This window comes from Klebsiella sp. K4, assembly GCF_014596785.2.
Lineage (GTDB): Bacteria > Pseudomonadota > Gammaproteobacteria > Enterobacterales > Enterobacteriaceae > Klebsiella > Klebsiella pneumoniae.
Window position 1 is genome coordinate 2,562,623 of the sequence record NZ_CP115021.1, and the last position, 55,652, is coordinate 2,618,274.

Below are 55,652 nucleotides of genomic sequence, written 5' to 3' on the forward strand. Positions count from 1 at the left end.
ATTAATGTCATCCTCAGCGGCCACGGCGGTTCGCTGGAGGATTATAACCAGGCCATGGATGCGGCGCTGAAACAAGTGCTGACCCGGCTGCTGGTGGCGACGCGCGGAGAGACGGAAGCGATGTTTCAGCAGATCGACGGCGACTGGTGGAACAGTCACCGGCGGGTGCCGGATAAGTTTCTGGTACTGAAGCGTAACTACGATCTACAGGAAAACCGGCTGCCGACGCCGGTCCCATTCGAAACCATGCCGCCGTATCGCCTGACCATGCCGGAGCAGGTCGGGGGATTCCGCTTACGCGACCTCGGGGAACTGCAGATCTATCCAGGGCACGATATGCAGGCATTGCCGGTTCCCGCGCAATACTATGGCGCCGGAGCGTTCCAGGGGCTGGCGGACCGCGCCCATGAGGCGGATAAAACCCAGCTGGCGCGGACAGAAAAATAGCCGTAAAGGCTCAGGACGAACGCCCTGAGCCGGCGAGTTAGCGGAAGTCGACCCAGCAGGCGCCGTTGTCGGCAGAACGCACGCAGTTTTCCACCCAGCGGATGCCGAACGCCCCGGCGCGGGCGTCCGGGTACCAGAAGTCGGCCAGCAGCGCCTCGTCGCGACGGTCGGCGGCATCCATGGCGATGGCGAAGCGGCGATAGAGATTTGACCATGCCTCAAACAGTCCCTCGGGATGGCCGCCGCCGATGCGATCATCCTGACGCGCCAGCGGATCGAGATAGTCCATACCGCGCTCGAGGATGCGCACGGGTTCGCCCTGGATTTCGTAGCGTAGCTGGTTGGGCTGTTCATCCCACCATTCGAGACTGGCTTTTTCACCGATGATTCGCACCTTTTGCCCGTGCATCGAACCGCAGTTGACGGCGGAGCTCCAAAGTGAGCCGATGGCCCCGTTGTCATACTCCATCAGTACATGGGCGTTATCTTCCAGCGGCGCGCGGCTTTTGACGAAGCTTTGCCTGGCGCACATCAGCCGGGTGATCTTCAGCTGCGGGGCCATGGTTTCGACCAGAAACAGCGGATGGGTGGCCAGGTCGCCCAGCACATAGCTGGGGCCGACGAAGCGGGGATCGACCCGCCAGCGGGTACTGGCATTTTCCTGTTCCACCGGCTGGGCGTGAAAACCGTGGGCAAACTGCATATTAACGATACGGATATCGCCCAGCAGCCCGTCGGCGATCATCTGCCGGGCCTGCAGGATCAGCTGGTGGCCGGCATAGCCGTAGGTCACCCCGATAATCTTGCGCCGCCGCTGGCTGAGCGCCACCAGCTCGTCAGCTTCCTCGCTGCTGAAGCACAGCGGCTTTTCGCACACCACGTGCAGCCCGGCCTCCAGCGCGGCCCGGCAGATGGCATAGTGGGTGTTATTTGGCGTGGCAACTGACACCGCCTGAATGCCGTCAGGCCGGGCAGCCTCGCTGCGGAACAGGCTTTGATAGTCGGCGTAACAGCGGTCGGGATCCACCCCCAGCCGTTGGCCGAACTGGCGTCCGCGCTCGGCATCAATATCAAAGGCGCCGGCCAGCAGCGTGAAGGTGTTATCGCGCAGCGCTGCAGAGCGGTGAATATAGCCGATCTGGCTGCTGCCGCCGCCGCCGACCATGCCCCAGCGCAGGGTGCGGTCGAGAGGTTTTAAACCGTTAATCATGTCGTGCCTCCTGTCAGAATCCGACGTCGCGCAGATAGCGCAGACTTTCCGTGACCGCCTGCAGGCTGCCTGCGGCATGGCGCGGGTCGCGCTCTTGTTCAATGGTTATCCAGCCCTGATACCCCCGGCGGGCAAGAAAGTCTTTGATAGCCGGATAGTCAATGGCGCCGCTGCCGAGCGGGCACATCACCCCTTCGGCGCAGGCAGTGAAGAAGTCAATACCCTCATGGATAGCGCGCTGATAAACCTGCGGGTCGACATCCTTGAAGTGCAGATAGTCCAGGCGGTGGTAATAGCGATCCAGCCAGTCGAGCGGATCCATCCCGGCGTAATAGAGATGTCCGGTGTCCAGACACAACCCGGCGACGTCGTGCGGGATATCGTTGGCCAGCCGCTCGATCTCATCCGCGAATTCAATGCTGCCCCCGGCGTGCGGATGGATAACCGCCCGCACACCGTACTCCTGCCAGGCGAGGGTGCTAAGGGCGATAATGTGCTCCATCATGCGCTGCCAGTCTTTGTCATTGAGGCGCGGAGCCAGCGCGCCGCGCCCGGCAAAGCGCGCCCGTTCGGGGTTGCCGAAGTCGATAATCACCAGATAGGGCGGCTGGAAAGGGCGGCCCGGGATCGGTTCGGCAGCGGCTACCTGCGACAGATTGCGGCAGATTTGATGGGTCAGCGCCACCAGGGTGGGGAAATGGGCCTCGCTCACCAGATCGTCAAAGATCGTGCCGGCGACCAGCGACAGCTGATGCTGCTCCAGCGCCGCGCGCAGGCTGGCCGGATCGCTGGGGAGATAACCCCAGGGGCCGAGCTCAATGCTGCGATAGCCAGCCTGCGCCGCCTCCTTCAGCACGGTAGCCCAGGCAGGGAGGTTAGGGTTTTTCGGGTCATCGACGCCCCAGCTGCAGGGGGCGTTAGCGATAGGATGTATCATGTCGGCTTCCTTTTTCATACAAGGGATGCCGCTGAGTATTGAATAAAGATTTCATTATCAACAATGATGGAATTTTGATTTTATGATAATCATCATGATTTTAATTGATGGATTTTTTGATAATTTTTTATCAAATCGAGATGTGGCGCGGTCCGCCCGATACCCGTCTCCGCTGGAGACGGAGCCGGAAATTTACATATTTTCTTTGGTGATGATATCGAAAGGCTGAGGGAGTGAAATAACCTCGCTATGGGGGCGTGAAGCGGCGTCCGCCATGGCGCGCAGCGTAACGGCGGCAAACTCATCCAGCCGGTGGTTAAGCATGATGTCGATGGTGCCATCGATCAGGGCCAGTTCACTGTCGCTGAGCGGACCGTGGCAGACCAGAGCGATCTCCTGCTGACGGCCGCTGTCGCGCAGCGCGTCGACGATCCCTTCGACGCCGCCGCAGGGGGCGTAGATCGCCTGCAGGGCCGGGTACTGAGTCAGCATCTGTTCCGTCACGGTCCTGGCGATATCCGCCCGTTCATGACTGCGAACCGGCTCAAGGATCTGTTGCCCCTTGCCCTGTTCTCGCAGGCAGGAGCGAAAGCTGATCTCACAGCTTTCCTGGCAGGTAAAACGATTATCGCCAATGATAATGCCAATTTCGCCATTCCCCCGGCATAAGCGCTCGATAAACCAGGCGGCGGTGCGCCCGGCTTTATGATTATCGAGGCCGATATACCCGCTGCGCTGGGGGACCGATAGATCGGAAAGCAGGGTGAACACGCGCACGCCGCGGGCGGCGGCCCGGGCCACCGCGTGGCGAATCAGCGGGTGATCCAGCGCCACCAGGCCGAGCACCTCCACTTCATCGCTGAGTCGGTGAATGGCCTGAGCCATCGCTTCCACCGCATCGATGGCAAAATGCAGTATCACCGGCGCCTGGCCCGCCGGTAGCCATGGGGCAGCCTCGCGCGTCAGCGCCCGGGCCAACGGCAGGTAGAAGGAGTGGCTCTCCTGCAGCAGGATAAAGCCCATTCTGATCGTGACCGGCGCTTTGCCGGCAGCCAGGCGATAGTGGGGCTGCTCGAGGGTAAAACCCAGCCGGCGGGCGGCCTCCAGCACGCGCCGCGCCGTGGACTCTTTCACCGCCGCGCGCTTATTGAGCACCCGGTCGACGGTGGCTACGCCGACGCGCGCTTCACGCGCAATGTCGGCAAGGGTGATTTTAGTGGCGATTTTTTTCAAGGTAATTGTCGCTATGAATGAGCGTAATGATAGAAACTATCACGGTTAGCCTGGGCAGAAAAGCGACTCTCTGCCCGCCCTGGCCTATGCCGCTGCGCCTGCCGGGTAACCCCTGTTGGCGATGCACACTCTGTGATCAAAAGCGACTACCCGTTCTGGCATTGCTGCTATGCTGTTGAAATAAAATTATTATTAAAGGCAGCATCGCTTCTGTTGGTTAAACTGCGCGCAAAGTCACCCTCAGAGGGCTTTACTGGGCGCATAACCGACTATACTTGGCGCGCTCGCGCGTAATTGCGGTTTCTCGGTGTCTATTTTGCTTTCACTTTAAACCAGCGTTGGGGCTGCACAGCGTTAAGTGCCGTTCCGCGCCGGCAGTGGGTCGGTTTGGGGCCTGTATGTTATTAAAAGAGCTGGCTGTTTTTGAGGTCTTAAGCACCCCGATATGGGTAGTTCATCCTTTTAACGAAAGGGTGGTCTATGCCAATCAGGCTTCCCGGACATTGAGCGGCGAGATGTCGCTCTATGAGATGCGTAACGGTATTTATTCCACCTGTCCGGAAACGCAACTGCAGCACTACCTTCGCTATCTCGACACCATGAGCGAGATATTCGAAGTCTGGACGTTACCCACCGCCAATGGGTTGCAGTCGGTGTATTGTAAAACCACCCTGATTGATACCGAAGACTGTGGTTGCTTGCTGCTGTTTGAAGCCGTGAAGCTGCTGGCGCAAAATCAGTCGATTCATACCGGCTCCCGCCGCTACCAGCGGCGTAACAATGGCTTTTTCGCTCGCTTTTTTATGACCAATACCGCGCCGATGCTGTTGATCGACCCTCATAAAGATGGCCGGATTGTCGATGCCAATATTGCCGCGCTACGTTTTTATCATTATTCCGATGAGGAAATGCGCACCAAACATACCTGGCAAATAAATACCCTGGGCCGGGACGTCATCCCCATTATGAATAATATTGCCAATCTGCCTGGCGGTCATAAACCGCTTAATTTTACGCATATTCTGGCTGACGGCTCGCTACGTCATGTCCAAACTTATGCCGGGCCGGTGGTGCTGTATAATATTCGACTGATGCTATGCATCATTCACGATATCACCGAAGAAGTGCATCTGAAAAAAGAGCTGGAATTTTCCGCCGCCCACGATCCGTTAACCGGCTTGCTTAATCGCCGGGAGTTTCACCGTCTGGTTGAGGCGCCAACTTTTATCCCCCGGGGTTATTGTCTGCTGTTAATCGATATCGATCATTTCAAGAGCATTAATGATATTCACGGCCATCAAAAAGGCGATGAGGTCCTGCTGGTGCTCTCTCGTATTCTGGAAACGTCGGTCGACCGCGAAGATAAAATTTATCGCTGGGGTGGAGAAGAGTTTCTGCTTTTTTTGCCCCATTCGCCGATCGGCCGCGCGCTGATACTGGCGGAGGGGATCCGCCAGGCGGTTAGCGAATACCAGACGCTGTCGGTGACCGTCAGCATCGGCGTGGCTGAACATCATGACGGCGAAACGGTTGATCAACTGTTTTCCCGCGTCGATAAAGCGCTGTATGCGGCAAAAAATGACGGGCGTAATCGGGTCTCGCGCCTGCCGTTTGAAAATGTGGAACTGCTGCATAGCCGCGGAGGCGCGGCCTGACCAGCCCGATGCTTTTTCTCCCCGCCGGACGCGCAGGCTGACTCACCGACTATACTGAGTGAACGCCAGCCTGCTGATTTAGGTGGCAATATTGTTAGCCTGTCGCTGAGGTGGCAAACGACATATGGTGCGTCTTTTCGTTCTCCTGTCGGTACTTTCGCTTTCCGCGCCAGCGACGCTGGCGGCGAACGGCCACGCCATCAAACAGCGTGCCGATGCCGTATTGACTCTGATGAGCTATACCGTCGTCCCTGACGTGACCGCCAGCGATCTCAACATTGGTTCCGGCAGCAACGACAAACATAATCTGGCCATCACCCAGTTTGGCGGCGGGGCAACCCTCAGCGAGTCGTTTCCTCTGTACCTTGAAGGTACGATGGGTTACAGCCGTTACGACCCGCGCTTTGTGGTCAGCAATGGCGAACAGACGCGGAATGTGCCGACCAAATGGAACAGTCTGACCACCACCGGCGGCGTCGGTTGGGATTTTTCGCTGCACCGGGACAGCCTCGGAGGCAACCTGGTGCTGCGGCCGATCGTCAATGTGATGCTCGGTACCCTGGCCAGCGATGCGCGTATTGGTAGCTGAGCAATTGAGCGAAAAACCAACGCCGATCTGCAATTTCTCGACGGCGGTCGGTTCAACGCCTGGGGGCTGGGCGGGGCACTGATGCTGGATTACGAACGCTTCTCTGCCACCCAGGATATTGATGCCGAACTGCGTTACTCCTATATGCATCTGCAAAGTTTCGGCAGTAGCGCCGAGGTGGTGCAGGGCGAGGCCAGCGCGGAGAATCTCGGCCTGTATCTGCGCCGCCGCGCGCCGATAGCCGACTGGTCGCTGCTGGGCAACCCACTGCGTTATGTGCTGGAGGGGGCGCATACTGAATTTCTCGGCGAGCAGCGAGGGGCGCTGGGCTTTACCGGTTTGACCTCCTTGGGGGTTGGCCTCGAGCTGGACAGCAGTAAATACCCGGTCTTTATCACCCGCACCCGGCTGGTGGCGCGCTATATGTTCGGCAATAACACCACAGGCTATGGTGTAGGCCTGGCAAAGAGTTTTTGATAGTCCTGCAAATGGGCCAATTCAGGCGCGGTAACAATAATCAGAAACAGGTAATTTCGACTTAGCCATGCTTCAGGGTATGATGCGTTGATTTTATAACCATTATATTCGTGAGGGATTATGGCGAAGGGATTCTTTCTGTATCACCTGGATAAAACCACCTGTGGGGGACGCATACTTTCGGGTGCGCCTGATGACACTTACCACATTGGCGGCATTGAGCGGCAACAGGTCAGGGTGGGCGATCCGGTGACCTGCGGTAAGCACGAGGGGCGATTTCGCGTCTGTGGGGGAATGGGTGACACCTACGATGTCGGTGGATCCCTGAAAGAATGGGCTGGCTCACTGGACAGCTACAGCTCTTGCCCGTGTCGTGCTCGGTTCGTCCCGACCGTCTTTTCTCACTCCTACGATAGGGACTGCAATGCCGGGCGGGTAGCTGAACGGGCGGAAACGGCGAAGAAAAAAAACCAACAGCCTGAGCCTGAACAGCGTGCGCAGGACGCAAAGAAAAAACGGGAAATCACACTAACCATCGGTGTGTTTTTTGATGGAACCGGAAACAATGCGAATAATAGCGGTGACCGTCAGGCCGCCTGTTCCGGCGAACATTTCGGGATGAATGACGCCGATGCGGTAACGGCGTACTCTCAGTGCGTGCGACTAAAGCATGGCTATAGTGGTACTGCCGCAGGGAGCTATATTGGCTATTATAGCAATGTGCACTGGTTGTATATATTGTACAGGCAGGATATCCGACCCGATAGCGGAGCAGGCCAGCACGCCATTTATGTTGAAGGTATTGGCACGGAAGACGGAGCTGGCGACAATACTTACGGAATGGGTACTGGTCGAGGCGATACCGGTGTGGTGAGAAAAACCGATAAGGCAGTTGCAGCTCTGACTGTCGGTATTCAGGAATATTTACTTCAGCATGCAAGCGATGGTTCCTGCACCATCAAAGAGATACAATTTGATATATTCGGTTTCAGTCGCGGGGCTGGTGCGGCACGGCACTTTGCCAATCGGGTATTCAGTCAGGACCGTGCCATTATCACGGCGATTAGAGCCGGTTTGAATGGTATTGAATTCTCCGGTGCACCAGGTGGTAAAACCCGCTTTCTGGGCATATTTGATACCGTGGCGGCGATCGGCACCCCGGTTAACGGCTTTAACCCGCACAGCGCAGACACAGGAGATGTCAATCTGGCGCTACGTCCAGGTGTAGCGGAGAAGGTTTTTCACATCACCGCGCAGCATGAATGTCGTTTTAACTTTGCATTGAACAGCGTAAAGCCAGCGTGGCCGGAGCTGGCGCTACCCGGTGCGCACTCCGACATTGGTGGCGGCTATAATCCCAACGAGAATGAAGCTTATTTCCTTACCCGACCAGAGTTTGAAACCGTCCCCTTTTCCATCCCGGATACGGAAACGCGTATTTACCGGCAGACCTGTGCAAAACTTAAAACCATGGACGGCTATCCGGCAATAGCTCTACTGCTAAATGCGGTAGAGGTGAGCGTCGATACCTGGCATGACGACAGAATGCCAGCTGACCGTTACGGCACGCTACAGAAACGCAGTGGAGCAGCTCTGGTTATCAACCGTCCGACTTTCAACGACTGGTCAAAAGTGGTATTGCGGGTGATGCTCGATGCGGCCCAGGATGCCGGGGCGGTGTTTGAACCTATTCGAGATACAAATGCACACTTAAAGCTTAGGCAAGAACTGAACGGTTTGTGTGAAAAAGCGATTGCGATGGGCCGAGCCATAAGGAGTGGTAAGTCTGCCCCAGGCTTTACCACACCGGAATTGCGGATGTTGGCCGAAAAATATATCCACTGCTCGGCCAACTGGAACAGCGTTATACGAGACAGTCGGGGTATTATCAGCGGTGCGGTCAAACCGGCGAAGCTGGTGACATTCACCAACCGGCCTGATGACCGCTGGCAGCGTACCGTTTACGATATGGACGGAAATAAAATATGGAAATAATACGTGCGGCCTGTCTGCTTCCATTATTGGCGCTGGCTGCCTGTCAGGGAAAACCTTTGCCCAACACCGCCATGCATAGTGATGCGCCAACAGAGTGGAGTTTTAACTTTTTCACACCCAAAGCGTTACCCGCCGTGGTGACGTTTGCCGCTATTCTTGACGTTGATGGAAATGACTATCGCTTTAACACGCTGAATAGCACACCCGATCTGCCTGGCGTGATCGGCGAGTGGAACGACAAAGACCGTGCGCCGGTAGGGTACTGGAATCACGTAAAGCGCCCTCCACGACATATTATTTTTTGCTGGGACTCGATTATTGATAAAAAAGTGTATGAAACCCATTTGACGATCCCTAAATCGATACTGGAACAGATGCTTATGCCGAGTAAATATAAGGATTATCGGGGACGTATTGCCTGGTACGACAGAATGCAAATTGGTCTGGCTCCAGAAGGAAAAGTGGCCGTCTGGTTACAGGGAAGTGGATCTGAATCTAATTACCGCGTCACTCCGTCAGTCCTGAAAACCGTATCAGGTAATAAATTAGATATTTGTAAAGATATAACAAGGAGCGATTTTTCTTATGGATATGACAAAGATATTATAGATTTTATCAAAGGGAAGCACTACCCTTACGGTAACTGGTAACCAGCCTAATCCCCCTGAAGGATCTTTTAAGATCCTTTAGGGCTTGGTGCTGATTTATTGTCTTACCGAAGGTTGTTTCCGCTTCTCAAACGGGTCAATCCTGACACCACACCCGCTCGCCATTCACCCACGTCTCGCTGATATTGCGTTCATCACCCAGGGTCATCAGCACGAACAGCTGCTCATAAATGTCATGGCAGCGGCCTATGCGCAGGCGCTGCAGCGGGGTGACCGCCGGGTCAATCACCACAAAATCCGCCTCTTTGCCCGGCTGGAAATTGCCAATTTTCTCCTCCAGCCGCAGGGCGCGCGCCCCGCCGAGGGTGGCGTGATAGAAGGCCTCGCTGGCGCGCAGGCGATAGCTCTGCAGTTGTCCTACCTTGTAGGCCTCGCCCAGCGTCCGCAGCATGCTGAAGGTGGTCCCGGCTCCGACGTCGCTGCCGATGCCCATCCGCACCTGGTGCTGCCAGCAGGCGGGCAGGCGGAACAGCCCGCTGCCGAGAAACAGATTCGACGTCGGGCAGAAGGCGACTGCGGACCCGGTGTCATGCAGGCACTGCCACTCGGCATCATCGAGATGGATCCCGTGAGCGAAGACGCTGCGTTCGCCAGTGAGCTGATAGTGATGATAGACATCCAGATAGCGCGCATGCTCAGGCCACAGCTGTTTAACCCAGGCGATCTCCTCCCGGTTTTCACTGAGATGCGTCTGCAGCCAGGTGTCGGGAAACTCGGCCCGCAGGCGCTGCACCGCCTCCAGCAACCCCGGGGTCGAGGTGGGGGCAAAGCGCGGGGTGATGGCATAGCCCAGCCTGCCGCGCTGATGCCAGCGGCGGATCAACGCCCGGGTCTGCTCGTAGCTCTCCCCGGCGGTTTCGCACAGGTAGTCGGGCACATGGCGATCCATCATCACTTTCCCGGCGATCAGGCGCATATTGAGGCGCAGCGCTTCGCTGAATAACGCCTCCACCGATGCCGGATGCAGGGTACAAAACACCAGCGCGGTGGTGGTGCCATGGCTTATCAGCTGATTTACAAAAAACTGCGCTATCTCCTGGGCATACTCCGCATCGGCAAACTGGCTCTCCACCGGGAAGGTGTAGGTGGTGAGCCACTCCAGCAGCTGTTCGCCAAAGGCGCCGATCATCTCGGTCTGCGGATAGTGAACGTGGGCATCAACGAACCCCGGCAGCAGCAGCTTACCCCTCAGATCGACATAGCCCTTCATGGGATGCAGAAAGGCTTCCCCCTCCTGCCATGGCAGCAGGGCGATAATTTTCCCCTCCTGCAGGAACAACAGGCCATCATCGAGATAGCGGGCCTGGGCGGCCACCTCATCCGGGGTCTCCGCCACGCCGGCGATATCAAAAAATGCACCGCGCACCGCGGTCTGGTAATCCATCATCGAACCTGCCTTCTCTTAACGCGCTGGGAATAGTGATAAACAGCAAGATTGGTGCCAGTTTGCAGCCTGCCGCGGCCAGACGCCGCGGCAGAAGGGGAAGGTTACTCTTTTTGCGCCACCGCGCCGGAGCGGAAGGCGGCTTTCGCCTGCACTTCGCGCTCGTCGCGAGCCAGCCAGCGGTAGGTGGTGGCGCCGAGGAAGACGCCGATAAACCAGCTGAAGTTCGCCACTTCATGCAGGGCCGGAATAAAGCTGATAATCAGCCCCAGGCCCACCGACGGCAGCAGGGCGGCAATCGCTTTCGGGTTAAAGCCGTTGCGGTACCAGTATTTACCCTGCGGCGTATCGTCAAACAGATCGTCCACTGACACCCGGCCGCGTTTGATCAGGTAGAAGTCGGCGATCAGGATGCCAAACAACGGGCCAATAAAGGCGCCCAGTACGTCGAGGGTATAGTGGATCAGCTCCGGCGAGTTAAACAGGTTCCACGGCGTCAGGAGTATCGAGCCCACTGCGGCGATCATCCCGCCGGTACGGAAGCTGATTTTCTGCGGGGCGCAGTTGGAAAAATCGAAGGCCGGCGAGACGAAGTTAGCCACGATATTGATGCCGATGGTGGCGGTGATCATGGTCAGCAGGCCTATGGCCACCGCCAGATCGTTACCCACGCGGCTGACGGTTTCGATCGGGTCGGTGATCATTTTGCCAAACAGCGACTGGGTGCCGGAGACAATCACCACGGTAACCACCGAGAATAGCAGAAAGTTAAACGGCAGTCCCCAGCGGTTACCGCGGCGGATCTCGCCCATGCTTTTGCCGTAGCGGGAAAAGTCACCGAAGTTAAGCAGCGGCCCGGAGAAGTAGGAGACCACCAGCGCCGTGGCGGTGATCATCTGCCAGGTCTGCTCGCCGGCGCTCAGGGATTTGCTGGCGAGGGTAAAGGAGATCCCATCCAGACCGGTCTTGTATACAATCCAGCCGGCCAGCGCCAGCATCACCACATAAACCGCCGGACCAGCGATATCGATAAAGCGTTTGATGGCGTTCATGCCATGCCAGAACACCATCGCCTGCAGCAGCCACATAGTGGCGAAGCTCAGCCAGCCTAGGGGCGACAGCCCGAGAAAGCTGCTGCTGGTCAGCGAGGCAAGGGAGGGCCAGAACTTGAGCAGGACCAGCATCAGGGCATTCGCCGCCAGATAGGTCTGAATACCGTACCAGGCAAAGGCGATCAGCCCGCGGATCACCGCCGGGATATTGGCGCCGAAAACGCCAAACGCCTGACGACAAATCACCGCGTAAGGCACCCCGGCCATCTGGCTCGGCTTCGCCACCAGGTTGGCGCACAGCTGCACAATACAGATGCCCACCAGCAGGCAGAGCAGAACCTGCCAGCTGGCCAGCCCAAGCGTAAAGAAGCTCGCCGCCACTACGTAGCCGCCCATGCTGTGCACGTCCGACATCCAGAATGAAAAGATATTGTACCAGCTCCAGTTCTGGTCGCGGGTCGGCGCCAGATCGTCATTACATAGCCGCGGACTGTAGCCGGCGGCCGCCTCGTGAGTCTTCGTCTGCTGCGTGTGGGATGAATGTGGCATGAAACCTGCTCCTCTGAATGAAAACCTTTGATATGGATTGCTGAGGCTATTGCAGGATCCAGGCCAGAATGATGAATCTTGTATACAAAAAATAAATTTTATGTATACGATCTGCTATCGATAAGTGAAACCGGAGTGGGTTAATGAATAATGAACATCGTCTCCAGGCCGCGCCAGCGCTGCAGGACAAGGACGAAAGCATTTACCAGGCGCTGATGACGGCTATCGTCGAACATCAGCTGCCGCCGGGCAGCAAACTGCCGGAAGAGGCGCTGGCGGAGGTGTTCGCCGTGAGCCGCACCGGCATCAGAAAGGTGCTGCAACGACTCGCCGCTGTGCAACTGGTCACGTTGACGCCCAAACGTGGTGCACACGTCACCAGCCCGAGCGTGGAAGAGTCCCAGGCGATCTTTCGCACCCGGGCGCTGCTCGAGGTCGCCAATCTCCCCGATGTGATCGCGCGCTGTCAGCCGCCGCATCTGGCGGCGCTGGAGAACATTATTCAGCGTGAACAGCAGGCCCATGCGGCGCACGACGGCCCGGCGGCGATCCGCCACTCCGCTGACTTTCATATTCAGCTGCAGGCTATCTCCGGCAACCCGGTGCTCACCGAGATGGTGACCCGCCTCAGCCAGCGCTCCTCTTTAGTGATTGCCGCCTGGGGCGCCCCTTGGCGACAGGGCTGCCGTTGCGACGATCACCAGCAGTTGGTCGGTTTGCTGCGGGATAAAGCCCTGCAGCCGCTCAGCGAGGCGCTGATGCACCATTTTGATCATATTGTCGCCAGCCTGTGCTTCGAGCGCGATGGCGTCAGCCTGCCCGATTTTTCCCGGCTGTTCGCCGGCCACAAGGAGTCGTGATGTCTTCCGTTCGTATACAAGTGATTAACCCCAACACCAGCCTGGCGATGACCGAAACGATAGGCGCTGCCGCGCGTGCGGTCGCTGCGCCGGGCACCGAGATCCTTGCGGTCTGTCCCCGCGCCGGGGTGCCGTCAATTGAGGGCCACTTTGACGAAGCCATCGCGGCGGTCGGCGTGCTGGAGCAGATCAGGGCCGGACGCGAGCAGGGGGTGGATGGGCATGTGATCGCCTGCTTCGGCGACCCGGGGCTGCTGGCGGCGCGGGAGCTGGCCCAGGGGCCGGTGATCGGTATCGCGGAGGCGGCAATGCATATGGCGACGATGGTCGCCACCCGTTTCTCCATTGTGACCACGCTGCCGCGCACGCTGATCATCGCCCGTCATTTGCTGCACCAGTACGGATTTCATCAACACTGCGCGGCGCTGCACGCCATTGACTTGCCGGTGCTGGCGCTGGAAGACGGCAGCGGCCTGGCGCAGGAGAAAGTGCGTGAGCGCTGCATTCGTGCGCTGAAAGAGGATGGTAGCGGGGCGATTGTCCTTGGCTGCGGCGGGATGGCGACCCTGGCGCAGGAGCTGACCCGCGAGCTGCGGGTGCCGGTGATCGATGGCGTCAGCGCGGCGGTGAAGATGGTGGAGTCTCTGGTCGCGCTGGGCCTGGCGACCAGCAAGCATGGGGACTTAGCGTTCCCGGAGAAAAAAGCGTTAAGCGGACAGTTTCAGTCGTTAAATCCATTTTAAAAGGGGCAGGAGATGGGAGAGAACCAGGAACACTATCCTCGCGATCTGCGAGGTTACGCAGGGGAGCCGCCGCACGCGCGCTGGCCGGGTGGGGCGCGGATCGCGGTGCAGTTCGTCCTCAACTATGAGGAAGGCGCGGAGAATCACGTCCTGCATGGCGATGCGGGTTCGGAACAGTTCCTGTCCGATATTATCGGCGCCGCCAGCTACCCGGCGCGCCATATGTCGATGGATTCACTCTATGAGTACGGCAGCCGGGCAGGGTTCTGGCGCATCCATCGCGAGTTCAGCCAGCGCGGGCTGCCGTTGACGGTCTTCGGCGTGGCGATGGCGCTGGCGCGGCATCCGGAGATTGTGGCGGCGATCAAGGCCGCGGATTACGATGTGGTCAGCCACGGCTGGCGCTGGATCCACTATCAGCACATGGATATCGCCGAGGAGCGCGCGCATCTGCAAAAAGCGGTGCAGGTGCTGACCGACCTGTTCGGCAAACCGCCCACCGGCTGGTATACCGGCCGCGACAGCCCTAACACCCGCCAGCTGGTGGTGGAGCACGGCGGCTTTGACTACGACAGCGATTATTACGGCGATGATTTACCTTTCTGGAGCGAAGTGGCCTGCAGCGACGGCAGCCAGCGGCCGCACCTGATCGTGCCTTATACCCTCGACGCCAACGACATGCGCTTCGCCACCGCCCAGGGATTCAACACCGCGGAGCAGTTTTATACCTATCTGAAAGACAGCTTTGACGTGCTATACGCCGAGGGTGAAACCGCACCGAAGATGATGTCCGTGGGGATGCACTGCCGACTGCTTGGGCGTCCAGGCCGTTTCCGCGCGCTGCAGCGTTTCCTTGATTATATCCAGCAGCACGACAAGGTGTGGGTCTGCACCCGGCAGCAGATTGCCGACCACTGGCGCGAAACCCATCCTTATCGCGGGTAGCTTGTTGCCCCTGATCCTGGCCCTCTCTTCAGGGAGAGGGCTCCGCCCGGTCGCGTCTGTTACACCGGTTTACCAGAATGTAATTTGATTATTGAATAAGCATGGCGAGGAGTACCAGGCACAGCAGCAGCACATAGATGCGCGCATACCATACATCAGGTACCGCAGGGATTGCCCGGCGGCTAAACACTATCCCGGCCCAGCCGGTCAGGACGAGCAGGCCTAAAATTTTCAGGCTGATAAACCCCAGAAATCCGCTCAGCGGAATGCTGTGCCAGCCAATGACGGCATAGGTCACAGCCCCGCATAGCGCCACGGGCAAAGAAAGCGGGTTGGATGCGCTAACGCACTCCTGCATTGCATACCCGTGTCGCCGTAGCAGGGGCACAGTCATGACGCTGCCGCCCACGCCCAGCAATGCGGCGATCGTACCGATAATCACACCGCCGCCGGTGACCACTGGCAGGGACAGGCGACGCCGAGCGCTGCCCGTGAAAAAACCCTTGCGCAACAAACAATCGCTGATGGTTGCCAGCATATAGAGAATAAACAGCACGCGAACGATCTTCTCGCTCAATATCCCCGCCAGACAGGAGCCTACCACCGCCCCAATGGCAATAAACCATAACAACGGAAACAGCGTCTGCGCGGCAAGCCTGCCCGCCCGCCAGTTTCGATAGCTGACCCAGCCGGCGTTAAATATCATCACCGCCGTTGAGGTAGCCACCGCGACATGCATGGCGTTGCCTGCGATCGCCGGCTGCCGGAGCATCAGTTGATAGACAAAGGGCACCACCACAAAGCCGCCGCCGAAGCCGAAAAGCACCGTGGTAATGCCGGTAGTAAAGCCTGCCAGCGCAATAATAACGATCTCATTCAAGAGAGTATCCCCGACCTGAAAATGAGCGAGCAGCTTATACCGGTCGCGTACTGCTTCCCATTTGCGTAGCGCTCAATTACCTTTGTAAATCGGTCAGAGGGAGGCAGGTGTGCGCAACGTAAAAATTGACGAGGTCGATCGACTCGATCGTGATGTGGTGGCGTTAGGTAATGACTATGCGCAGGGATTTATCCTGCCCCCGCACCAACATCGTCGCGCACAGCTGCTGTATGGCGCGACCGGACTGATGTATGTCACTACGCAGGACGGAGAATGGGTGGTTCCTCCGCAACACGCTGTCTGGATCCCCCCTGAAACCGTGCATGCCGTCAGATTTGCAGGGGTGACCACGCGTAGCTTGTATATTGAGCCAGATTGTGTGGCCGCTTTCATTAAACACCGTCGTTGCGAAGTGATCAGCGTCTCGCCGCTGTTGCGCCAGCTACTGCTTGAGGCTGTGGATTTACCACCGTTGTACGACAGCCCACGCGATCGCACGCTGATACAGTTGATGTTACTGGAACTGGCCGCCATGCCGGTCCGCGAATTTGACATTCCGTTGCCGCAGCATCCGGCGCTGCTGGCGCTTTGTCAGGCTTTTTTGCTTAACCCCTCTATCCATGATCCTGCGGCGCGCTGGGCCAGGGCGCTGTTTATGAGTCCTAGTACCTTTCGCCGCCATTTCCTGAAGCAGCTGGGCCTGTCGTTTTCCGCCTGGCGACAGCGAGCCTGCGTGGTGAGCGCCCTGGCATGGTTGATAGCAGGCAAACCGGTGAACGAAGTGGCATTATCCCTTGGATACGACAATGCGTCCTCTTTCGCCACCATGTTCCGCCGTGTGACCGGGCAGCCGCCGTCGTTTTATCACCCAGCCTGAGGCGTCGGAGAAGGGGGCTCCGGCAGCATGTGTCGGAAATGAATGTCGCTTTTATGGCGTTGCTATGCGTTTACGCGGTCATAAGACAGATAATCCAGGAAGGCCTGGCTTCGTCTTCAGGTACCCCTACATTTAGTGGTGGCTACATCCAGGCGGTTTATCTATTCTGCCTGTAACCGTGAGAAGACCGGAGTCTCTCTTTGTGAACCATCTTATCATTGAAAAAATCATCATCATCATTCTTCTCGTCCTGTGGGGATTCGATACCTTCAGAACCAGGAAAAGAAAACGTTATGATCCCGCCATTGAAGCCGCTGATGCCAGCGAACGCCATCAATGGCGCTATCTGAGATGGGGGTTTCGGATCATACAGGTGGTAGCGGGAGTGTATATCGTCGTGCAGCTGATACAGGTATTACTGAGATAGAGGCCGCCGGCAGGGCGGCGGGACAGAACATCTGGCTGACCAGAATGAGGTCAGACAATAGCACTTTTCACGTCGGCAAAGGGGAATGTCAGCTCTGAGCCAGGAACGGAACTTACCCCGATGAAGTAAATCCGGATTTTTGCCGGATAAACCCCCAATAATTTACGTAGCAGGGATCCATTCAACAATAATTCTTGCCAACTCCCTGGGCCGTTCGAGCGGAATCATATGGCCGCAATCCAGAATGATTCTTAACGACGCATAAGGTATGGCTTCGACCAATTCTTCTGCCTCCTTCATCGAACGGATGGCATCATCTTCACTGGCGATAACCAGCGTTGGACAACGTATCGTTGCAGAAGGTATACCTTGCCTGGATAAGGATGATTGCGTGATGAAGGCTTCAAATCCCAGAGAGCATCCCATTTTCTGGATAGCTGAAATCATATCCTGATTTGATGTGTTTAGAGGGTGGAGTGACCGGGCAATAGCATGTCTGCTCAGCCCCTTAAAGGTTGTGGGGGACAATGACTGCACGCTTTTCCGCTTTGCTTCAGCTTCTAACGGCGTATCTTCCCGTAAGGAACTGGCAATAAGCACTAAGGACTCTACACGTTCAGGGAATTCTGCTGCCAGTTGTCGGGCAATATATCCTCCCATCGAAAAACCTATCAAAGAAAACTTCTCAGGCAGAAGAGTAATCAAATGCTGCACTACATCATGAATGGTTCGTCCTTCAGTTACAGCTGCATGATGAACAATACAGTTTGACGGGAGATATGTTTCAAATTCATGCCAAAGCATTTCATTCAGCATAAACCCAGGAATTAAAACGATTCTACGCGGCTTTAAACTCATAATTCTCGCTTAAATGCATCAGTGTATTTATTGGATAAGACAGGTTAAAAATATCTTACTAACAGCGACAATATCAAATTGCAGCCCTGGATAGGCGTTTGTCTATTTCCACAGAGTTTCTGAACGTTTCTAACGTTCTCCCAGGCTTCCTCCACCATCAACAGGCTGATCCCGAATTGAGCAAGCTCTAATGCCCAAGTCCGTGTACAACCTACCAGAGCACTTTTCCGCTTCTCGCTCATAGCGGACCTTCAAATCAGGTAGCTTGTCCGCTCTGTGCCAGGAGCGGACATTAAAATCAAAACCGATGGCAAGCTTACCGAGCATAACATTATGCTTGCGCTGCTGTGTAACGTGCTTCCAGCTTATCCAAAAAGCCAAAAAGTACTTGATTCATTTCACTGTAATCGTGCGCCCGGAGCGCTTCAGGCGTGTCAACGAAACGATATTCTGCTGCACGGCTCAGGTCTTTCTCAGAATGAGCGATCAGCCGTTCTACAACATCCAATGTGAGCTCCATGTGGCACTGGAAACCAAAGACGCGGTCTGAATAGGCAACGATCTGCCGCGGACAGCCTTCGCTGTAAGCAATAATTTTGGCCTCTGGCGTCAAACCTGGCATATCGTTATGCCAGTGACCCACTTCAAGTGTTTTCCCAAAGTGAGAGAACATCTCATCCTTCCTGCCGTCTTCTCTCAATGTGATCGGGAATTTACCAATCTCTTTTTCCGGGCTATGAGAGAACGGCGCGCCCAGCGCTTCACCAATGAGCTGTGAACCCAGGCAGATACCGATCACCGCCTTACCGGTTTTAACCGCGGAAGCAATCAGCGCCTGTTCCGCTTTAGCATTAAAGTGTGGGCACTCTTCAAGCGTGGTGTCAGGATCTTGCGGACCGCCCATAACGATAAGAAAATCGATGCCTACGGCGTCATCAGGTAGCCGATCGCCTGCATAGACGCGTGAGTAAGTTACATCATGACCCTGGTTTATTGCCCAGGTTTCATATGCGCCCGGGGCTTCAAAACTTTCATGTACGATAAAGTGTACACGCATGAGGTTAAGCTCCTGTAATATCTTTGATGATCAGGATGATAAGTCACGCACCCATTGCCTAAGGCTCTACTCCGGGTGGTTCCAGTTTCGATATGATAATGGCAGGGGCTAAATCTGAAATGCCAGGTAGTATAGATAAAACGCCAAGACATGATGAGGCCACAGGCTGGTCCAGTACTGCGATAAGCTATCAACGTGGTGAGGTAGATCCTCCCCATCATCATGTTGAGGGGCAGCTACTCTTCGCCACCAGAGGGGTTATGCTGGTGCAAACAGAGAGCGACCGTTGGGTGATCCCTCCTCAGCGGGCATTATGGCTACCGCCTCTACATATCCATAGTTATCATCTGCTTTCACAAACCGATCTCAGGGCGATCTATTTCAGCAGTAGCCTTATCGCAGAATGTACGAGCTTTACCAAGAGTCAGCAGGTACACGTGATCACGGCTACGCCGTTAGTCAAAGAGCTTATCGCTGGGCTGTTCAGTGAGGACTACGCCAGACCGAGTCAACGGAAGATAGCGTTGTTGCTTCTGGAAATTCTCAGCGAGGCTCCACCTTTAACGATGGCGCTTCCCATGCCGAATGATGAGCGATTATTCAGCGCTGCCAGATCGCTACTGGTCAATCAGCGCTGGGAAGCATCGCTGAGCGAGCTGGCTTTTATGTCGGCCATGTCGGAACGGACCTTTTCCCGATTGTTTATGAAGGATACAGGCTTTAGTTTTAGAACATGGAAGCAGAGAGCCAGAATTTGCGCTTCGTTGGATCTTCTCGCGAACGGTGTTCCAATCAAACAGGTCGCTTACCAGCTTGGTTTCTCATGCCCGGCGGCCTTTACCGCTGCTTTTCGCTGCATTTTGGGGGCAACGCCACGCGATTTTGTGCCTTAAACCGGGAAACCCTCAAAGCGGTCTTTGAGACTGTCATGGGCATATTACCAGACGCAGAAACCCTGCGAGGGTAGGTGTATCCCGCCTTTGCTGTTGAGAAAGGTAGTTTAATTTGCACCCGACACACTCTCATTGATTAAAGCACGGAGTGGAGATTACTGCGGTCCACAGTTCTGACAAACCGTGAAAGAGAAGGCCTGCATGAAGAAAAAAGGTGTCGCGATGCGTGATGAAATTACCTTATGACAGACCTTACGGTGATTTACGGCACCGGGTGGATTCCGAACGCTGTGAGCCCCTCATTGCTACGAAGCCTGATTCTGCTGTACCTCACGCCATATGATAGCCTGCGCAACAATCACATCCTGCCCATTAATGCGTCCAGGGGAGTACTCCCGGGCCCTGGACGTCCCCTGTGTAGGCTGAAGATAAATTAGCATTGCTGTTAATCGTGGGTTCTGCAGATGGGTAGAAATTGATAACTTAGGATGCAAGTTCGTCCCGCTCTTTCTGCAGTTTTCATCGAGGGGATATTCTGCGGAATAATTGTGCCCATATACAAAGATAGTTCCGAATCGTAATGAGTTAATAATCGGTACAGCAGGCGTTGCGCTCGGGCCGACAATGATCGACCACGAAAAGCAGGAAGTATTACTTTGTCAGTAATACGATATCCTCTCAGAAAAGCGATGTTTCCTTTCTGGCATATTAGCAACCCGGCGCGAACATCGTTTTCATAGATAATATATACTTCTCTCTCTGAAATATGGTCACACAACTCTTCGTCATCAACTGCTACCAAATTGCTTGCAGACAGTTCGCGAACTGTCTGCCATGTATGCTTATAGGCATCACCCAGGGCCTGACAACACCAGTCAAAATCTTCGTATGTCGCCACTTGCAAAGTAAGAGATTTATCATTGAATTCAGGGGGTTCAGAAAAATACGCGGCATATATATACTGGTCGGGAATACCCTGCAGGAAGGACTGGCCGGGTACAAGAATGCGGACATACTGAGCTCTGAGTTGTGACCATTCCTTACTAATGAGTTCTAATGCAGTATGATTTAGGTCAGAATCCATACCTACAATATCAATAAAAGGTTTGTTAATATTTCCGCCCTGATAACGGGGGCCAGTAAGAAATTGCTTTCCATCAATTTTGAGTTTTCGTTGTAAAAAATATTCCTGACATAATCCAGTTTCTCTCCAGGGAAATCGCGCCGAGAAACTTCTGTCTGTACACCTCGATTCCTGCTCTGACAACCATTGTTTTAACCATGAACGTAGAGTAACTTCAGGCACAGGTAGCCTGGCATATTGAGATAGCATGTAAGATAGCATAAAAAATATTTTGCCCTTGGATGTAAAAATGTTTTTTTAAACAAATCAGAATAGTTCTACTCTCATTTTATTACCAATTATAGCTGGCACGTCAGCTCCTTGCTCAATGCGGACCTTTAGCTCGACAGCTTGTCCGCTCCGCGCCAGAAGCGAACAGTGTTATGAGTGGCCAGTGATAAAACGTCAGCCCGTTGACCTTGCCTTACAGCACCTCAACCACTTCAAATTCTTCTGCGATCAACTCCATATCTTCAGAAAAATGACCTTCAGAGCTGAAAAATCTCTGATGCTCTTTCTTCCAGTATTCAAGGCTTAAATCGCCTTCACCTTCTTTGCGGGCGAACGCTTCAGTGACATCACAAAAACGAACCAGCTGCATCGAAATCAGTCTGATCACGCAAACTGGAACATTCTGACCATCAAGAATAATGTTATAACTCCCGATTCTCGGGGCGGATTCTTCCTGCTGGTAAGAGGCAAAAGATCCGCAAGAGGCCGTTTTGATCCCTTTTTTGATCAGGTCAGCCAGCTCGTTAGCCAGTTGCGGACTGTCACCCATTTGCCAGGCATCTGCGCCGGGATATTTCTTTTTTATTTCCTCAACCTCAACCATGAAAATTCCTTCGTTATCGTCAATGAAAAGAAAAGCTATCCCTTTTTTAACATGAGCGGTCCCAACATAATAGGCGATATCATTCTTTAGATAGTGTGGTCCGTTCTTCGCTCAAAACTGACCTTGATCGATAACTTCGGCTGGCTGGACAATGCGTCGATTCCATTCTCGATGAGCCGAATAGGCGCCATTGTCTCCCTGGGTATCGCGCTGTACTTGATTTACTCCAGCAGCAGGGCAAAAGCCGCAACGGTGGAAATCCCCCGTCGGCCAGTACCGCAGGGGAGCTGACGATTATTGCCAGCGTTTCAGCAGCAGGCTGGCGTTAACGCCGCCAAAGCCAAAACCGTTCGACAGCGCATAACGCATCTTCTGCGGGCGGGCCTGCAGCGCCACCAGGTTCATGCCTGCCGCGTCTTCATCGGGGTGATGCAGGTTCAGCGTCGGCGGCACCACCTGGTCACGCAGGGCCTGAATGGTGAAGATGGCCTCGATCCCGCCGGCCGCGCCTAACAGATGGCCGGTGGCGGATTTCGTCGAGGTAATGGCGACCGGATGCGCGCCAAACAGCGTTTTAATCGCCGCCAGCTCACCTTTATCACCGACCTGCGTCGAGGTGGCGTGGGCATTGATATGGTCAATCTCGTCGACGGTCACCCCGGCCTGGCGAATAGCGATCTCCATGGCCCGACGTGCGCCGTTCCCGTCTTCCGGGCCTGCGGTCAGGTGATAAGCATCTGCGCTGGTGCCGTAGCCCACCAGCTCGGCCAGCGGCGTGGCCCCGCGCGCCAGCGCGTGCTCCAGAGATTCGATCACAATAAGCCCGGCGCCTTCTCCCATCACAAAACCATCGCGGTCACGGTCAAAGGGGCGGGAAGCGCTTTCCGGCTGGTCGCTGTAGGCGCTGGACAGCGCCCTTGCCGCGGCAAACCCGGCCAGGCTAACGCGATGAATTGCCGCTTCCGCGCCGCCGCAGAGGGCAATATCCGCCTCGCCGCTGCGGATCATCCGCGCTGCATCGCCGATGGCCTGGGCACCCGCTGCGCAGGCGGTGACCGGCGCGCCGATGGGGCCCCGGAAGCCGTGGGCGATAGACACATGCCCGGCGGCCAGGTTGGCCAGAAAAGAGGGGATAGTGAACGGCGAGAGGCGACGCGGCCCGCGTTCATCGGTGGTATGTACCGCATTGGCGATCTCGCTGAACCCGCCGATCCCGGTGGCGATCACCGTGGCGGTGCGTTCCTGTTCGGCCTCGGATACTGGCGACCAACCGGCCTGGGCCAGCGCTTCGCGCGCGGCGACCAGCGCAAACTCGATAAAGCGATCCATCTTTTTGCGCTCTTTCGCCGGGATGGTCGCCAGCGGGTCGAAGCCGTGCAGCGGATCGCTGTCAATGGACGGCACCTGGCCGGCCACTTTGCAGGGAATATCCGCGACCAGCTGCTCGCTGAGTCGGGTGATCCCGGATTTACCTGCCAGCAGCGACTGCCAGACGTGCTGTACGCCGCAGCCCAGCGGGCTGACAATCCCCATCCCGGTGACGACAATGCGTTTAACGGAAACGCCCATAGTTAACTCTCCTGTAGTATCAGTGTGCCGGCGGCTTTATCATCAAGGGAACCAGCAGCGCGGCAAGTAAAAAACCCATCATGATGAGGTAGAACGCATCGGAAAAGGCCTGGGTTCGCGCCTCCCGCAGCGCCAGCGCGGCATCCGGTGAGATCCCCGCGTGGCGAAGTTTGCCGCGCTGCGCTGAACAAAATCCTGGCGTTATTCAGATGGCCGCCAGAACGAGGACGCTTTTCTTACTGGCCGGATTCATTGCTGGCATCTCTGTAAGGTTCCGGTTGGAATTTTTGTCCGCTATCGCCTTCGCGTTTGCGCAGCAGATATTCATGACGATATTTCATCAGCGGCGAGGCGGCGGGGCCCGGCACCATGGCGTATTTACCCGGAATAATCTCTTCCCCGGTCGCTTTATCCACCATGACTGGCTCCACGTGGCGCTGGGTTGTCATTTCCACCAGCTGCATCTGACGCCCTTCGGGGGCGAAGTGGCGATTACCCCATTCCGCCAGCGCCAGCAGCACCATGCGGAAATCGCGGCCGCGCGGCGTGAGGTGGTATTCGTAGCGCGGCGGGGTGCTGCTGTAGCACACCTTCTCCAGCAGTCCGTCATCGACCAGTTTCTTCAGGCGGCGCGACAGAATATTGGGCGCGACGTTGCTGCTTTTCTGGAACTCGTCAAAGCGGGTAAAGCCCGCGAAGGCATCGCGCAGGATCATGATGCTCCAGCTGTCGCCGATGCGGCCAAGGCTGCGGGCGATGGGGCAGGGAGCGTGGCAAAGCGGTTCATTTTTCATGGGCTGTCCAGTAACCAGGTGGCTTTTGCCAGCAAATTGACATAGTCACTATCAAAATGCAAGTTACTCTTCATGGTACCCAGAGAAGAAGCTGCTGCCGTTTCGCTACGCCGTTTCACCTTTGAATGCCGAATATTGGACAGTCGCCGCCGCCTTATATCTGCTTGACCGTAATAAGAGATAAATATCGCTGATGGCAGATGAAACATTTTAATAATGATAAAAATCGAGGTGCTGGGTAATGACCTTTATTGGGGGATACGATATAAGGTATGGCGACACTCAAATTAACATTCTCATAACTTATAAAGGTTAAATAAATGAAGCAGGTGGGTATTGTTGGTTGGCGAGGGATGGTGGGCTCAGTATTGTTGCAACGCATGATCGAAGAAAATGATTTCGACGATATTACAGCGCATTTTTTTAGCACCTCCAGTGCGGGTGCCCCGGGCCCGGTTATTAATGGTAAAAGCGACAGGCTGAAAGATGCGAATTCCCTTAGCGCACTCGCCGAAATGGATATCATCATCACCTGTCAGGGCGGGGATTATACCAAAGCCATCTATCCGGCGTTAATTAACCATGGCTGGCAAGGTTACTGGATTGATGCGGCTTCGGCGCTGCGGATGGATGAAAAAGCCTGCATTATTCTCGACCCGGTCAACCGCGAAAATATCGATCGTGCGGTAAAAGCGGGAATTAAACTGTTTGTCGGCGGCAACTGCTCCATTACGCTGAGCCTGATGGGGTTGGCCGGGCTGATAAAAGCGGATCTTATCGAATGGATGAGCGTGATGACCTATCAGTCTGCCTCCGGGGCGGGCGCCAAACAGGTGCGGGAATTAATCGCACAAAGCGCTTATATCAGTCAGCATTTATCTGCGGATGAACTGACATCATCAGGTTCCGTGCTGCCATTGGTAAATAAAGTGAGTGAGCTGATTAACAGCGCGGGCATGCCGGTGGAGAATTTTGGCGTCCCCCTCATGGGCAGCATCATTCCGTGGATCGACAGCGATCTGGGCGATGGAAACAGCCGCGAAGAATGGAAGGGCGAGGCGGAAACTAATAAAATTCTTGGCCTTGCGCCGGGTACCATCCCGGTCAATGGTTTATGCATTCGGGTCGGGGTGATCCGCTGTCACAGCGCGGCGATTACGCTGAAACTTAAACGTGAGGTCAGCGAAGCAGAATTTGCTGAGTTAGTCACCCATTCCCATCCGTGGGTAAACTATGTCCGTAATAATAAGCAAGAGAGTGTCAGTAAATTGACCCCGGCTGCTATTAGTGGTTCGCTGCAGGTAGGTATTGGCCGCTACAAGAAAATGTCGCTAAATAATGACCCAGTCTACTCGGTGTTAACGGTTGGCGATCAGCTATTGTGGGGGGCGGCGGAACCCCTGCGCCGCATGTTAAATATCCTGCTGGGCAAAATATAGTTACGGTCATCCGGGGAAAGCCCTCGCGCGCAGGCGGTTAAGACAAATGTTTAACGAAGCGTTTGCGAACGTCCTTGTAGCCGTTATTTTCATAAAATTGATGCGCTCTGATTCTTTTTTCACTACTTGAAAGCTCGATCTGAGCGCATTGTTTATCGCGGGCGAGGCGCTCTGCGGCCTGGAGAAGCTGCTGGCCTATCCCTGATCCACGTGACGATTCCTCGATGACCAGCGCGGAAATTAATGCCCATAAACGGTTCTCATGTACCGGTAAAATAAAATTGATAACGATTACGCCACACACGGCGTTTTCTGTTTCCGCCACCAGCGCACTCATCATGCTCTGCGGGGCAGTGATGCGTTGCGCTAAGATCGCCGTCTCCGTCTGATAGCCCAGCTGCAGAAATAGCGTTTGCAGCGAGGGGATATCTTCTGCTTCAGCCGCTCTGATGAACACCATGATCTTCGACTCCAAATAACATGTTACCGGACCGGAAGCGGGCCGGCGGATACCTTATTCCCCGGTCCGCTCCAGTCTATGCCACTCAGTCCATCAGACTGACCTGGGCGGCGACAATCCGCCAGCCGTAGGGGAAGCGTACCCAGGTCTGCTGCTGGCGGCCCAGGCGCGCGCTGCCTTCGCGGGTAAACTCGGTGCTGCACACCGCCATGTCCGCACCAAAGGTGGTGATGGTGGTATGGCGCAGGTCGCGGGCGAGACCGGCGGCGGGGCGGGCGGCGCGAAAGGCGCGGATCGCCTCGATGCCATACAGATTTTCGCCGGCTCCCAGCCGTACGGTGCGCGGGTCGTGCCAGAACAGCGCATCAAGCGCCTCGATGTTATTGCTGACCAGCGCCTCTTCATACTGATAAAACGCTGCCGTCACCTCGGCGAGGATCGCCGGGCGGTCTACATTATCCAGATTGATCATGCTGCACTCTCCGCCACTCGGGCATCGGTAATGCCCATCGTTTCCAGCGCCCGCGCGGCGCGAAGACAGGCTTGTTCGTTAAACGGCGCTGCTATCAGCTGCAGGCCAATCGGCTTGCCGCTGGCGGTACGCAGGGGCACGGTCACCACCGGCAGCCCGAGGAAGGAGATCGGCTGGGTCAGCATTCCCATGCTGGCGCGCACCGGCAGCGGCTGGCCGTTAATCACCATCTCCTCCGCGCCTATTGGCGTGGCGCTGCATGGGGTGGCCGGGGCGAGCAGCACGTCGGCCTGGCTGAACAGGGATTTCATTGCCTGGCGAGCATGACGGCGAAAACGCTGAGCCTGCAGATACCACGCGGAGGGGATCATCGCGCCGGCCAGCAGCCGCTCGCGGGAGTGAGGTTCAAAGCGCTCGGGCGAGTGGTGAAGATCCGCCAGGTACTGATTGCCGCCTTCGCTGGCGCTGATGATAAAGGCCGCCGAGCGGGCCAGCGCGGCATCCGCGAACTGCAGCTCGCTGTCGGCGCCCAGCGCGTGGGCGACCCGATCCACGGCCGCCCGGGCGTCGTCATCGCACCAGGTGGTGAAATAGCCGCCCAGCCGCGCGCAGCGCAGCCCCTCCAGTCCGCGTTCCAGCAGATTGCCGGTGCGCTCGCTGGCTTTATCAGCCTGAAAGTCATCGGCCGGGTCGCGCCCCTGCAGGGCGTCATACACCGCGGCGAGGTCGGTTACCCGGCGGGCAAAAGGACCAATATGATCCAGACTGGCGACAAACGGATGGCTGCCAGAGCGCGACAGGCGCCCGAAAGTGGGTTTCAGGCCAAAGATCCCGCACAGCGACGCGGGGACACGGATCGAGCCGTTGGTGTCGCTGCCGAGGCTGAAATGAACCAGCCCGGCCGCCACCGCCGCGGCCGAACCGCCGGAAGAACCGCCGGCGATCCGCGACAGATCGTGCGGGTTGCGCGTCGCGCCATAGTAGCTGTTTTCGGTGGTAAAGCCGTAGGCGTAGGCGTCCATATTGAGCATCCCGCTGAGCAGGGCGCCAGCGCTGTGCAGCTGGCGCACCGCCCAGCTGTCGCTGGCTGCCGGCGGCCGATCGCTCAGCAGTTCGGCGCCGGCGAGGGTGGTGTGCCCGGCGACATCAAACAGATTTTTCACTGCGTAAGGAATCCCTGCCAGCGGCGGCAGGGGGCGCTTTTCCCGGCGCAGGGCGTCGATGCTGTCGGCCTCCGCCAGCATGCGCTGGGCGGTGACCTCGGTCCAGGCGTTGATCTGCGGATTCACGCGGGCGATATCGTCCAGCGTCTGGCGGGCGATCTCCCGGGCGCTCAGTTCGCCTTCGTGCAGCGCACGCTGGAGATCGGCAATGGTGAAGTGTTGAAGAGTCATGCTTTATACACCCCCGCAATCTCCTCGCGCGGCCCGAGGGGATAGTCCATCAGCGGCTGCGCCATGGCGGCGATGCGGGCAAACTGGCGCTCCAGCTCCTCACGGCGCGGCGCATCCAGCTCCAGGTGCATCAGGTGAGTCATCTGTGTCAGATACTCGCTCCAGTCTGGCTGTGTGGTCATAGTCTGCTCCTTAGTATCCGGCGGCGGCGCCGTTGCTGCGTGGATCGGTCGCCCCTTCAAGCAGACCGTTGGGATGGCGGACAATGGCCCCGGCGTGGCCCATCGCTTCGCTGAAATCGGCCAGCACTTCTACGTCGTGCCCCAGCTCGCGCAGGCGCGCGATACAGGCGGGGGCAAAGCGTCCCTCCAGCTTCAGTGAATCGGAGGACTGGCCCCAGGTGCGGCCCAGCAGCCAGCGCGGACGGGAGATGCTCTCCTGCAGCGGCACCCCCTGCAGGATATAGCGGGTAAACAGCGCCGCCTGCGTTTGCGGCTGACCGTCGCCGCCCATCGAGCCATAGACCATCACCCGGCCATCGTTCAGGCGCGCGGCGGCAGGGTTGAGGGTGTGGAATGGCTGTTTGCCAGGGGCCAGCGCCAGGAGATGCTGCGGGTCGAGGCTGAAGGCCGCCCCGCGGTTTTGCCAGACGATCCCGGTGTCCGGGAGTACCACGCCGCTGCCGAACTCGTGATAGATACTCTGAATAAACGACACTGCCAGTCCGCTGTTATCCACGACGCCCATCCAGACGGTATCGCCCGGGCCTTTGCCGCCGCCCCAGGGGGAAGCGCTGGCGTCGTCGATGCTGTCGGCCAGCGGCTGCAGGGCTTCCGGGGTGAGCAACTGCTGTGCATCCACATCCAGATGGCGCGGATCGGTGATATGCGCATCGCGCAGGGCAAACGCCCGCTTGGTGGCTTCGACGATACGGTGCACCGTTTGCGCGTCGTCGGCATCGGCCATGTTCAGGCGGTCGGTGATGCCAAGGATCGCCAGCGACACCAGTCCCTGCGTGGGAGGGGCAAGATTCCACAGCGTTCCCTGCTGGTGCTGGAGCGTCAGCGGCCCCGGACGCCTGGCGCGGTGGGCCTGCAGGTCGCCGAGGGTGACAGGCATCCCCAGCGTGGCCATACCCTGCGCCAGACGCTCGGCCAGCGGCCCGCGATAAAAGCTGTCGAGACCGTCGCTGGCCAGCATGCGCAGGGTACCGGCGAGGGCGGGCTGGCGGAAGCGGCTGCCGGGCCGCGGGGCCTCGCCCGCGACCAGCCAGGTTTCGCTGAAGCCCGGCTGATGGCGCAGCTCTTCCAGTTTGCTGGCGGTGGCGTGGGCCTGCGAGGCAGTGACCGGAATGCCGTCTTCGGCATAGCCGATCGCATCGGCCAACAGGCGGGCCACCGGCAGCGCGCGGCCGGTTAAGTCCCGTGAAATACGCAGCGCCTCGTCCCAGCCGCTGACGGTGCCGGCGACGGTCAGCGCGGCCTGCGGTCCCCGGTGGGGAATATGCTGCTGTCCGGCGTAGGCCTCGAGGGTCGCAAGCGATCCGGCGGCCCCGCTGGCGTCAATGGCGATGGGGTCTCCCTCAGGCGGCACGATCAGCCAGAAGCCATCGCCGCCGAGGCCATTCATATGGGGATAGACGACGGCGATGGCCGCCGCGGCAGCCACCATCGCTTCAATGGCGCTGCCGCCCTCGCGCAGGATCGCCAGCGCGCTCTGACTGGCGAGGTGGTGGGGGGCCACCGCCATGCCGTGGGTCGAAACGTTGCTACTGTGCATAAATTATCCTTTCTGAACGAATCACCCGCAGAACACTGCAAAAGCTGTTCCATCTCTGAACGTTTCGTTTCATTGATAAAAACGATGACCAGAATTTTCCCACTGGCACGCTATGTGTAAGGCATAGCAGATACAGTATGATGAGGAATGGATGATGAAACGAAAGTTACAGGGGCGCTATGCAACAACTCGATGAACGACTGAAAGGGCAATACGCCTCGCTGTCGCCGCAGGAGCAGCGGGTGGCGGATTTCATCTTTGACCACTTTGACGACCTGATAAGCTACAACAGCGCCGAGCTGGCGCAGCTGAGCGGCGTGTCGAAAGCCACCGTCAGCCGGCTGTTTAAGCGCCTCGGTTACGACAAATATAAAGATATGCGCGATGAACTGCGCACTCTGCGTCAGAGCGGGATGCCGCTCACCGACCAGCGCGACGCGGTGCAGGGTAACACGCTGCTGGCGCGCCATTATAAGCAGGAGATGGCAAACCTCACCCAGTGGGTCAACGCCCTCGACGCCCGCCAGTTCGCTGAGGCGCTGACGGCGATGGTGGCCGCCCGCCGCATTGTGGTGATTGGCATGCGCAACGCCTATCCGGCGGCGCTGCATCTGCGCCAGCAGCTGCTGCAGGCCCGCGGCCAGGTGCTGGTGCTGCCCCAGCCGGGTCAGAGTCTCAGCGAAGAGCTGGTCGATCTGACCGCCGATGATCTGGTGGTAATGATGGCGTTTCGCCGCCGGCCGCGAATAGTACGCCCGCTGCTGCAGCAGCTCCAGCGCGACGGGGTGCCGGTCCTGTTAATGTGCGAGCCGCAGGCCCACAGCCTGTTTCCGCTCTCCCGCTGGCAGCTCTGCGCGCCGCTGGACAGCGTCTCCGCCTACGATAGCTATGCCTCGGTCAACAGCCTGATCAATCTGCTGGCCAATGCCTTTCTCCATGAAACGCTCGACAGCGGTCGTCCGCGCATCCACGATATCGCCACGCTTTACCAGCAGCTGGACGAGCTGGAACAACGCTGATGGGGCGCCAGCGTGGTGCTGTGCATTATTATGGTGCAATAAAAACCACGTCATGGCGCCGCCGCTCTCTGAGGACTTTTCCGTTAGCGCTTGTCCTTTCTCACTTTTTGTTTTAATTCCTCGCCAACCCTCGCCTCGTCCGTATCTGGCACATTAGTTGCAAAAACAGATTCAAAGAATCTTTTGTTTCATGCTAACGTAACGGGTAAACATCATGAAGAAACTGTTGATCGCGCTGGCCGGGGCCGCTTGTCTCCTATCGTCTGTTTCTGCCGCGCAGGCTGACCAGCTCCAGGATATTGAAAAACGCGGCGTCATCCGCATTGCCGTACCCCAGGACTTTCCACCGTTCGGCTCGGTGGGTACCGACCTGCAGCCGCAGGGGTATGACATCGATATGGCGCGCTATCTGGCGAAATCGATGAAGCTCAAGCTGCAGCTGGTCCCGGTGACCAGCGCCAACCGCGTGCCGTATCTGCAGACCGATAAGGTGGACCTGGTGATCTCCAGCCTCGGCAAGAACGCCGAGCGCGAGAAGGTGATCGACTTCAGCCGCGCCTACGCCCCGTTCTTCCTCGGGGTGTTTGGCCCGAAAGGGGCGGAGCTGAAGGACGCGGCCGCGCTGAGCGGCAAAAGCATCGGCGTGACCCGTGGGGCGGTGGAAGATATGGTGCTGACCAGCGTGGCGCCGCAGGCGGCGCAGATTAAGCGCTACGAGGACAATAACACTACGCTGTCGGCTTACCTGTCCGGTCAGGTGCAGTATGTCGCCACCGGAAACCTTGTGGTGGCGGCTATCTCCCGGCAGAACGCCGACAAAGCGCCGGTCCCGAGCTTTATGCTGAAGGACTCGCCGTGCTTTATCGGTCTGAAAAAGAACGAACCGGCGCTGAAGGCGAAAGTGGATACCCTCATCGAGCAGGGCATTAAGGACGGCACCCTCAACGGTCTGTCTGAGAAGTGGCTGAAAGCGCCACTGCCTGCCAGCCTCGGCGCGTAAGGTCTGGGGATGACGGAGCAACTTCATTTCTCTGAGCTCTGGCCGCACTGGCCGGAGCTGCTGGCCGGCCTGTGGGTGACGGTGCAGTTGACGGTGCTGGCGACGATCGGCGGACTGGCGATCGGCATCCTTGGGGCGGCGATCCGCAGCGGTCGCCCGGGAATGCTCAGCCGGGTATGGGGCGGATATGTGGAAATCATCCGTAATACGCCGTTTGTGGTGCAGCTCTTTTTTATCGTCTTTGGTTTACCGAACCTCGGACTGAAGATGACCGCCGGTGAAGCGGCGCTGCTGGCGATGGTGGTCAACCTCGGCGCATATAGCACCGAGATCGTCCGCGCCGGCATCCAGGTGACGCCGAAGGGCCAGTGGGAAGCCGGTCGCGTGCTCGGGCTTAGCCGGACGCAAACCTTCGTTCGCGTCGTACTGCCCCCGGCGCTGCAGCGGATTTATCCGGCGCTGGTCAGCCAGTGCATCATTGTGATGCTCGGCTCGTCAGTGGTGTCGCAGGTCTCCTATGAGGAGCTGACCTTCGCCGCCAACCTGATCCAGTCGCGGACATTTTTGAGCTTTGAGGTCTATCTGGTAACCACCGGGATCTACTTAGCGTTATCGATAGCGATGCGCCAGCTGCTGATGGCGGCGGGGCGTAAATGGCTGGGGGTACAGGCCTGATGACCATTTTTACTGACTGGGACATTATCCGCAACCTGCTGCTGGCCGGTCGCTGGACGGTGCTGCTGTCGCTGGTCGCGTTCACCGGCGGGGCGCTGGTGACCTTACCGTTACTGCTGCTGCGCCTCACCGGCGGACGCCAGGTGAAACGGCTGATCCGCGGGTATATTGAGCTGTTCCAGGGCACGCCGCTGCTGATGCAGCTGTTTCTGGCATTCTTTGGCGTGGCGCTGTTCGGCGTTGACGTCTCGGCGTGGACCGCCGCCTCGGTCGCCCTGACGCTCTACACCAGCGCCTTTCTGCTGGATATCTGGTTCGGCAGCATTCGCGCGCTGCCGAAAGGCCAGTGGGAGGCCTCGCGGTGTCTCGGGCTGAGCTTCGGCCAGACCCTGTACCGGGTGGTGGCGCCGCAAGCGCTGCGCATTGCCATCGCGCCGACCGTCGGGTTCGCCGTACAGGTGATCAAAGGCACGGCGCTGGCATCGATTATCGGCTTTGTGGAGCTGACCAAGGCAGGGACGATGCTGACCAACGTCACTTATCAGCCGTTTAAAGTGTTTGCCCTTGTGGCGCTGGGCTATTTCATTCTGTGCTATCCGCTGTCCCGCTACAGCCGCTATCTGGAGAACAAATTCAATGCCTCTCATCACCATTAATCAGATGCAGAAGTACTACGGCGACAACCATGTGCTGAAGGGCGTCGATCTGGATATCGACATGGGGGAAGTGATCTCGATCATCGGCCGCAGCGGCTCGGGTAAAAGCACCCTGCTGCGCTGTATCAATGGTCTGGAGGGCTACCAGGAGGGAAGCATCAAGCTCGGGGGCATGACCATCACCAACCGCGATTCCCAGGCCCGGGAGATCAGCCGCTCCATCGGCATGGTGTTCCAGAACTTTAATCTCTTTCCGCACATGACGGCGCTGGAGAACGTCATGCTGGCCCCGCGGCGGGTGCTGAAGAAGTCCCAGGCAGAATGCCGGGAGCTGGCGCAGCGGATGCTGGAGAAGGTCGGGCTCGGCGACCGTCTGGATTACTACCCGGCCAACCTCTCCGGCGGCCAACAGCAGCGCGTGGCCATTGCCCGGGCGCTGGCCATGTCGCCGAAAGTTTTACTCTGTGACGAAATCACCTCGGCGCTCGACCCGGAACTGGTGGGTGAAGTGCTGAAGGTGCTGGAGCAACTGGCGGCGGAAGGTATGACGCTGATCCTCGTCACCCATGAAATGAATTTTGCCCGCGAAGTGGGCGACCGCGTGGTGTTTATGCATCAGGGACGCGTCTGGGAGCAGGGCGACAGCAAAACGCTGTTCGCCAGCCCGCAGACCAGCGAACTGAAACAGTTTATCTCCTCGGTGCGCGGTCTTAACTAACGTAAGGAATGGCAGATGGATATCACTCAGTTTTCGCAAATTAACCCGCCGCAGCGCCTGCTGATGGGGCCGGGGCCGATCAATGCCGACCCGCGCGTGCTGCGCGCCATGTCGAGCCAGCTGGTTGGCCAGTACGATCCGGCGATGACCCACTACATGAATGAAGTCATGGCGCTCTACCGCGGCGTGTTTCGCACCGAAAATCGCTGGACGATGTTGGTCGACGGCACCTCGCGCGCCGGGATCGAAGCGATTCTGGTGTCGGCGATCCGTCCCGGTGACAAGGTGCTGGTGCCGGTGTTCGGCCGGTTTGGTCATCTGCTGTGCGAGATCGCGCGTCGCTGTCGGGCAGAAGTGCACACCATCGAGGTGCCGTGGGGCGAGGTCTTTAAACCGGATCAGGTTGAGGATGCGATCAAGCGCGTGCGGCCGCGCCTGCTGCTCACCGTGCAGGGCGATACCTCCACCACCATGCTGCAGCCGCTGGCGGAGCTGGGAGAGATTTGCCGTCGTCACGATGTGCTGTTCTATACCGACGCCACCGCGTCGCTCGGCGGTAACCCGCTGGAAACCGACGCCTGGCAGCTGGACGCCGTGTCCGCCGGGATGCAGAAGTGCCTGGGCGGTCCTTCCGGCACCTCGCCCATCACCCTCAGCCCGCGGATGGAAGAGGTCATCCGCCGCCGCCGCTGCATTGAGCAGGGGATCCGCACCGATGCCCATCACGACGGTGTCGACGAGATGATCTACTCCAACTATTTCGATCTCGGCATGGTGATGGATTACTGGGGGCCGGAGCGCCTTAACCACCATACCGAAGCGACCTCGGCGCTGTTCGCCGCCCGGGAGTGCGCGCGCCTGATCCTCCAGGAGGGACTCGACAACGGCATCGCCCGCCATAAACTGCACGGCGATGCGCTGCTGAAGGGCATCCAGGCGATGGGGCTCGAGACCTTTGGCGACCTGCGGCACAAAATGAATAACGTGCTGGGGGTGGTGATCCCCAACGGGGTCAACGGCGATCAGGTACGCAAACTGATGCTGGAAGATTTCGGCATTGAAATTGGCACCTCGTTTGGTCCGCTGCACGGTAAAGTCTGGCGCATTGGCACCATGGGCTATAACGCGCGTAAAGACTGCGTGATGCAGACGCTCAGCGCGCTGGAAGCGGTCCTGAACTACCTCAGGTTCACCACCACTCAGGGCGCGGCGATGCAGGCGGCCTGGGATCACTACCGCACCGAGGCCACCCTATGAGTGACACCGTCCGCCAGCTGGCGGAGAGAGAGGCGGCGGCCAGCCGGGTGATGGCGCGCGCCGATCGGCTGGCCGCCCTCAGCGAAACCGCCGACGCCCTGACCCGGGTCTATCTGTCGCCGGAACATCTGCAGGCCAACCAGCTGGTGGGCCAGTGGATGCAGGCCGCCGGCATGATGGTATGGCAGGACAGCGTCGGTAATATCTGCGGTCGCTATGAAGGCGTGCAGGAGGGCGCGCCGGCGGTGCTGCTGGGCTCTCATCTCGACACCGTGCGCAACGCCGGGCGCTACGACGGCATGCTCGGCGTGCTGGCGGCGATTGAGGTGGTCCAGCGTCTGCACCAGCAGGGGCGACGGCTGGCGAAGGCAATCGAGATCGTCGGCTTTGGCGATGAAGAGGGCACCCGCTTTGGCATCACCCTGCTCGGCAGTCGCGGCGTCACCGGCACCTGGCCTGAAAGCTGGCTGTCACAGTGCGATACCGACGGGGTGAGCGTCGCCCAGGCGCTGGTGAATGCCGGACTCGATCCGGCGCGGATCGCCCACGCGGCCCGTCACCCGCGGGATATCGCCGCCTATCTGGAACTGCATATCGAGCAGGGGCCGTGCCTGGAGCAGGCGGGGCTGGCGCTCGGCGTGGTGGAGGCGATTAACGGCGCCAGACGGCTGAACTGCCGTTTTACCGGCGAAGCTGGCCATGCCGGCACGGTGCCGATGCTCCATCGCAAGGACGCCCTCGCCGCGGCGGCGGAATGGATGATGCAGGTGGAAAACCTGACCCGGCAGCACGGCGGTAACCTGGTGGCGACGGTCGGCACCCTGCGCTGTGCGCCGGGCGCGGTAAACGTGATACCGGGCGAGGTGCAGCTGACGCTGGATATTCGCGGCCCGCAGGATGCGCCGCTGACGGCGCTGCTGGAGGAACTGCTGGGGCAGGCGCAGGCCATTGCCGGGCGCCGCCAGCTGAGTTTCGCCGCCGAGGAGTATTATCGCATCGCCGCCACCGCCTGCGACAGTCACCTGCAGGCGGTGCTGAGCGAGGCGGTGGTGGCGGTGCAGGGGCGTTCCCTGACGCTGCCGAGCGGCGCAGGGCATGATGCTATCGCCATCGCCGAGCGCTGGCCATCGGCGATGCTGTTTGTGCGTTGCCTGGGGGGCGTCAGCCATCACCCGGCGGAGTCGGTCACCGCCGCCGACGTCGGGCTGGCTATCGACGCTTTCTCCCGGGCGGTAGAGAAGGTGGCCGACGCCTGATCGCGCCGGTCACCGTGCCCCGGCTGGCGGCTTTACACCGCCAGCTGGTTGACCACCTCGGCGACGGAGGTGATGGCATGGATGTTGCCGATCCCCGCGCCCACCGAGATATATCCCTCATCGGTATTCCCCTCCAGCATGCCCAGCCGCATCCCGCGCAGACCACCCATCGCCTGGGCCAGCTCGGTCCTGGAGGCGCCGGCCCGGTCCATGGCCACCAGTGTGTCGCTCAGTTTGCCGGGCAGCGCGCGGTAGTAGTCCGGCAGAGTACGGAACAGGCGCAGATCCAGACCGTTGGCGGCCACAATTTTCGCTTTCACCGAGTCGGGAACCCGGCTTTCGATGGTGCTGATAAATACCGAACCGGCGAAGACGCCCTCCGCCCCCAGGGCATGAACGGCGCGCGCGCCCCGGGCGTCGGTGATCCCTCCGGCGGCCATCACCGGAACCCGCTGTACCGCGTCAACGATCAGCGGGACGATGGTGAAGGTCCCGAGGGCGGTACCCGGCAGCGTGCCGCCTTCGTCAAAGCCGGTGGCGACAATAATATCCGCTCCGGCCTGCTCCGCGCGGCGGCTGTTCTCCGGCGTCGGGTTGATGTCACGATAGATAATGGTGATCCCGGCGGCTTTCAGTTCGTCGAACAGCGCCGGTTTTAACGAACCGTCGCCGTAGCCGGTGTAGACCACCACCTTAACCCCTTCCTCTTTGATCACCGGGAGGATCGCCGGCGTCCAGATGTCATTTTCCGCCGTCGGGATCAGGTTGACGCCAAAGGGTTTCTCCGTCAGCTGTTTGGTTTTGCGGATCTCTTCGCGCATTTTCTCGGCGGTGGCCTCCGGGGTGGAGACGGCGGTTGCCGCCGTCAGTCCGGCGTTCGGGCCCAGCACGCCAAGCCCACCGGCGTTGCCGACGGCCGCCACCAGACGAGCATCGGTTAGCCAGGAGAGGGGCCCCTGGACCACCGGTTTTTCAATACCCAGAATGCGGGCGACGCGGTTAGGTTGCATGCTATTTTTCCTTGTATGTTAATAAGTTATAAATTTGTTCGCCCCAGCGATGCGGCAATGAGGGCAGTGTAGGCGTCTTTATTGTTTTAAAAAATGAGCAAAAACTTTCATCACTATTATTAAATTAGTAATAATGTGAACTGATGAAGAGGTGGTAGGCGGGCCATCATGCAAATGAATCTGTTTGAAAATATTAAAATTTTTATTGAAATCGTCGATGCCGGCAGCTTTGCCCAGGCGGCGGAAAATTTGCAGATCCACCGACCGGCGGTGACCAAAGCACTGCAGCAGCTGGAGCAGGAGAGCGGGGTCCGGCTGCTGCAGCGCACCACCCGGCGTCTGTATCTTACGCCGGAGGGGGAAGAGTTTTATCGTCGCAGCAAACCGTTGCTCTCCCAGGCCGACGATCTGCTGGAGTCGTTCGCGCCGGACCGGCCGATCCGCGGTCAGCTGCGCGTTGATATGCCGATCGCCTTTGCCCGGCTGCTGGTGATCCCGCATCTGCCGGATTTTTATCAGGCCCATCCGGAGGTGGAGATTGTCCTCAGCAGCTCCGACGTACGCCGGGATATGCTGCGCGATGGTCTGGATTGCCTGCTGCGGGTGGGGGATCTTGAGGATGGCGACTATGTGGCGCGTTCACTGGGGGAGGTGGCGTTAACCACCTGCGCCAGTCCGGGCTATCTGGCGCGCTATGGGGCGCCCGCGACGCTGGAGGACCTGCAGTCGCATCTGGCGGTGAACTGGGTGAACAGCAGCAGCCGGCAGATTATGCCCTGGCGATTCCAGACCCCGGAGGGCATCAGGCAGATCGCCATTCCCGGTAAACTGGTGCTGGACAACTCTGAAGTCTTTACTGCTGCCGGGCTGGCGGGGCTGGGGATGCTGCAGGGGATGCGTTTCTTTTTGCAACCTTATATCGACAGCGGGCAACTGGTGGAAGTTTTGCCGGACTTTCCGGCGCCGCGTCGACCGTTGTCGCTGCTCTATCCGCACCGGCATCTCTCGCATAAGGTTCGGGTCTTTGCCGACTGGCTGCAGGGGCTGGTGGCGACCCTGGACTGACAATCGGCGCTGTCGCCTTGACTCTATCGGCTGAGCGTTTATATATAAAATGTGAATGCTATTAATGCAACGAATCACAAAGCTGGATAACGACTTAACCTGTAAGGGAATGCTGATGAAACTCTGGAATAAAACACTACTCGCTTCCGCCCTGTGCCTGACCCTGTTTGGCTGCGACGATGCGTCGAAAGTTGATAACAAACTGGATAAGGCTAAAGATAATGCGGAGCAGATGAAGGATGCCGCGGCGGATAAAGCGCAGGCAATTAAACAGGATGCGGATAAGCAAATCGATACGCTGAAAAGCCAGGCTGACGCCGAGGCCGATCGCCTGAAGGATCAGGCCAGCGCCATCAAGGCCGAGGCGGACAAGAAGGCGGACGCCATCGCCCAGCAGGCGAAAGCCCAGGCCGATGCGGTGAAGCAGAACGCAAAGCAGGAAAGTGACCGCATAGTCAAAGAGGCGGGTCAGATCAAAGACAACGCCATCGGTGACGCCAATCAGCTCTCGGCTGAAGCGGCGAGCAAAACCAAAGCCATCCAGGACAGTATCGCGAAGGATAAACAGAACGCCGCGCCGCCTGCCGCACAGCAGTAACTCGCGGTGTTTGTCTGACCCGCCGCCCGGAAATATAGGGAGCGGAGCCTGATAGATTACCCGGCGGCGCTGCGCTTGCGCGGGCCTACGCAGGGAGCGGGTTGGCTGCGCAATGACCGGGTATCACCCTTTTGTAGGCCGGGCAAGGCGTCGCCGTCGCCCGGCACATGGACCGCAATAACATCCTGCTCAGGGGTATCTTACGATACCCCTTTTTTATGCCCGCCGTGGGTTCAACGGTTTGGCAGCAGGGTGCCTTTCAGGCCGTGCGGCTCCGAGCGCAAATACTGCGACGGCACACGGACCTGGGCGCCAAGTCTGGCCGCAGCGTGCCACGGCCAGTGCGGATCGTAAAGTACCGCGCGGGCGAGGGCGATCAGGTCGGCATCGCCATTCTCCAGCGCCGCTTCCGCCTGCTGCGGGTCGGTGATCAGCCCCACGCCAATCACCGGGATGGCTACCTGCTGGCGAATATCGCGGGCGAAAGGCAACTGGTATCCCGGCCCAACGGTGATCGCCTGCTGCGGCGACAAACCGCCGCTGGAGACGTGAATATAGTCACTGCCCAGCGTTTCCAGCTGCTGGCTAAACTTAATGGACTGCTCGCAGTCCCAGCCGCCTTCGACCCAGTCGGTAGCCGACAGCCTGACGCCCACCGCCATGGTGCTGCCCACTGCCTCGCGGATCGCCTTAAAGACTTCCAGCGGATAGCGCATTCGGTTCTCCAGCGAACCGCCGTACTCGTCGCGGCGCTGGTTGCTGAGCGGCGAGAGAAACTGGTGCAGCAGATAGCCGTGGGCGGCGTGCAGTTCAATCAGCTCAAAGCCCAGCCGCTGGGCGCGCAGCGCGCTGGCGACGAAGGCCGCTTTGATGCGCGCCAGATCGGCATGGCTCAGTTCAGCGGGAGCGCGATCGCCATCGTGAAACGCCACGGCGGAAGGGGCGACGGTCTGCCAGCCACCATCGTTGAGCGCCAGCTGATGGCCTCCCTGCCACGGGGCGGCGCAGGATGCCTTGCGTCCGGCATGACCCAGCTGGATCCCCAGACGGATCGGCGACCAGGCCCGAATATCTTCGACTACGCCGCGCAGGGCGTTTTCGGTTTCATCATCCCACAGCCCCAGATCCCCCGGGGAGATACGCCCCGCAGGCTCTACCGCCGTGGCTTCCAGAATTAACAGGCCGGCGCCGGAGAAAGCCAGTTGGCCAAGATGGATCCGGTGCCAGGAGGTCGCCTTACCCTCGTCGGCGGAGTACTGACACATCGGGGCGATAACGATACGGTTATCAAGGGTGAGTTGACCAATTCGCGTCGCGCTAAAAAGATGACTCATGAATACCTCGTAAATGTTAAACGTGGTCGTGCAGGGGACGGACAGTTGCTGTTTATAGCACGCCTGTTCACCCCCCCAGTATTCGGATATTGCGCTTAAGCGCTCCGCTATTCGATATACCAGAGACGGCGCCGTCGGCCGGCGGCCTGCTGCGACACGGCGCGGGCCATTGCGCTGCCAATCTCGGCGCTGGCCGTCAGCCCCTGCACAAAGGGGCGATCGTGCATCAGCCAGGGAAGGGCGCCGAAGGCGACCCGACCGCGCACTGTCTCCGGCGCCTGCAGCGTGTAGTCATCACCAACGTCCGGAATGTCGTCGCCGCAGGCCAGCAGCTGCTGGCGCAGTGAAGGGAAGGGCAGATCCCGGGTTTTCAGCGCTTTTTGTCCGCGGGCATCGATAAAGACATCGAATTCGCAGCGCTGACGATGATGAACAATCAGCGTCCGGTCAGGCTCCCGCTGCAGCTCATAATCTTCGCCCAGCGTCAGGATCCGCAGAATGCCAGCCCGGTGCAAGGCCAGCAGCCGACGTATGGACTCCGGCGGAATGGCGGCGTAGTTATCGATAAATACCCGAGCGAGGCCCTGGCGGAAGCGACGGCTGTCCGCGTCGTTGAACTGCGGCACCACGGTTTCAATCGCCTCATGCAGGCGCAGAATGGCATAGCGCCAGGGCACCGTGTGGTGTTCGCGCTTATTGCGCTCCACCTCCTGCAGATTGCGCTGCGCCCACTGAAAGGGGTCATGGGTGAGGCGGTCGGCAAACCAGGCGTCGGCGATACTGTCAGGCGTCAGCTGACGAAGCCCGATCGCCTCGCTCCAGTCGGGGGCAGCATATTCCAGCTCTTTAACGATCAGCTCAAAAATCCGATCTAACAGAGCGTCGCTACCCTCTGCAATGGCCGCTTCGAGGGCGGCGGGAGTGGCAATCTCCAGCGGCTCCCACGGGATCGGGCAGTAAAAATCGGCCTCCGGCAGCACGCCGTGGCGTGACATCAGGGTGATCTCCAGCGCTTCGCTGCCTGGATGGAGGGAAAAATGGGTCGTTTTGTCGTCCTCGGTATGGAAAACGCCGTGGCGGGCCACTACCGCCACGGCGGCATCAATCGCGCTTAATGAAGTCCCAAGGATCCCCACCCGGCAGGGGGCAATGCGGGCCTCCATCAGGCCGGTCCACGGGCTGGGGAAGTACTGTCGGCTGGCGCGCTCTTCTTCAGGCCACAGATGGCCGGTGGCAATCGCCACCAGGTCGACGATTACCGGGTCTGCTGCACTATCGGTGTGGATGGCGATCCCGGTGGACTGAACCGCAATATCCGTGACTTCACAGGATTCACAAACGCTAATCACAAAGCCGACGTCCCGGGCCCGCTCAACGAGGTAAAGAAAACGGTCGCGATAGTATTCGCCGAGGATCACCCGCGGCAGAAACTGGCGCTCATGCAGGGCGTGCCGTTCAAGCCCGCGCGCCGCCAGCCAGTCATCGCTTTGCTGCTGCAGCCATTGCAGGTAGGTCAGGTCGATGGGGGGGATCTCAATGCTGGCAATATTGGCCAGCATTTGCGCCGCGGTATTATCGTCACTGTAGGGCATACCCACCCCGGCCTGCGCCTCTTTTTCAAACAGGGTGATGGCCAGCGGCTCACCGCGCTTCACCAGTTCATAAAAGGTGTAAATCCCCGTCGGCCCCACGCCGACGATGGCAATTCTCTTCATGATTCTCTCCCTTCCTGTGGGCAGATGCGGCATTGATGACGCTTCGCTTAAGCGAACCTGGTTTTAATTCTGGTCGAAAATTACCGAACCGGTGAGGGGAACACGCAATTTGAAACAAATTAGCATGCTAATAAACTTGCCGATTGTCGTAAAAGGGGTGTAATTAACAAAAGAGCAACTTTCTATACAAACAATTTACACAAGCGGTAACCCCAGCTCGCTCTGCTGGACGCCGCGCACACTCCCGGCAATGCCGTCGGGATAGGGATGACAAGATGCACGGCTGGACCTCACGACAGCGTAATGCGGCGATAGCCAGTTTTTTAAGCTGGACGCTCGATGCTTTCGACTTTTTCCTGTTAGTTTTTTTACTGAGCGATATCGCCCACTCGTTTCATGTCGACCTTGAGGAGGTCACCCTGGCGATTCTGCTGACTCTGGCCGTGCGGCCCGTCGGCGCGCTAATTTTCGGCAGGGCGGCGGAGAAGTTTGGTCGCAAACCAATCCTGATGCTCAACATTGTGTTCTTCTCGGCTTTTGAGCTGCTCTCCGCCGCCGCGCCGTCGTTGATGCTGTTTTTCCTGCTGCGGGTGCTGTACGGCGTGGCGATGGGCGGGATCTGGGGCGTGGCCTCTTCGCTGGCGATGGAGACGATCCCCGACCGCTCGCGCGGCCTGATGTCCGGCCTGTTCCAGGCGGGATACCCCTTCGGCTATTTGCTGGCGGCCGTCGCCTATGGGCTGCTGTTTGAACAACTCGGCTGGCGCGGGATGTTTGTCATTGGCGCCGCGCCGGTGCTGCTGCTGCCGTTTATCTATTTCTGCGTCGAGGAGTCTCCGGTTTGGCAGGCGGCCAGGCAGAATAAAGAGAGTACGGCCCTGCTGCCGGTACTGCGTAGCCACTGGAAGCTGTGCCTGTACCTGGTGGTGCTGATGGCGGCTTTCAACTTCTTCTCTCACGGGACGCAGGATCTTTACCCGGTCTTTTTGAAAGTTCAGCACGGCTTCGAGCCTAAAACGGTCAGCATCATCGCGGTCTGCTATAACATCGCTTCGATCATTGGTGGAGTGTTCTTCGGTTCGCTGTCGGAGAAGATTGGCCGACGCAAAGCGATTATGATCGCCGCCCTGCTGGCGCTGCCGGTCATTCCACTGTGGGCTTTCGCCAGCGGCTCGCTGGCGCTGGGGGCGGGGGCGTTCCTGATGCAGTTTATGGTCCAGGGGGCCTGGGGGGTGATCCCCACCTGGCTCAATGAACTGGTCCCGGCCAACACCCGGGCGGTGCTGCCCGGCTTCGTCTACCAGCTGGGTAATTTGCTGGCTTCGGTGAATGCCACTCTCCAGGCATCAATCGCCCAGCATCATGGGCATAACTACGGCCTGGCAATGGCCCTGGTGGCCGGGACGGTGGCGATTGTCATTACCGTCCTGACCTTTTTTGGTCGCGAAGGCCGGGTGATCCAATCCGCAGGAGCGGGACATCACCAGCCGCTCTCCACCAGCCGTTAACTTTTGTGACCGGGCGTGGCCAGGCGCCCGGTCGCATACATTAGTCACGCAGACGAATAGACGCCGCCTGGCGTTTCTCCAGCGAGCAGATCCCAATCCCCACCATGATGAACAGCGCGCTAAACAGATGCCAGGCATGCGGCTGGGTATGCAGGAACAGGATGCTCAACACCCCGCCGGAGAGGGGGATGATGTGGGTGTAAATTTCGCCCCGCGTGGCGCCAATGGTGGCGATACCTTTGTTCCAGAACAGGTATGCCAGCCACGATGGGAAAATTACCAGATACGCCAGGCCGCTGAGGAAAAACGGCTCGCGCCAGGCTGCCCAGTCCTGCGCCGGGTGGCGCATCAGCCAGAAGATGACGATTGGCACCAGGATCAGGGCGCCGAGCAGCGAGCTGACGGCGACAAAGCCATTCGCCGGGATTCGGCGGTCCTTCAGACGTAACAGCGAACAGTAGAGCGCCCAGCTCAGCGCCGACCCCATCGCCCACAGGTCGCCGATGGCAAAGGTGTGCAGAGAGGCGGCGTGCAGCGGATTTCCCTGAAATAAGAGGATCATCACGCCGAGGGTGCTAAAAGCCACTCCAAGCCAGTTACGCCCTGATACCGGATCGCGGAAAAATAGTCGGTTAATCAACAGTACCATGCTCGGCGTGGCGGACATATAGATGGCGGCGTTGAGCGCGGAGGTGGTTTGCAGGCCAATATAGAGCGTGAGCGGGAAACTGACCTGGCCGCAGAGGGTTAGCACCACCACCGCTGGCGCGTTTGCCCGCAGCAGGTGGCGACTGCCGGCGATTTGCCGTCGGTAGAGCAGGCCCAGCAGCAGCGCCGTCAGCGCCCAGCGCGCTTCGGTCATCAGGATCGGATCCACGCCCTGCACCAGCACGTGCCCGACAACATAATTCCCGCCCCAGAACAGAGCCGCCAGCGTCAGTAACAGATAAGGCATGATGATTCCTTGTGTCGTTTGTCACTGTACTGAATGGTAATGTTATTGTTTTTATAATATCAATAATATTTTAGTGGTTTTTATTGTATTCATTTAAATTCTTTAATAAACAGTAAATTGACAACGCGTGTGAAATTTACGTTGCCGCATTATGGACGGTACTATACCGTATAGTAGCCATGTATTTCACAGGGATAAATCATGCGTAACACAGATAATGGGGTGATTGGAAGCGACCAGACCGCGGTGATGGCCAGGCTGGCGCTGGATGAGTTAATTGACCAGCTTCTGCACAGCAACGCGCTGTCGCTGAAGCTGACGGCCAACCCGCTGGTGGCCGACAGAGCCTGGCATCTCACTGAGAATACCTGCATCCGCGCCTTCTCCGCTGACGATCCACAGGCCAAAAAGCGTGCGCACCACGCGCTGTTCATTCTTTATCAGTCCTGGCTTGCCGACCCGCTCTCGCCAGCGGCTGCCAATCAGTTTCATCCGCTGCTTTCCGGGATCAGAAATTACATCGAGTCTGAGTGGCTGCGGGCGGAAAGCAAACGCTTCCACCACCAGAGACCAATGCTTAACGCCGGCAATATCGTCGACGAACTGCGCGCCTTATGCCAGCAGCACCCGGCGTCTCATCATCCGCTGTTCGATTTCCTTGCCAGCGAGGCCTCTGCGGCGCAAATCGACTATTTCTTCAAAAGCGACAGCGCCCTCAATCTGCTTTTCTTCGATCTGGTGGCGATGGGGCTGGTGGGCTCGCTGCCGGAAACCCGCGCTGAGATTGCGCAAAATCTGTGGGATGAGATAGGCCAGGGCAGCACCGAGATCACCCACGTTAATCTGTATAAGGATTTACTGAAGCGGCGAAATATCGCCTTACCGGACAATCATTTTGCCCATTTGTACGAGTGGCAGGGGCTGGCCGGGTATAACGCCTTTATGCTGGGCGGCGTAAACCGTCAGCATTACTACAAATCACTGGGCGTGATGGCCATGACCGAGCTGCTCGACCCGCCGCAGTATGAAAAACTGGTGGCGGGCTGTCGGCGGATTGGGCTTTCCGATCGCGACGTGCATTACTATGCCGAACATATCACGGTCGACATCGGTCATGCGGATGGCTGGCTGAACAATGTGATTGTGCCGATTGGCAAAAAACATCCGGCGGCGATGGAGGAGGTCTTCTTTGGCGCCGCGCTGCGTCTGCAAACCTGCAACGATTACTATGATTGTCTGCTGGCGGCCCTGCAGTCGCTGGGCGGCAGCTTATCATCTCACAGCGTACCGCCTTCTGAGTAAATAAGCGCTTTGGCCGCGCTCCAGGCGGTCATCCCCGGCGGGATCTCCCGACATTCGGCGGACTCGGCCTGCTGGGCGGCGATGGCGCCATCGATGAGCATCACCATCATCATGGCGACCCGCTCGGCAGGCTCTGGTTTTAACACCAGCAGGAGAATATCGCGGAAGAACTGCCAGAGGAGCGACTTAAATCGGGAGCATTGCTCCCGGATCGCCGGCGATGACGCGCCATATTCAAACAGCGCGCGGGTAAACATGCAGCCGTGGAACGTTTCGCAGGTAAACCAGCGATGGTAGTAGTCGAACACGGCGAACAGCTTTTCCCGCGCGCTGGCTTTATCCGCGGTGATCTGCGCCAAATCCTGCATAAATTCGCTCTCTTTCTGCTTGAGGATAGCCAGAATGAGCGCCTCTTTATCGGCGTAATAGCGGTAGAAGGTCATTTTGGAGATGCCAGCATGTTCAGCAATCCGCTCGATGCTGGGCGACTGATATCCTTCGCGATTAAACAGCGTGCTGGCGTGGCGGAGAATGTCCGCTTGTTTTGGCTTCATGCGTTTTCCTGTCGAATGGTTCGCTGTCACGACTGCCGGTGACACGGCCGTCCTGCGACAGCGGTGCATTATGCCGGATCTTGCCGCCAGACGGGCAAAAAGTAAATTAGCCGCGGTTTATGCGGCGTCGGTTCCCTCAATAAAAACAAGATTGCGTAGACATACACAAGTCATGTCCTTATGTTTCTGAACCGGCGTATTATTCGGACCTTTATACTCATAAGCTGTGAATGATGTACTTTCTGATAGGCATTATTTCTGAAGTCTGAGACGGTTACAGCAGGACAGGCATCGAATGAGGGTATTACAGACATCATTACCAGGATGATCCGATAACTATGATGAATCTTATTAAAAGATTGCTGCGAAGAATATTCAGGTCGTTAATTTCCTATTATGGCCCAGCTGTACTGACCATCCTCTTCGCCGTGGCGCAAGGGCTCTTTTTTCCAGAGACGCCTCTCTGGCTTGTTCCCCTGTTTTTCGTATTTGTTATTGTAATGTTTTATCGGTTTGTGAAATTTTAATATCGAAATTTAACTTTATATTAAATTGACAAGGAAGTGCGATGGCTGGGTTGAGGCTGCGCAGGTTAAGATGGCCCCGCCATTGCCCGTCTCATTGAGAAGAAGAGAAGAGATGAAATTACCCCTGACCACGCCCCGGCTGCTGCTGCGCCGGTTCAGAACGGAAGATCTGCCGTCTTTCAGCCATTATCGCAATCTGCCGGAGGTGGCCCGCTTTCAGAGCTGGACCCACTACGGCATGACAGAGGCGACAGCCTTCTATGAACAACAGCGTTCGCAGGCCTTTGCTGAGGATGAGAGCTGGTTCCAGCTTGCCGTAGAGATTCAGGCCAACGGTGCGCTGGCGGGAGATGTGGGGATCCACTTCTTAGATCACGGCAGACAAGCCGAGCTGGGGATGACCTTTTCCCCTGCGTATCAGCATCAGGGGTATGCCCGGGAAGCCATGCGGGCGGTGATGGCCTTACTCTTTGAACAGTTAGCCCACCACCGGCTGACAGCGGTGGTAGACACCCGCAATACCGGCGCGATCAAACTCCTGGAAGGGCTGGGCTTTCGTCGCGAGGCGCATTACCGGCAGAATATCTTTTTTAAAGGCGAGTGGGGCGATGAGTACCTGTACGCGCTGTTGCGTAGCGAATATCAGTGAAGTGACGGGCGAGCCGTCACTTCTGGCTATGCTCTGCAACACCCAATTCGACTGTCTCAAGGGAAATGAGCATATAGGGGGTAAAGTCGACTTCTTTTCCATCGATAAGATTGATCATCGACCCTGAACCACAGAATGCAGCTTCGTCACGTATAAGACAGAATGACAATTTTTTCTTCACTCCTTTCTTTTGTTCTTGTAAGGAAACGTTGTTATCAATGACTGCATATCCATGCGCATTAATTGTCTGAATATTATACAGATGTACAGGCTGCAACTCGCTAAGGTTAACAATGCCATAGACATCCTTAGAGCGCTGGATACTTTCTTTACTCAAAGTGTATTTTTTCTTTTTCCATATTCCTGTTTTTTCATCAAAGTAGACTTTTTCAGGAAGCAACCTGTTTGGGCCGTATCCATCATGGATGACATCGACAGAAAACCAACAAAACCAAGTGTTAAACGGTGGGTTTTTTATTTTTAATGATGTGTATTCACTCGGATAATAGTTTTTAAATGCAACTTTATCACATGTGTTATTCCCGCTACCATTAGATATGTCGTTATTATAATTAACAAACCTGTTTTTATTGAAGTCAGAGGGTACATGTATTGCCGGTGTGATGGAGCTTACGGCTTTTTGTGATAAAAATATCAATATTAGTAAAATTATAACCCCCCTCATCATCCTCTCCTTAACTGTTCTAATTCGGGTTCTTCATTAACCAAAAAGTTATTGCTGTCCGGGAATTTTTGCTCAGTAAGTACGGCTATCGCACTACCGTATGCGCAGCAGCGTTCATTAAAACCATTTAATCCTTGATATTGTTCATTATCAATTTGTGCGGGTAAATTAACGGCGGCACTGGCTTGCCAGAAGGCCTGACTACGATAGTAAATTTTCACCCCGTTTCTTCTGGTATTGACGCTACATCGCTCGAGTATATGTTCGTTATCAGCGTAATATGCCATATTTCTTGACGCCCAGTAAAATCCTGCACTGCTAGTCGCCTCATGGTTATCGCTGCTGACATTATCCCTCCAGCTAATAATGTTCTCAGGAATGTGGTTTTCTGTATCAGATAGGTGATTGTCGGTGTAGCGAATGCCCCGGTGTGAATAAAGACGATTATATTCATTTATCAGAGTATCTTTGATGTTTACAGGATATACTCGTCCTCTGAAGCTAAAATATTCGAAATAATTTAGTGGGCTGGTTAGCTGTAACAGGCCTCGTCCATACCACGGGTAGTACCAAATATTATAGCGACGAACGATCTGATGCGTGCGTGGATCCCTTTCCGTATAGCGATAACCTTCCTCCATTGTTCCCAGCCACCCCGTCTCCTGAATCCCGTTTCCCAGAAAGCAAGCGAGTCGGAGTGGGGTGGTTATCAGGTGTTTCTGCATTGCTCTGTTAATGTGCGTGCGGATATTATCCGCAAGGCTTCCGACGCCATCCCGGTAGATGATGGCTTCCCATCGATAATCATTCTGTCCCGCCATTCTTAACAGATTGCGCGGAACAATTTGCTTCAATTCTGATTTGCTAAGCCAGCAGCACCTGCGAAAATGGGTAATGAAGGCCACTGGATGAAAATGCCATAGTCGACCTGTGCCAAGCGTGCCCGTATCAAAGCACAGTGCTAAAACATGACTTTTCAACCGCTCATAGTCCTCATCAGACATAGCTTGAGTATCGTCGTTATTGTTTTTTAGCCAGGAATAACGCTGTTCAAAAGTGTCGGCGTTCCATTCGAGTGGAAAATGACAAACCAGACGGCTGCTCAGATCGCTAAGGTTCCCACTCTCCTGTAATCCCGTGATAAAGGCGGAATTACACTGGCTGTTATTGTCCATGTCATCGTCCACCATTCGCCAGCCCGTCCAGTGCGGGAAGTCGGCATCACTGAATTTTTTGATGTCAGAAGAGGCCAGATTTACAAGCCCTGAGCCTCCGGGGAAGTTGACAGTACGCCACAACGGGGCGATGGCAGGGATGAGAGTTTCATATTCAGTACTAATAATCCGACCAAAGCGGAGTAGTTCAAAGCCCGCAGAGGGATTCTGCGGGTACAGACGTTTGGCTGTCCAGTATAGATTGTATTCATATTTCAGACCTAATCTTCTTATGTCGTCAATTTGGTTAGCATCTATGTTTACTAGAGGCTCTCCCACCGTATCGAAGTGTGCCCCGATGATGATATTCTGCCTACGAGTAATCATCGAACAGTCACCTTTTTCGAAGGTCATACTGACAAACAGTGCTTCGGCACTGGTATGAACGAGATTTAGGCGGTCGGTATCTGCTGAGGCTGCGTCAGCTACAGATTCGTAAAACCGTGTCCCAGCGGGCAGATAAAAATGAATATCACCATAAACGGTATCGGTTCTGCCATCGCGGGTGACATCGAGTTCGGGTAGCATGCGTCCGGTTAGTTTCAACATGTTTTCATTGTCACAGAAAATCTGAAAGTGAAAGGCATTATTTTCATCCACCATCCCATTCTGTCCTATGCGATCCTTGCGCCAGACTTTGCCTCCCTCCCTTATTGCGGGACTCAGTCGGTCTCTGAGGTGCATATACAGGGAGTAATAGACGACGCTACAACTTTCCCCGATCTCGGTTTTATGCTTTAGCAGAATATATCCATCATCAGTTCTGCCATTAATATTCAGCGGGAATGCATCCCGTCTTTCTGTGTTTGACGGCGCCCTGAAAGAGACAACTTCTCCATCTGCAATCGCACGTACAAATTCGATGCGATTATAACCTTCATCAGGATTGTCGGTGTGGAGAACATGTACACCGCCATGCCATGATCCGGATCTGTTTACAGGAAATTCCCGGTTTAAATCAGTGGGTATCATTCTTTCCACCCATGATGCATCACATTCTCCTTCATTCCGGGGACTTATAAATGGCGGGCTTATTATCATGCTGACTCCCTGTCTGCTTTGTTGAGGCTATAAAAGTACAGAATAGCGTAATTTTAATTAATTAAGTACTGTGCGTTGTTAAATAAAAAAATAACTTGAATGAATTTATTAGCTGACGTTATCAACGCTATGATTTTCATTACCTGAGAACGAAAGTAATATTACCGGCAGAATATCTTTTTTAAAGGTGAGTGGGGCGATGAGTACCTGTACGCGCTGCTGCGCAGCGAATATCAGTGAAGTGACGGGCGAGCCGTCACTTCTGTCAGCGCTGCAGTTAGCTGTGCTGGCGGATAAAGCGCGCGCGCCACGGTTTTAGCACCCACAGCGCGAGGACGGCGGTGACAAAATCAAGGCCAATCGCGCAGCTGAAGACCACATGCCAGCCGTGAGTGTGCTGATAGAGCAGTGCCGCCAGCGGACCGCCAAAGATTGACCCGATGCCCTGCGAAATATACAGCCAGCCATAGTTGCTGGCGGCATGCTCGCTGCCGAACGTATCGGTGAGCGTCGACGGGAAGAGCGAGAAGATCTCCCCCCAGCCAAAGAACACCACCCCGGAGAGCAGGACAAACAGCAGCGGATCTTCCCGGCACGCCAGCCAGAGCATCATCGCTACCCCCTCCAGCGCAAAGGCGATAAACATGGTTTGCTCGCGGCCGAAGCGGTCGGAAATAAACCCAAACAGCGGCCGGGTCAATCCGTTGGTGAAGCGGTCTATCGTTAACGCCAGCGGCAGCGCCGCCATGCCAAACACCACCGCCTGGCTAATGCCGAAATCCTCGGCGAACACCGCCATCTGCGAAGTGACCATCAGCCCGGAAGTCGACATCATCGCCATCATGGCGAACATCAGCCAGAACAGCGGCTGGCGCAGCATTTCCCGGGAAGTAAACGATCTGCTGCTCTGCGCCACCGTCTGACTGACGGGCTGGGAGACAGCTGGGGGCGGCAGCTTCAGCCCCTGACTGGCGAGGAAGCCGACGAGGGCGAAAAGGATCCCGAAAGTCGTCAGCGTGTGTTCAAGGCCGTTAGTGGTCAGCGACAGGGAGATGGGGAAGGTGGTTATGATGGCCCCCATCCCGTAGCCCGCCGCCACCGCGCCGGCGGCAAATCCCCGCTGCTGTGGGAACCATTTGACCATCAGGCCGACAACGCCGATGTAGACGATCCCGGTCCCGAGGCCGCCCATGCAGCCATAAACCAGCCAGAGCGTTGCCAGGCCATTCACCTGCGCGGAAAGCACCCAGCTCATTCCCGCCATCACCGTGCCAATAGCGATCAGCCGCCGTGGGCCAAATTTTTCCACTAACCACCCCTGAAAAGGGGAAAAGAAGGTCTGCAGGATGATCAGCAGCGAGAAGGTGACCTGCAATTCTGGCAGACCGACGCCAAGTTTGGCGGCCAGGGGTTTTGTCAACAGCGTCCAGACATATTGCGGACTGGAGATGGCGGCCATACAGATCAGGCCCAGCACCAGCTGGCGCCACTTGCCATATTTCGGGGTAACCAACGGTTCGCTGAGTGTCGTCATGTTGTTCTCCGTTTTCAGTAAGCAGGCTTCCGTGAAACGCATCCACCCTGGATGCCTCACAGAAAGGGGAAGGTTGCGACCGCAGACTGGCGACCTGTTGTGGCCATATGGCATACGTTCTTGTCCACATTGCGGTATACAAGCGAAGAGCATTAAACGTGCCATATAAAATAATTTTTTATATTCAACTGGTTAATGTAATGAGAGCATGTCTGACGGGGGGCGGCATGGTGAATGTGCGGCACCAGGGCGGTGCAAATGAATTATCGCGGTGCGCTTTACCTGCTAACTGGCGTAGGAGACATCGTATATCCTGGACTGGCGCTAGACGGACTTCAGTGCAAAGCCGCCCAGGCGGGTCGAGGCTACGAAATCACCGCCTGGGGCGGCTGGCAAGATAAACGGGAAATGAGGCTGGCGGTTTACCCGCTTAGTAGCGAAAAAACGCTACTGTCCCGACTATTTTTTGCTTTATGAGCTGGGCATTTATTGTATGGACTCTCGCAGAGAGACATTCTTCCTTCAGGCCGTTATTGACTGAAGGAAAACAGAATGAAAAAAGTGCTTATCGTGTGCGGTAATGGTTTAGGCAGCAGCTTCATCGTTGAAATGAATGTCAAAAAGATCCTTGCCGAAATGAATAAAGAAGCTGAAGTCGCACATACCGACCTGACGTCGGCAAAAAGCGAAACTGCCGATCTTATTCTCAGCGCTAAAGACATTGCAGAACATCTTAGCAGTCACTCTGCAAAGGTCGTTGGATTAAGTAATTTACTTGATAACAATAAAATTAAAGAAATTTTAGCAGAAAATATTTAAGCAACGGCTATCTGATTCGTGGAGTTTAACATGCTTCATTTTCTTATTTATGATGTGCTAGGAACACCGGCGATACTGGTTGGTTTATTTTCACTGATCGGTCTGCTGTTGCAAAAAAAAGGAATTTCAGACGTTATTTCAGGCACGCTGAAAACCATCATGGGTTTTGTCATATTGACCGCCGGCGCCGGTATTATAGCCTATACGTTAACCATCTTTAGCCAGTTATTTGAACATTCTTTCCATATTCAGGGCGTGGTGCCCAACACTGATGCCATGGCCGCTCTGGCGCAGAAGAATTACGGCACGGAAACCGCCACCATTATGGTATTGGGCATGCTGATCAATATCGCCCTGGCGCGTCTAACGCCATTAAAGTACATCTTTCTGACCGGACATCATACGCTTTATATGGCTGCGATGCTGGCGGTTATCCTGTCTGTAGGGGGCTTGTCAGGGGGATGGGTGGTGGCCATCGGGGCGGTTATTCTCGGTGCGATGATGGTCATCTCCCCGGCTATCTTGCAGCCGTTTACCCGTAAAATAACCAACACCGACGATCTGGCGCTCGGGCATTTTGGATCTATTGGCTACCTGCTGTCCGCGCTGGTGGGCAAAATTATTGGTAAAGGTAGTCCCTCGATTGAAGAGATCAAAGTACCTAAGTCGCTCAATTTCCTTCGCGACTCATCAGTGGCCATCTCTCTCACCATGATGATTCTGTTTCTGGTGCTGGTGCTCGTTGCGGGAAAATCCTTTGTCGAGGAGACCCTGAGCGCTGGTCAGAACTTTATTATCTTCGCCATTATTCAGTCCCTCACGTTTGCTGCAGGAGTTTATATCATCCTCGCCGGGGTTCGGATGGTGATTGCCGAGATCGTCCCGGCGTTTAAAGGGATTGCAGACAAACTGGTTAAAGACGCGAAGCCGGCGCTGGACTGTCCGACGGTGTTTCCCTTCGCTCCGAATGCCGTCATCGTCGGCTTCCTCGCAAGCTTTGTCGCAGGGCTGGTCAGTATGTTCCTCTGCCCGCTGTTCGGCTTGAGCGTCATCGTCCCGGGCCTGGTTCCCCACTTTTTCTGCGGGGCCACGGCGGGGGTTTACGGCAACATTACCGGCGGACGTCGCGGGGCGGTGGTAGGGGCTTTTGCTCACGGTCTGCTCATTTCGTTCCTGCCTGCCATTCTCTTGCCCATGATGGGGGATATGGGACTGGGCTCCACAACCTTTGGAGACGCAGACTTTGGCGTTGTCGGCATCGTGCTGGGTCATATCATCGCAATGTTTAACTAACTATTTATCGGAGGTGGTTTATGAGCGCTAAATTTTCACCGTCACTGATGTGCATGGATTTAACGCAGTTCAAAGAGCAGATCACGGCAATGAATAAAAAAGCGGATTTTTACCATGTTGATATAATGGATGGCAATTACGTCCGCAATATCACACTGTCTCCCTTTTTTATTGAGAATCTGAAAAAAATTACTACTGTGCCCATTGATGTTCATCTGATGGTGAATCATCCGGAAGATATCATTCCCATGTGTCTCGAGGCCGGCGCCGATATCATCAGCTTTCATCCCGAGACGGCGAATAACAAAATATTCCGCCTGCTGAATCAGATCAAGGATGCGGGCAAAAAGTGCGGGGTGGTGCTGAACCCGGCGACACCGGCAGAAAGCATTGCCGAATATGCGCATCTGCTGGATAAAGTGACGATCATGTCGGTTGACCCTGGCTATGCCGGACAAAAGTTTATTCCTGAGTCGCTGAACAAGATTAGAAAGCTCATCAACATGCGCAAAAATAATGGCTATCACTATCTGACGGAAATTGATGGCTCTTGCAATGAGAAAACCTTCGGTCAGATTGCTGAATCCGGGGTAGATGTCTTTATCGTCGGCACATCGGGTCTGTTTTCGCTCCATGAGGATGTCAGCCAGGCGTGGGACAGAATGATCGAGATCTTCCAGCGGGAAACTGTCGCTGCATAACGGGTTATCTCTCTTCGAACCACAGTGTGTATTTGAATAAGTCTTAAAAGATCTGCATCACGCCAGCGATGCTGGTTTGTTATTTAACGACCACTCTATATGAATGCGGGTGAATCATGGATATTTCGACAGTGCTTAATGTTAAAAACATCAAGTTAAATATGACCGCCAGAACCAAAGAAGAGGTGATAGAAGAACTCACCGATTTACTTATCCAGGATGGCGCCGTCACCAATAAGGAAGACTTTATTCGTGATGTCTGGTTACGCGAGGAGCTAGGCTCTACCGGTTTTGAAAACCATATCGCTATTCCACATGGTAAATCTTCCGGTGTTTCCCGTACCGCATTAGCCATCGGACGCACGCAACATGCCATTCCCTGGGAGACCATGGATGGCAGCGATGTCCGCTGTGTTATTTTATTTGCGGTTTGCCTGGTGGATCAAAATGCCACCCATATTCGCCTGTTGGCACAAGTGTCTGGGTCACTGGCGGATGAAGACATTATCGCTAAATTACTTGTTGAATCTGATCCACATAAAATCATTGCGCTTTTCAATTCAGAAACAGAAAACGCCGATGCTTAATACCAACTTGCTAATATCGATTGGTAATTTATTAAATTAATTAACGGAGAAACATTATGAATATTGTCGGCGTTACCGCCTGCACGGTGGGGATTGCACATACCTATATTGCGCAAAAGAAAATTGAAACTGCGGCTAAAAAAGCCGGACATAACGTTAAAATCGAGACGCAAGGAACCATCGGCATTGAGAACCCGTTAACCGCTGATGAGATTGCCGCAGCAGATATTGTCCTGCTTGCTGCCGATGTCAAAGTAACGGGCGAGGAGAGATTTGCCGGCAAGAAAGTCGTTAAAGTCGCGACGGAAACGGCAGTCAAATCCCCCAATAAGTTGATTGAAAAACTCAGTGAAATAGTCAATTCATAATTTTATTTCGG

55 protein-coding genes and 5 pseudogenes (1 of these 60 cut by a window edge) are annotated in these 55,652 nt (G+C 56.6%); 33 read left to right on the top strand and 27 right to left on the bottom strand.

Annotation, left to right across the window (positions count from 1 at the left end):
• A protein-coding gene (locus IB144_RS12765) for a DUF4056 domain-containing protein (RefSeq protein WP_032418932.1) crosses the window boundary here: on the top strand, positions 1-447 show its 3' portion. Its footprint begins 660 nt before the window's first position; only the last 447 of its 1,107 coding nucleotides appear in the window; its start codon lies off the left edge, out of view; its stop codon occupies positions 445-447.
• Between the two features lie 37 nt (positions 448-484).
• On the opposite strand, the gene IB144_RS12770 is transcribed toward IB144_RS12765, so the two are convergent.
• From IB144_RS12770 to IB144_RS12780, 3 genes are all read right to left on the bottom strand, one after another.
• Positions 485-1,657, bottom strand: coding sequence for a Gfo/Idh/MocA family oxidoreductase (locus IB144_RS12770; RefSeq protein WP_032418933.1), 1,173 nt, complete (start codon positions 1,655-1,657; stop codon positions 485-487).
• A gap of 13 nt (positions 1,658-1,670) precedes the next feature.
• Positions 1,671-2,594: a TIM barrel protein gene (locus IB144_RS12775; RefSeq protein WP_016946782.1), complete on the bottom strand. Its 924-nt coding sequence runs from the start codon at positions 2,592-2,594 to the stop codon at positions 1,671-1,673.
• 192 nt (positions 2,595-2,786) lie between these two features.
• The gene (locus IB144_RS12780) at positions 2,787-3,827 is read right to left on the bottom strand and encodes a LacI family DNA-binding transcriptional regulator (RefSeq protein ID WP_004148452.1); all 1,041 of its coding nucleotides are present in this window, start codon (positions 3,825-3,827) and stop codon (positions 2,787-2,789) included.
• Between the two features lie 398 nt (positions 3,828-4,225).
• Here IB144_RS12780 and IB144_RS12785 point away from each other — a divergent pair, with 398 nt between their 5' ends.
• From IB144_RS12785 to IB144_RS12800, 4 genes and pseudogenes are all read left to right on the top strand, one after another.
• A complete protein-coding gene (locus tag IB144_RS12785; protein ID WP_040216038.1) occupies positions 4,226-5,482 on the top strand; it encodes a sensor domain-containing diguanylate cyclase in 1,257 nt (418 codons plus the stop codon).
• A gap of 124 nt (positions 5,483-5,606) precedes the next feature.
• A pseudogene (locus tag IB144_RS12790) lies at positions 5,607-6,548 on the top strand (hypothetical protein).
• A gap of 120 nt (positions 6,549-6,668) precedes the next feature.
• Positions 6,669-8,543, top strand: coding sequence for a DUF2235 domain-containing protein (locus IB144_RS12795; RefSeq protein ID WP_040167047.1), 1,875 nt, complete (start codon positions 6,669-6,671; stop codon positions 8,541-8,543).
• Complete coding sequence (locus tag IB144_RS12800; protein WP_040216036.1) at positions 8,534-9,193, top strand: DUF2931 family protein; 660 nt, start codon at positions 8,534-8,536, stop codon at positions 9,191-9,193. Before IB144_RS12795 ends, IB144_RS12800 begins: the two co-directional genes overlap by 10 nt.
• A 94-nt stretch (positions 9,194-9,287) precedes the next feature.
• Here IB144_RS12800 and guaD read toward each other — a convergent pair whose 3' ends face one another.
• Positions 9,288-10,598, bottom strand: a complete 1,311-nt coding sequence (gene guaD / locus IB144_RS12805; protein ID WP_065888679.1) for a guanine deaminase — start codon at positions 10,596-10,598, stop codon at positions 9,288-9,290.
• A 101-nt stretch (positions 10,599-10,699) separates the two neighbouring features.
• Complete coding sequence (locus IB144_RS12810; RefSeq protein ID WP_004224955.1) at positions 10,700-12,196, bottom strand: NCS1 family nucleobase:cation symporter-1; 1,497 nt, start codon at positions 12,194-12,196, stop codon at positions 10,700-10,702.
• A 143-nt stretch (positions 12,197-12,339) separates the two neighbouring features.
• Between IB144_RS12810 and IB144_RS12815 the strand changes: the two genes are divergently transcribed.
• From IB144_RS12815 to puuE, 3 genes and pseudogenes are all read left to right on the top strand, one after another.
• Complete coding sequence (locus IB144_RS12815) at positions 12,340-13,056, top strand: GntR family transcriptional regulator (RefSeq protein ID WP_004179987.1); 717 nt, start codon at positions 12,340-12,342, stop codon at positions 13,054-13,056.
• Positions 13,056-13,927, top strand: a pseudogene (gene hpxA, locus IB144_RS12820) (allantoin racemase). The gene IB144_RS12815 and the pseudogene hpxA overlap by 1 nt, the downstream one beginning before the upstream one ends.
• A complete protein-coding gene (gene puuE / locus IB144_RS12825) occupies positions 13,812-14,744 on the top strand; it encodes an allantoinase PuuE (protein ID WP_004176098.1) in 933 nt (310 codons plus the stop codon). Before hpxA ends, puuE begins: the two are co-directional and overlap by 116 nt.
• An 88-nt stretch (positions 14,745-14,832) precedes the next feature.
• Here puuE and IB144_RS12830 read toward each other — a convergent pair whose 3' ends face one another.
• Positions 14,833-15,624: a sulfite exporter TauE/SafE family protein gene (locus IB144_RS12830; protein WP_004189980.1), complete on the bottom strand. Its 792-nt coding sequence runs from the start codon at positions 15,622-15,624 to the stop codon at positions 14,833-14,835.
• A gap of 109 nt (positions 15,625-15,733) precedes the next feature.
• Here IB144_RS12830 and IB144_RS12835 point away from each other — a divergent pair, with 109 nt between their 5' ends.
• On the top strand, positions 15,734-16,501 hold the full coding sequence (locus IB144_RS12835) for a helix-turn-helix transcriptional regulator (RefSeq protein WP_004176100.1): 768 nt from the start codon (positions 15,734-15,736) through the stop codon (positions 16,499-16,501).
• Between the two features lie 202 nt (positions 16,502-16,703).
• Positions 16,704-16,928, top strand: a complete 225-nt coding sequence (locus tag IB144_RS12840) for a hypothetical protein (RefSeq protein WP_004184142.1) — start codon at positions 16,704-16,706, stop codon at positions 16,926-16,928.
• A gap of 162 nt (positions 16,929-17,090) precedes the next feature.
• Here the strand turns inward: IB144_RS12840 and IB144_RS12845 are convergent, their stop codons facing one another.
• Positions 17,091-17,786: an alpha/beta hydrolase gene (locus tag IB144_RS12845; RefSeq protein WP_040216031.1), complete on the bottom strand. Its 696-nt coding sequence runs from the start codon at positions 17,784-17,786 to the stop codon at positions 17,091-17,093.
• Positions 17,787-18,117: 331 nt separating this feature from the next.
• Positions 18,118-18,843, bottom strand: a complete 726-nt coding sequence (locus tag IB144_RS12850; protein ID WP_134894701.1) for a type 1 glutamine amidotransferase — start codon at positions 18,841-18,843, stop codon at positions 18,118-18,120.
• Positions 18,844-18,935: 92 nt separating this feature from the next.
• On the opposite strand from IB144_RS12850, the gene IB144_RS12855 reads away from it, so the two are divergent.
• Positions 18,936-19,736, top strand: coding sequence for a helix-turn-helix transcriptional regulator (locus IB144_RS12855; protein WP_170919969.1), 801 nt, complete (start codon positions 18,936-18,938; stop codon positions 19,734-19,736).
• Between the two features lie 445 nt (positions 19,737-20,181).
• Here the strand turns inward: IB144_RS12855 and IB144_RS12860 are convergent, their stop codons facing one another.
• Positions 20,182-21,081 carry a hypothetical protein gene (locus IB144_RS12860; RefSeq protein WP_071579638.1) on the bottom strand — a complete coding sequence of 300 codons (900 nt, stop codon included), beginning with the start codon at positions 21,079-21,081 and terminating at the stop codon, positions 20,182-20,184.
• 202 nt (positions 21,082-21,283) lie between these two features.
• Complete coding sequence (locus tag IB144_RS12865; RefSeq protein WP_072143287.1) at positions 21,284-21,640, bottom strand: ASCH domain-containing protein; 357 nt, start codon at positions 21,638-21,640, stop codon at positions 21,284-21,286.
• A 153-nt stretch (positions 21,641-21,793) separates the two neighbouring features.
• Here IB144_RS12865 and IB144_RS12870 point away from each other — a divergent pair.
• Positions 21,794-21,985: pseudogene (locus IB144_RS12870) on the top strand (hypothetical protein); the annotation flags it as partial.
• Between the two features lie 3 nt (positions 21,986-21,988).
• On the opposite strand, the gene fabF reads toward IB144_RS12870, so the two are convergent.
• The 4 genes and pseudogenes from fabF to IB144_RS12890 all read right to left on the bottom strand — a co-directional run bounded on the left by fabF (position 21,989) and on the right by IB144_RS12890 (position 24,176).
• Positions 21,989-23,263: a beta-ketoacyl-ACP synthase II gene (gene fabF, locus IB144_RS12875; protein WP_040216025.1), complete on the bottom strand. Its 1,275-nt coding sequence runs from the start codon at positions 23,261-23,263 to the stop codon at positions 21,989-21,991.
• Between the two features lie 19 nt (positions 23,264-23,282).
• Positions 23,283-23,458, bottom strand: a pseudogene (locus IB144_RS12880) (EmrB/QacA family drug resistance transporter); the annotation flags it as partial.
• 41 nt (positions 23,459-23,499) lie between these two features.
• Complete coding sequence (locus IB144_RS12885; protein ID WP_065888680.1) at positions 23,500-24,057, bottom strand: helix-turn-helix domain-containing protein; 558 nt, start codon at positions 24,055-24,057, stop codon at positions 23,500-23,502.
• Positions 24,054-24,176: a hypothetical protein gene (locus IB144_RS12890; RefSeq protein ID WP_032435291.1), complete on the bottom strand. Its 123-nt coding sequence runs from the start codon at positions 24,174-24,176 to the stop codon at positions 24,054-24,056. The genes IB144_RS12885 and IB144_RS12890 overlap by 4 nt, the downstream gene beginning before the upstream one ends.
• A 201-nt stretch (positions 24,177-24,377) precedes the next feature.
• Here IB144_RS12890 and asd point away from each other — a divergent pair, with 201 nt between their 5' ends.
• The gene (gene asd / locus IB144_RS12895) at positions 24,378-25,496 is read left to right on the top strand and encodes an aspartate-semialdehyde dehydrogenase (protein WP_004224920.1); all 1,119 of its coding nucleotides are present in this window, start codon (positions 24,378-24,380) and stop codon (positions 25,494-25,496) included.
• 37 nt (positions 25,497-25,533) lie between these two features.
• Here the strand turns inward: asd and IB144_RS12900 are convergent, their stop codons facing one another.
• The 5 genes from IB144_RS12900 to hpxW form a co-directional block, all read right to left on the bottom strand.
• A complete protein-coding gene (locus IB144_RS12900) occupies positions 25,534-25,956 on the bottom strand; it encodes a GNAT family N-acetyltransferase (RefSeq protein ID WP_149358923.1) in 423 nt (140 codons plus the stop codon).
• 85 nt (positions 25,957-26,041) lie between these two features.
• Positions 26,042-26,428 carry an oxalurate catabolism protein HpxZ gene (gene hpxZ, locus IB144_RS12905; protein WP_002905421.1) on the bottom strand — a complete coding sequence of 129 codons (387 nt, stop codon included), beginning with the start codon at positions 26,426-26,428 and terminating at the stop codon, positions 26,042-26,044.
• Positions 26,425-27,822, bottom strand: coding sequence for an AtzE family amidohydrolase (locus IB144_RS12910; RefSeq protein WP_040216020.1), 1,398 nt, complete (start codon positions 27,820-27,822; stop codon positions 26,425-26,427). The genes hpxZ and IB144_RS12910 overlap by 4 nt, the downstream gene beginning before the upstream one ends.
• Positions 27,819-28,004: an oxalurate catabolism protein HpxX gene (hpxX, locus tag IB144_RS12915; protein ID WP_023313208.1), complete on the bottom strand. Its 186-nt coding sequence runs from the start codon at positions 28,002-28,004 to the stop codon at positions 27,819-27,821. Before hpxX ends, IB144_RS12910 begins: the two co-directional genes overlap by 4 nt.
• A 10-nt stretch (positions 28,005-28,014) precedes the next feature.
• Complete coding sequence (hpxW, locus tag IB144_RS12920; protein WP_149358924.1) at positions 28,015-29,601, bottom strand: oxamate amidohydrolase; 1,587 nt, start codon at positions 29,599-29,601, stop codon at positions 28,015-28,017.
• Between the two features lie 179 nt (positions 29,602-29,780).
• Here hpxW and hpxU point away from each other — a divergent pair, with 179 nt between their 5' ends.
• The 7 genes from hpxU (at position 29,781) to hpxK (ending at position 36,182) form a co-directional block, all read left to right on the top strand.
• Positions 29,781-30,620, top strand: coding sequence for a MurR/RpiR family transcriptional regulator HpxU (hpxU, locus tag IB144_RS12925; protein ID WP_004176115.1), 840 nt, complete (start codon positions 29,781-29,783; stop codon positions 30,618-30,620).
• Between the two features lie 214 nt (positions 30,621-30,834).
• Positions 30,835-31,620 carry a transporter substrate-binding domain-containing protein gene (locus tag IB144_RS12930; RefSeq protein WP_004143665.1) on the top strand — a complete coding sequence of 262 codons (786 nt, stop codon included), beginning with the start codon at positions 30,835-30,837 and terminating at the stop codon, positions 31,618-31,620.
• A gap of 9 nt (positions 31,621-31,629) precedes the next feature.
• On the top strand, positions 31,630-32,295 hold the full coding sequence (locus IB144_RS12935; RefSeq protein WP_004176117.1) for an amino acid ABC transporter permease: 666 nt from the start codon (positions 31,630-31,632) through the stop codon (positions 32,293-32,295).
• Positions 32,295-32,951, top strand: coding sequence for an amino acid ABC transporter permease (locus IB144_RS12940; protein WP_032446062.1), 657 nt, complete (start codon positions 32,295-32,297; stop codon positions 32,949-32,951). The genes IB144_RS12935 and IB144_RS12940 overlap by 1 nt, the downstream gene beginning before the upstream one ends.
• Positions 32,932-33,669, top strand: a complete 738-nt coding sequence (locus IB144_RS12945) for an amino acid ABC transporter ATP-binding protein (RefSeq protein WP_004143660.1) — start codon at positions 32,932-32,934, stop codon at positions 33,667-33,669. The genes IB144_RS12940 and IB144_RS12945 overlap by 20 nt, the downstream gene beginning before the upstream one ends.
• 15 nt (positions 33,670-33,684) lie before the next feature.
• Positions 33,685-34,926 (top strand): alanine--glyoxylate aminotransferase family protein, encoded by a 1,242-nt coding sequence (locus IB144_RS12950; RefSeq protein ID WP_004190015.1) that lies wholly within the window; start codon positions 33,685-33,687, stop codon positions 34,924-34,926.
• Positions 34,923-36,182: an allantoate amidohydrolase gene (hpxK, locus tag IB144_RS12955; RefSeq protein ID WP_065888681.1), complete on the top strand. Its 1,260-nt coding sequence runs from the start codon at positions 34,923-34,925 to the stop codon at positions 36,180-36,182. The genes IB144_RS12950 and hpxK overlap by 4 nt, the downstream gene beginning before the upstream one ends.
• Before the next feature lie 32 nt (positions 36,183-36,214).
• On the opposite strand, the gene IB144_RS12960 is transcribed toward hpxK, so the two are convergent.
• Entirely contained in the window at positions 36,215-37,192 is a 978-nt protein-coding gene (locus IB144_RS12960; RefSeq protein ID WP_004179941.1) for a nitronate monooxygenase, read from the bottom strand.
• Positions 37,193-37,366: 174 nt separating this feature from the next.
• Between IB144_RS12960 and IB144_RS12965 the strand changes: the two genes are divergently transcribed.
• On the top strand, positions 37,367-38,257 hold the full coding sequence (locus IB144_RS12965; RefSeq protein WP_004218747.1) for a LysR family transcriptional regulator: 891 nt from the start codon (positions 37,367-37,369) through the stop codon (positions 38,255-38,257).
• A gap of 64 nt (positions 38,258-38,321) precedes the next feature.
• Entirely contained in the window at positions 38,322-38,855 is a 534-nt protein-coding gene (locus tag IB144_RS12970) for a hypothetical protein (protein ID WP_004179939.1), read from the top strand.
• Between the two features lie 233 nt (positions 38,856-39,088).
• On the opposite strand, the gene IB144_RS12975 is transcribed toward IB144_RS12970, so the two are convergent.
• Entirely contained in the window at positions 39,089-40,189 is a 1,101-nt protein-coding gene (locus IB144_RS12975; RefSeq protein ID WP_065888682.1) for an NADH:flavin oxidoreductase/NADH oxidase, read from the bottom strand.
• 107 nt (positions 40,190-40,296) lie between these two features.
• Positions 40,297-41,904 (bottom strand): FAD-NAD(P)-binding protein, encoded by a 1,608-nt coding sequence (locus IB144_RS12980; RefSeq protein ID WP_004176124.1) that lies wholly within the window; start codon positions 41,902-41,904, stop codon positions 40,297-40,299.
• Between the two features lie 275 nt (positions 41,905-42,179).
• Here IB144_RS12980 and IB144_RS12985 point away from each other — a divergent pair, with 275 nt between their 5' ends.
• A complete protein-coding gene (locus tag IB144_RS12985; RefSeq protein WP_004148411.1) occupies positions 42,180-43,412 on the top strand; it encodes an MFS transporter in 1,233 nt (410 codons plus the stop codon).
• 40 nt (positions 43,413-43,452) lie between these two features.
• Here the strand turns inward: IB144_RS12985 and IB144_RS12990 are convergent, their stop codons facing one another.
• Positions 43,453-44,367: a DMT family transporter gene (locus IB144_RS12990; RefSeq protein ID WP_004148410.1), complete on the bottom strand. Its 915-nt coding sequence runs from the start codon at positions 44,365-44,367 to the stop codon at positions 43,453-43,455.
• 201 nt (positions 44,368-44,568) lie between these two features.
• On the opposite strand from IB144_RS12990, the gene IB144_RS12995 reads away from it, so the two are divergent.
• On the top strand, positions 44,569-45,669 hold the full coding sequence (locus IB144_RS12995; RefSeq protein WP_065888683.1) for an iron-containing redox enzyme family protein: 1,101 nt from the start codon (positions 44,569-44,571) through the stop codon (positions 45,667-45,669).
• On the opposite strand, the gene IB144_RS13000 is transcribed toward IB144_RS12995, so the two are convergent.
• Positions 45,645-46,223 (bottom strand): TetR/AcrR family transcriptional regulator, encoded by a 579-nt coding sequence (locus IB144_RS13000; RefSeq protein WP_025861988.1) that lies wholly within the window; start codon positions 46,221-46,223, stop codon positions 45,645-45,647. The genes IB144_RS12995 and IB144_RS13000 overlap by 25 nt on opposite strands.
• A gap of 338 nt (positions 46,224-46,561) precedes the next feature.
• Here IB144_RS13000 and IB144_RS13005 point away from each other — a divergent pair, with 338 nt between their 5' ends.
• Both IB144_RS13005 and IB144_RS13010 read left to right on the top strand, forming a co-directional pair.
• Positions 46,562-46,750: a hypothetical protein gene (locus IB144_RS13005; RefSeq protein ID WP_002905214.1), complete on the top strand. Its 189-nt coding sequence runs from the start codon at positions 46,562-46,564 to the stop codon at positions 46,748-46,750.
• Between the two features lie 70 nt (positions 46,751-46,820).
• Entirely contained in the window at positions 46,821-47,399 is a 579-nt protein-coding gene (locus tag IB144_RS13010; protein WP_014907574.1) for a GNAT family protein, read from the top strand.
• Positions 47,400-47,415: 16 nt separating this feature from the next.
• Here the strand turns inward: IB144_RS13010 and IB144_RS13015 are convergent, their stop codons facing one another.
• Positions 47,416-48,087, bottom strand: coding sequence for a hypothetical protein (locus tag IB144_RS13015; RefSeq protein WP_223168824.1), 672 nt, complete (start codon positions 48,085-48,087; stop codon positions 47,416-47,418).
• A complete protein-coding gene (locus IB144_RS13020) occupies positions 48,084-50,339 on the bottom strand; it encodes a M23 family peptidase (RefSeq protein WP_188006551.1) in 2,256 nt (751 codons plus the stop codon). Before IB144_RS13020 ends, IB144_RS13015 begins: the two co-directional genes overlap by 4 nt.
• Before the next feature lie 150 nt (positions 50,340-50,489).
• Here IB144_RS13020 and IB144_RS13025 point away from each other — a divergent pair.
• Positions 50,490-50,579 (top strand): annotated as a pseudogene (locus IB144_RS13025) (N-acetyltransferase); the annotation flags it as partial.
• Between the two features lie 37 nt (positions 50,580-50,616).
• Here the strand turns inward: IB144_RS13025 and oxlT are convergent.
• Positions 50,617-51,915 (bottom strand): oxalate/formate MFS antiporter, encoded by a 1,299-nt coding sequence (oxlT, locus tag IB144_RS13030; RefSeq protein WP_074177528.1) that lies wholly within the window; start codon positions 51,913-51,915, stop codon positions 50,617-50,619.
• A 216-nt stretch (positions 51,916-52,131) separates the two neighbouring features.
• Here oxlT and IB144_RS13035 point away from each other — a divergent pair, with 216 nt between their 5' ends.
• The 6 genes from IB144_RS13035 (at position 52,132) to IB144_RS13060 (ending at position 55,641) form a co-directional block, all read left to right on the top strand.
• Positions 52,132-52,350 carry a hypothetical protein gene (locus IB144_RS13035; RefSeq protein WP_020805169.1) on the top strand — a complete coding sequence of 73 codons (219 nt, stop codon included), beginning with the start codon at positions 52,132-52,134 and terminating at the stop codon, positions 52,348-52,350.
• Positions 52,351-52,425: 75 nt separating this feature from the next.
• Complete coding sequence (locus IB144_RS13040; RefSeq protein ID WP_004176134.1) at positions 52,426-52,692, top strand: PTS sugar transporter subunit IIB; 267 nt, start codon at positions 52,426-52,428, stop codon at positions 52,690-52,692.
• A gap of 30 nt (positions 52,693-52,722) precedes the next feature.
• Positions 52,723-53,985: a PTS ascorbate transporter subunit IIC gene (locus IB144_RS13045; protein WP_004176135.1), complete on the top strand. Its 1,263-nt coding sequence runs from the start codon at positions 52,723-52,725 to the stop codon at positions 53,983-53,985.
• A gap of 20 nt (positions 53,986-54,005) precedes the next feature.
• Positions 54,006-54,686: a D-allulose 6-phosphate 3-epimerase gene (gene alsE / locus IB144_RS13050; protein ID WP_020802864.1), complete on the top strand. Its 681-nt coding sequence runs from the start codon at positions 54,006-54,008 to the stop codon at positions 54,684-54,686.
• A gap of 116 nt (positions 54,687-54,802) precedes the next feature.
• Positions 54,803-55,273, top strand: coding sequence for a PTS sugar transporter subunit IIA (locus IB144_RS13055; protein WP_002905131.1), 471 nt, complete (start codon positions 54,803-54,805; stop codon positions 55,271-55,273).
• Between the two features lie 56 nt (positions 55,274-55,329).
• Positions 55,330-55,641 (top strand): PTS fructose transporter subunit IIB, encoded by a 312-nt coding sequence (locus IB144_RS13060; RefSeq protein WP_004176139.1) that lies wholly within the window; start codon positions 55,330-55,332, stop codon positions 55,639-55,641.
• The last annotated feature ends 11 nt before the right edge of the window (positions 55,642-55,652 follow it).

What these genes read in the sequence shown, in the direction of transcription:
- IB144_RS12770 (WP_032418933.1), bottom strand. Translation starts at nt 1,657, where the DNA reads ATGATTAACGGTTTAAAACCTCTCGACCGCACCCTGCGCTGGGGCATG.
- IB144_RS12775 (WP_016946782.1), bottom strand. Translation starts at nt 2,594, where the DNA reads ATGATACATCCTATCGCTAACGCCCCCTGCAGCTGGGGCGTCGATGAC.
- IB144_RS12785 (WP_040216038.1), top strand. Translation starts at nt 4,226, where the DNA reads ATGTTATTAAAAGAGCTGGCTGTTTTTGAGGTCTTAAGCACCCCGATA.
- IB144_RS12795 (WP_040167047.1), top strand. Translation starts at nt 6,669, where the DNA reads ATGGCGAAGGGATTCTTTCTGTATCACCTGGATAAAACCACCTGTGGG.
- IB144_RS12800 (WP_040216036.1), top strand. Translation starts at nt 8,534, where the DNA reads ATGGAAATAATACGTGCGGCCTGTCTGCTTCCATTATTGGCGCTGGCT.
- guaD (WP_065888679.1), bottom strand. Translation starts at nt 10,598, where the DNA reads ATGATGGATTACCAGACCGCGGTGCGCGGTGCATTTTTTGATATCGCC.
- IB144_RS12810 (WP_004224955.1), bottom strand. Translation starts at nt 12,196, where the DNA reads ATGCCACATTCATCCCACACGCAGCAGACGAAGACTCACGAGGCGGCC.
- IB144_RS12815 (WP_004179987.1), top strand. Translation starts at nt 12,340, where the DNA reads ATGAATAATGAACATCGTCTCCAGGCCGCGCCAGCGCTGCAGGACAAG.
- puuE (WP_004176098.1), top strand. Translation starts at nt 13,812, where the DNA reads ATGGGAGAGAACCAGGAACACTATCCTCGCGATCTGCGAGGTTACGCA.
- IB144_RS12845 (WP_040216031.1), bottom strand. Translation starts at nt 17,786, where the DNA reads ATGAGTTTAAAGCCGCGTAGAATCGTTTTAATTCCTGGGTTTATGCTG.
- IB144_RS12850 (WP_134894701.1), bottom strand. Translation starts at nt 18,843, where the DNA reads ATGCGTGTACACTTTATCGTACATGAAAGTTTTGAAGCCCCGGGCGCA.
- IB144_RS12855 (WP_170919969.1), top strand. Translation starts at nt 18,936, where the DNA reads ATGATAATGGCAGGGGCTAAATCTGAAATGCCAGGTAGTATAGATAAA.
- IB144_RS12860 (WP_071579638.1), bottom strand. Translation starts at nt 21,081, where the DNA reads ATGCTATCTTACATGCTATCTCAATATGCCAGGCTACCTGTGCCTGAA.
- IB144_RS12865 (WP_072143287.1), bottom strand. Translation starts at nt 21,640, where the DNA reads ATGGGTGACAGTCCGCAACTGGCTAACGAGCTGGCTGACCTGATCAAA.
- fabF (WP_040216025.1), bottom strand. Translation starts at nt 23,263, where the DNA reads ATGGGCGTTTCCGTTAAACGCATTGTCGTCACCGGGATGGGGATTGTC.
- IB144_RS12885 (WP_065888680.1), bottom strand. Translation starts at nt 24,057, where the DNA reads ATGAAAAATGAACCGCTTTGCCACGCTCCCTGCCCCATCGCCCGCAGC.
- asd (WP_004224920.1), top strand. Translation starts at nt 24,378, where the DNA reads ATGAAGCAGGTGGGTATTGTTGGTTGGCGAGGGATGGTGGGCTCAGTA.
- IB144_RS12900 (WP_149358923.1), bottom strand. Translation starts at nt 25,956, where the DNA reads ATGGTGTTCATCAGAGCGGCTGAAGCAGAAGATATCCCCTCGCTGCAA.
- hpxZ (WP_002905421.1), bottom strand. Translation starts at nt 26,428, where the DNA reads ATGATCAATCTGGATAATGTAGACCGCCCGGCGATCCTCGCCGAGGTG.
- IB144_RS12910 (WP_040216020.1), bottom strand. Translation starts at nt 27,822, where the DNA reads ATGACTCTTCAACACTTCACCATTGCCGATCTCCAGCGTGCGCTGCAC.
- hpxX (WP_023313208.1), bottom strand. Translation starts at nt 28,004, where the DNA reads ATGACCACACAGCCAGACTGGAGCGAGTATCTGACACAGATGACTCAC.
- hpxW (WP_149358924.1), bottom strand. Translation starts at nt 29,601, where the DNA reads ATGCACAGTAGCAACGTTTCGACCCACGGCATGGCGGTGGCCCCCCAC.
- hpxU (WP_004176115.1), top strand. Translation starts at nt 29,781, where the DNA reads ATGCAACAACTCGATGAACGACTGAAAGGGCAATACGCCTCGCTGTCG.
- IB144_RS12930 (WP_004143665.1), top strand. Translation starts at nt 30,835, where the DNA reads ATGAAGAAACTGTTGATCGCGCTGGCCGGGGCCGCTTGTCTCCTATCG.
- IB144_RS12935 (WP_004176117.1), top strand. Translation starts at nt 31,630, where the DNA reads ATGACGGAGCAACTTCATTTCTCTGAGCTCTGGCCGCACTGGCCGGAG.
- IB144_RS12940 (WP_032446062.1), top strand. Translation starts at nt 32,295, where the DNA reads ATGACCATTTTTACTGACTGGGACATTATCCGCAACCTGCTGCTGGCC.
- IB144_RS12945 (WP_004143660.1), top strand. Translation starts at nt 32,932, where the DNA reads ATGCCTCTCATCACCATTAATCAGATGCAGAAGTACTACGGCGACAAC.
- IB144_RS12950 (WP_004190015.1), top strand. Translation starts at nt 33,685, where the DNA reads ATGGATATCACTCAGTTTTCGCAAATTAACCCGCCGCAGCGCCTGCTG.
- hpxK (WP_065888681.1), top strand. Translation starts at nt 34,923, where the DNA reads ATGAGTGACACCGTCCGCCAGCTGGCGGAGAGAGAGGCGGCGGCCAGC.
- IB144_RS12960 (WP_004179941.1), bottom strand. Translation starts at nt 37,192, where the DNA reads ATGCAACCTAACCGCGTCGCCCGCATTCTGGGTATTGAAAAACCGGTG.
- IB144_RS12965 (WP_004218747.1), top strand. Translation starts at nt 37,367, where the DNA reads ATGAATCTGTTTGAAAATATTAAAATTTTTATTGAAATCGTCGATGCC.
- IB144_RS12970 (WP_004179939.1), top strand. Translation starts at nt 38,322, where the DNA reads ATGCAACGAATCACAAAGCTGGATAACGACTTAACCTGTAAGGGAATG.
- IB144_RS12975 (WP_065888682.1), bottom strand. Translation starts at nt 40,189, where the DNA reads ATGAGTCATCTTTTTAGCGCGACGCGAATTGGTCAACTCACCCTTGAT.
- IB144_RS12980 (WP_004176124.1), bottom strand. Translation starts at nt 41,904, where the DNA reads ATGAAGAGAATTGCCATCGTCGGCGTGGGGCCGACGGGGATTTACACC.
- IB144_RS12985 (WP_004148411.1), top strand. Translation starts at nt 42,180, where the DNA reads ATGCACGGCTGGACCTCACGACAGCGTAATGCGGCGATAGCCAGTTTT.
- IB144_RS12990 (WP_004148410.1), bottom strand. Translation starts at nt 44,367, where the DNA reads ATGCCTTATCTGTTACTGACGCTGGCGGCTCTGTTCTGGGGCGGGAAT.
- IB144_RS12995 (WP_065888683.1), top strand. Translation starts at nt 44,569, where the DNA reads ATGCGTAACACAGATAATGGGGTGATTGGAAGCGACCAGACCGCGGTG.
- IB144_RS13000 (WP_025861988.1), bottom strand. Translation starts at nt 46,223, where the DNA reads ATGAAGCCAAAACAAGCGGACATTCTCCGCCACGCCAGCACGCTGTTT.
- IB144_RS13005 (WP_002905214.1), top strand. Translation starts at nt 46,562, where the DNA reads ATGATGAATCTTATTAAAAGATTGCTGCGAAGAATATTCAGGTCGTTA.
- IB144_RS13010 (WP_014907574.1), top strand. Translation starts at nt 46,821, where the DNA reads ATGGCCCCGCCATTGCCCGTCTCATTGAGAAGAAGAGAAGAGATGAAA.
- IB144_RS13015 (WP_223168824.1), bottom strand. Translation starts at nt 48,087, where the DNA reads ATGATGAGGGGGGTTATAATTTTACTAATATTGATATTTTTATCACAA.
- IB144_RS13020 (WP_188006551.1), bottom strand. Translation starts at nt 50,339, where the DNA reads ATGATAATAAGCCCGCCATTTATAAGTCCCCGGAATGAAGGAGAATGT.
- oxlT (WP_074177528.1), bottom strand. Translation starts at nt 51,915, where the DNA reads ATGCGTTTCACGGAAGCCTGCTTACTGAAAACGGAGAACAACATGACG.
- IB144_RS13035 (WP_020805169.1), top strand. Translation starts at nt 52,132, where the DNA reads ATGAATTATCGCGGTGCGCTTTACCTGCTAACTGGCGTAGGAGACATC.
- IB144_RS13040 (WP_004176134.1), top strand. Translation starts at nt 52,426, where the DNA reads ATGAAAAAAGTGCTTATCGTGTGCGGTAATGGTTTAGGCAGCAGCTTC.
- IB144_RS13045 (WP_004176135.1), top strand. Translation starts at nt 52,723, where the DNA reads ATGCTTCATTTTCTTATTTATGATGTGCTAGGAACACCGGCGATACTG.
- alsE (WP_020802864.1), top strand. Translation starts at nt 54,006, where the DNA reads ATGAGCGCTAAATTTTCACCGTCACTGATGTGCATGGATTTAACGCAG.
- IB144_RS13055 (WP_002905131.1), top strand. Translation starts at nt 54,803, where the DNA reads ATGGATATTTCGACAGTGCTTAATGTTAAAAACATCAAGTTAAATATG.
- IB144_RS13060 (WP_004176139.1), top strand. Translation starts at nt 55,330, where the DNA reads ATGAATATTGTCGGCGTTACCGCCTGCACGGTGGGGATTGCACATACC.